Annotated in this window: 58 protein-coding genes and 1 tRNA gene (2 of these 59 only partly in view); 22 read left to right on the top strand and 37 right to left on the bottom strand. The window is 68.1% G+C overall.

Annotation, left to right across the window (positions count from 1 at the left end; all coding sequences use genetic code 11):
• From VNF71_09355 to VNF71_09340, 4 genes are all read left to right on the top strand, one after another.
• Positions 1–25, top strand: partial view of a ferritin-like domain-containing protein gene (locus tag VNF71_09355; GenBank protein ID HVA74757.1) — the end only. It extends 1,079 nt beyond the left edge of the window; 25 of the gene's 1,104 nt are visible here — the last part of the coding sequence; its start codon lies beyond the left edge, outside the window; the stop codon is at positions 23–25.
• An 81-nt stretch (positions 26–106) separates the two neighbouring features.
• Complete coding sequence (locus tag VNF71_09350; protein ID HVA74756.1) at positions 107–1,090, top strand: class I SAM-dependent methyltransferase; 984 nt, start codon at positions 107–109, stop codon at positions 1,088–1,090.
• Between the two features lie 178 nt (positions 1,091–1,268).
• Positions 1,269–1,400, top strand: coding sequence for a hypothetical protein (locus VNF71_09345; GenBank protein ID HVA74755.1), 132 nt, complete (start codon positions 1,269–1,271; stop codon positions 1,398–1,400).
• Between the two features lie 106 nt (positions 1,401–1,506).
• Positions 1,507–1,776 (top strand): hypothetical protein, encoded by a 270-nt coding sequence (locus VNF71_09340; GenBank protein HVA74754.1) that lies wholly within the window; start codon positions 1,507–1,509, stop codon positions 1,774–1,776.
• 61 nt (positions 1,777–1,837) lie between these two features.
• On the opposite strand, the gene VNF71_09335 is transcribed toward VNF71_09340, so the two are convergent.
• The gene (locus tag VNF71_09335) at positions 1,838–2,755 is read right to left on the bottom strand and encodes an alpha/beta fold hydrolase (protein ID HVA74753.1); all 918 of its coding nucleotides are present in this window, start codon (positions 2,753–2,755) and stop codon (positions 1,838–1,840) included.
• A 311-nt stretch (positions 2,756–3,066) separates the two neighbouring features.
• Positions 3,067–3,522: a carboxymuconolactone decarboxylase family protein gene (locus VNF71_09330; protein HVA74752.1), complete on the bottom strand. Its 456-nt coding sequence runs from the start codon at positions 3,520–3,522 to the stop codon at positions 3,067–3,069.
• A gap of 103 nt (positions 3,523–3,625) precedes the next feature.
• Here VNF71_09330 and VNF71_09325 point away from each other — a divergent pair, with 103 nt between their 5' ends.
• Positions 3,626–4,507 (top strand): sigma-70 family RNA polymerase sigma factor, encoded by an 882-nt coding sequence (locus VNF71_09325; GenBank protein ID HVA74751.1) that lies wholly within the window; start codon positions 3,626–3,628, stop codon positions 4,505–4,507.
• A 39-nt stretch (positions 4,508–4,546) separates the two neighbouring features.
• On the opposite strand, the gene VNF71_09320 is transcribed toward VNF71_09325, so the two are convergent.
• Positions 4,547–5,572 (bottom strand): IS630 family transposase, encoded by a 1,026-nt coding sequence (locus VNF71_09320; GenBank protein HVA74750.1) that lies wholly within the window; start codon positions 5,570–5,572, stop codon positions 4,547–4,549.
• A gap of 441 nt (positions 5,573–6,013) precedes the next feature.
• Between VNF71_09320 and VNF71_09315 the strand changes: the two genes are divergently transcribed.
• From VNF71_09315 to VNF71_09305, 3 genes are all read left to right on the top strand, one after another.
• Positions 6,014–12,214, top strand: coding sequence for an EAL domain-containing protein (locus VNF71_09315; GenBank protein ID HVA74749.1), 6,201 nt, complete (start codon positions 6,014–6,016; stop codon positions 12,212–12,214).
• A gap of 57 nt (positions 12,215–12,271) precedes the next feature.
• On the top strand, positions 12,272–12,922 hold the full coding sequence (locus VNF71_09310; GenBank protein HVA74748.1) for a hypothetical protein: 651 nt from the start codon (positions 12,272–12,274) through the stop codon (positions 12,920–12,922).
• Positions 12,913–12,988 (top strand) — tRNA-Asn (locus VNF71_09305). The genes VNF71_09310 and VNF71_09305 overlap by 10 nt, the downstream gene beginning before the upstream one ends.
• A gap of 26 nt (positions 12,989–13,014) precedes the next feature.
• Here VNF71_09305 and rpoD read toward each other — a convergent pair.
• Genes rpoD through VNF71_09270 form a run of 7 tightly spaced genes read right to left on the bottom strand, consistent with a single transcriptional unit; the run spans position 13,015 to position 22,649 of the window.
• On the bottom strand, positions 13,015–14,295 hold the full coding sequence (gene rpoD, locus VNF71_09300) for an RNA polymerase sigma factor RpoD (protein HVA74747.1): 1,281 nt from the start codon (positions 14,293–14,295) through the stop codon (positions 13,015–13,017).
• The gene (dnaG, locus tag VNF71_09295) at positions 14,292–16,136 is read right to left on the bottom strand and encodes a DNA primase (GenBank protein HVA74746.1); all 1,845 of its coding nucleotides are present in this window, start codon (positions 16,134–16,136) and stop codon (positions 14,292–14,294) included. The genes rpoD and dnaG overlap by 4 nt, the downstream gene beginning before the upstream one ends.
• Before the next feature lie 28 nt (positions 16,137–16,164).
• A complete protein-coding gene (gene ppdK / locus VNF71_09290; GenBank protein HVA74745.1) occupies positions 16,165–18,792 on the bottom strand; it encodes a pyruvate, phosphate dikinase in 2,628 nt (875 codons plus the stop codon).
• A gap of 43 nt (positions 18,793–18,835) precedes the next feature.
• A complete protein-coding gene (locus tag VNF71_09285) occupies positions 18,836–20,158 on the bottom strand; it encodes a glycine--tRNA ligase (GenBank protein ID HVA74744.1) in 1,323 nt (440 codons plus the stop codon).
• Positions 20,159–20,188: 30 nt separating this feature from the next.
• Positions 20,189–20,911: a DNA repair protein RecO gene (gene recO / locus VNF71_09280; GenBank protein HVA74743.1), complete on the bottom strand. Its 723-nt coding sequence runs from the start codon at positions 20,909–20,911 to the stop codon at positions 20,189–20,191.
• A complete protein-coding gene (gene uppS / locus VNF71_09275; GenBank protein HVA74742.1) occupies positions 20,912–21,658 on the bottom strand; it encodes a polyprenyl diphosphate synthase in 747 nt (248 codons plus the stop codon).
• 58 nt (positions 21,659–21,716) lie between these two features.
• Positions 21,717–22,649, bottom strand: a complete 933-nt coding sequence (locus tag VNF71_09270; GenBank protein HVA74741.1) for an LLM class F420-dependent oxidoreductase — start codon at positions 22,647–22,649, stop codon at positions 21,717–21,719.
• Positions 22,650–22,701: 52 nt separating this feature from the next.
• On the opposite strand from VNF71_09270, the gene VNF71_09265 reads away from it, so the two are divergent.
• Positions 22,702–24,663 carry an ATP-dependent DNA helicase gene (locus VNF71_09265; protein ID HVA74740.1) on the top strand — a complete coding sequence of 654 codons (1,962 nt, stop codon included), beginning with the start codon at positions 22,702–22,704 and terminating at the stop codon, positions 24,661–24,663.
• An 18-nt stretch (positions 24,664–24,681) separates the two neighbouring features.
• Here the strand turns inward: VNF71_09265 and era are convergent, their stop codons facing one another.
• The 5 genes from era to VNF71_09240 all read right to left on the bottom strand — a co-directional run bounded on the left by era (position 24,682) and on the right by VNF71_09240 (position 28,800).
• Positions 24,682–25,521, bottom strand: a complete 840-nt coding sequence (era, locus tag VNF71_09260; protein ID HVA74739.1) for a GTPase Era — start codon at positions 25,519–25,521, stop codon at positions 24,682–24,684.
• Positions 25,518–26,924 (bottom strand): hemolysin family protein, encoded by a 1,407-nt coding sequence (locus VNF71_09255; protein HVA74738.1) that lies wholly within the window; start codon positions 26,922–26,924, stop codon positions 25,518–25,520. The genes era and VNF71_09255 overlap by 4 nt, the downstream gene beginning before the upstream one ends.
• Positions 26,921–27,463, bottom strand: coding sequence for an rRNA maturation RNase YbeY (gene ybeY / locus VNF71_09250; GenBank protein HVA74737.1), 543 nt, complete (start codon positions 27,461–27,463; stop codon positions 26,921–26,923). The genes VNF71_09255 and ybeY overlap by 4 nt, the downstream gene beginning before the upstream one ends.
• Positions 27,464–27,476: 13 nt before the next feature.
• Positions 27,477–28,388, bottom strand: coding sequence for a PhoH family protein (locus VNF71_09245; protein ID HVA74736.1), 912 nt, complete (start codon positions 28,386–28,388; stop codon positions 27,477–27,479).
• 67 nt (positions 28,389–28,455) lie between these two features.
• Positions 28,456–28,800 (bottom strand): histidine triad nucleotide-binding protein, encoded by a 345-nt coding sequence (locus VNF71_09240; protein ID HVA74735.1) that lies wholly within the window; start codon positions 28,798–28,800, stop codon positions 28,456–28,458.
• Between the two features lie 25 nt (positions 28,801–28,825).
• On the opposite strand from VNF71_09240, the gene VNF71_09235 reads away from it, so the two are divergent.
• Positions 28,826–29,437, top strand: coding sequence for a hypothetical protein (locus VNF71_09235; protein HVA74734.1), 612 nt, complete (start codon positions 28,826–28,828; stop codon positions 29,435–29,437).
• Positions 29,438–29,466: 29 nt separating this feature from the next.
• On the opposite strand, the gene VNF71_09230 is transcribed toward VNF71_09235, so the two are convergent.
• Positions 29,467–29,724, bottom strand: a complete 258-nt coding sequence (locus VNF71_09230; protein ID HVA74733.1) for a helix-turn-helix domain-containing protein — start codon at positions 29,722–29,724, stop codon at positions 29,467–29,469.
• Between the two features lie 57 nt (positions 29,725–29,781).
• On the opposite strand from VNF71_09230, the gene VNF71_09225 reads away from it, so the two are divergent.
• On the top strand, positions 29,782–30,552 hold the full coding sequence (locus tag VNF71_09225) for an SAF domain-containing protein (protein HVA74732.1): 771 nt from the start codon (positions 29,782–29,784) through the stop codon (positions 30,550–30,552).
• 7 nt (positions 30,553–30,559) lie between these two features.
• Complete coding sequence (locus VNF71_09220; GenBank protein ID HVA74731.1) at positions 30,560–31,879, top strand: hypothetical protein; 1,320 nt, start codon at positions 30,560–30,562, stop codon at positions 31,877–31,879.
• A 7-nt stretch (positions 31,880–31,886) separates the two neighbouring features.
• Here the strand turns inward: VNF71_09220 and nucS are convergent, their stop codons facing one another.
• Positions 31,887–32,546, bottom strand: coding sequence for an endonuclease NucS (gene nucS / locus VNF71_09215; protein HVA74730.1), 660 nt, complete (start codon positions 32,544–32,546; stop codon positions 31,887–31,889).
• A gap of 299 nt (positions 32,547–32,845) precedes the next feature.
• On the opposite strand from nucS, the gene VNF71_09210 reads away from it, so the two are divergent.
• Positions 32,846–33,301 (top strand): hypothetical protein, encoded by a 456-nt coding sequence (locus VNF71_09210; protein HVA74729.1) that lies wholly within the window; start codon positions 32,846–32,848, stop codon positions 33,299–33,301.
• A gap of 3 nt (positions 33,302–33,304) precedes the next feature.
• On the opposite strand, the gene VNF71_09205 is transcribed toward VNF71_09210, so the two are convergent.
• The 7 genes from VNF71_09205 to VNF71_09175 all read right to left on the bottom strand — a co-directional run bounded on the left by VNF71_09205 (position 33,305) and on the right by VNF71_09175 (position 38,032).
• Complete coding sequence (locus VNF71_09205; protein ID HVA74728.1) at positions 33,305–33,784, bottom strand: hypothetical protein; 480 nt, start codon at positions 33,782–33,784, stop codon at positions 33,305–33,307.
• A 68-nt stretch (positions 33,785–33,852) separates the two neighbouring features.
• Entirely contained in the window at positions 33,853–34,296 is a 444-nt protein-coding gene (locus tag VNF71_09200) for a hypothetical protein (protein ID HVA74727.1), read from the bottom strand.
• Positions 34,297–34,307: 11 nt separating this feature from the next.
• Positions 34,308–34,664, bottom strand: a complete 357-nt coding sequence (locus VNF71_09195) for a hypothetical protein (GenBank protein HVA74726.1) — start codon at positions 34,662–34,664, stop codon at positions 34,308–34,310.
• A gap of 52 nt (positions 34,665–34,716) precedes the next feature.
• Positions 34,717–34,908, bottom strand: coding sequence for a hypothetical protein (locus tag VNF71_09190; GenBank protein HVA74725.1), 192 nt, complete (start codon positions 34,906–34,908; stop codon positions 34,717–34,719).
• A gap of 30 nt (positions 34,909–34,938) precedes the next feature.
• Positions 34,939–35,844, bottom strand: coding sequence for a type II secretion system F family protein (locus VNF71_09185; protein ID HVA74724.1), 906 nt, complete (start codon positions 35,842–35,844; stop codon positions 34,939–34,941).
• The gene (locus VNF71_09180) at positions 35,841–36,722 is read right to left on the bottom strand and encodes a hypothetical protein (GenBank protein HVA74723.1); all 882 of its coding nucleotides are present in this window, start codon (positions 36,720–36,722) and stop codon (positions 35,841–35,843) included. Before VNF71_09180 ends, VNF71_09185 begins: the two co-directional genes overlap by 4 nt.
• The gene (locus tag VNF71_09175; GenBank protein ID HVA74722.1) at positions 36,719–38,032 is read right to left on the bottom strand and encodes an ATPase, T2SS/T4P/T4SS family; all 1,314 of its coding nucleotides are present in this window, start codon (positions 38,030–38,032) and stop codon (positions 36,719–36,721) included. Before VNF71_09175 ends, VNF71_09180 begins: the two co-directional genes overlap by 4 nt.
• A 201-nt stretch (positions 38,033–38,233) precedes the next feature.
• Between VNF71_09175 and VNF71_09170 the strand changes: the two genes are divergently transcribed.
• Genes VNF71_09170 through VNF71_09160 form a run of 3 tightly spaced genes read left to right on the top strand, consistent with a single transcriptional unit; the run spans position 38,234 to position 40,602 of the window.
• Positions 38,234–39,298 (top strand): hypothetical protein, encoded by a 1,065-nt coding sequence (locus VNF71_09170; protein HVA74721.1) that lies wholly within the window; start codon positions 38,234–38,236, stop codon positions 39,296–39,298.
• A gap of 23 nt (positions 39,299–39,321) precedes the next feature.
• A complete protein-coding gene (locus tag VNF71_09165; GenBank protein HVA74720.1) occupies positions 39,322–40,089 on the top strand; it encodes a hypothetical protein in 768 nt (255 codons plus the stop codon).
• A 24-nt stretch (positions 40,090–40,113) separates the two neighbouring features.
• Complete coding sequence (locus VNF71_09160) at positions 40,114–40,602, top strand: hypothetical protein (protein HVA74719.1); 489 nt, start codon at positions 40,114–40,116, stop codon at positions 40,600–40,602.
• Positions 40,603–40,636: 34 nt separating this feature from the next.
• Here VNF71_09160 and hemW read toward each other — a convergent pair whose 3' ends face one another.
• From hemW to hrcA, 4 genes are read right to left on the bottom strand one after another with little or no spacing between them, the layout of a single operon-like run.
• Positions 40,637–41,773, bottom strand: coding sequence for a radical SAM family heme chaperone HemW (hemW, locus tag VNF71_09155; GenBank protein ID HVA74718.1), 1,137 nt, complete (start codon positions 41,771–41,773; stop codon positions 40,637–40,639).
• Entirely contained in the window at positions 41,770–42,483 is a 714-nt protein-coding gene (locus VNF71_09150) for an RsmE family RNA methyltransferase (protein HVA74717.1), read from the bottom strand. Before VNF71_09150 ends, hemW begins: the two co-directional genes overlap by 4 nt.
• Before the next feature lie 14 nt (positions 42,484–42,497).
• Complete coding sequence (gene dnaJ / locus VNF71_09145; protein HVA74716.1) at positions 42,498–43,649, bottom strand: molecular chaperone DnaJ; 1,152 nt, start codon at positions 43,647–43,649, stop codon at positions 42,498–42,500.
• Between the two features lie 7 nt (positions 43,650–43,656).
• Positions 43,657–44,697, bottom strand: a complete 1,041-nt coding sequence (gene hrcA / locus VNF71_09140; protein ID HVA74715.1) for a heat-inducible transcriptional repressor HrcA — start codon at positions 44,695–44,697, stop codon at positions 43,657–43,659.
• A gap of 84 nt (positions 44,698–44,781) precedes the next feature.
• Here hrcA and VNF71_09135 point away from each other — a divergent pair, with 84 nt between their 5' ends.
• A complete protein-coding gene (locus VNF71_09135; GenBank protein ID HVA74714.1) occupies positions 44,782–45,678 on the top strand; it encodes an aldo/keto reductase in 897 nt (298 codons plus the stop codon).
• 31 nt (positions 45,679–45,709) lie between these two features.
• Here the strand turns inward: VNF71_09135 and lepA are convergent, their stop codons facing one another.
• A complete protein-coding gene (gene lepA / locus VNF71_09130; GenBank protein HVA74713.1) occupies positions 45,710–47,494 on the bottom strand; it encodes a translation elongation factor 4 in 1,785 nt (594 codons plus the stop codon).
• A gap of 120 nt (positions 47,495–47,614) precedes the next feature.
• On the opposite strand from lepA, the gene VNF71_09125 reads away from it, so the two are divergent.
• The 3 genes from VNF71_09125 (at position 47,615) to rpsT (ending at position 49,244) form a co-directional block, all read left to right on the top strand.
• Positions 47,615–48,292, top strand: coding sequence for a cytidylate kinase-like family protein (locus VNF71_09125; protein ID HVA74712.1), 678 nt, complete (start codon positions 47,615–47,617; stop codon positions 48,290–48,292).
• A 22-nt stretch (positions 48,293–48,314) separates the two neighbouring features.
• Positions 48,315–48,893, top strand: a complete 579-nt coding sequence (locus VNF71_09120) for a DapH/DapD/GlmU-related protein (protein HVA74711.1) — start codon at positions 48,315–48,317, stop codon at positions 48,891–48,893.
• A gap of 69 nt (positions 48,894–48,962) precedes the next feature.
• Complete coding sequence (gene rpsT, locus VNF71_09115) at positions 48,963–49,244, top strand: 30S ribosomal protein S20 (protein HVA74710.1); 282 nt, start codon at positions 48,963–48,965, stop codon at positions 49,242–49,244.
• 31 nt (positions 49,245–49,275) lie between these two features.
• Here the strand turns inward: rpsT and VNF71_09110 are convergent, their stop codons facing one another.
• From VNF71_09110 to VNF71_09095, 4 genes are read right to left on the bottom strand one after another with little or no spacing between them, the layout of a single operon-like run.
• The gene (locus VNF71_09110; GenBank protein ID HVA74709.1) at positions 49,276–50,163 is read right to left on the bottom strand and encodes a sulfite exporter TauE/SafE family protein; all 888 of its coding nucleotides are present in this window, start codon (positions 50,161–50,163) and stop codon (positions 49,276–49,278) included.
• A 6-nt stretch (positions 50,164–50,169) separates the two neighbouring features.
• Positions 50,170–51,192: a DNA polymerase III subunit delta gene (gene holA / locus VNF71_09105; protein HVA74708.1), complete on the bottom strand. Its 1,023-nt coding sequence runs from the start codon at positions 51,190–51,192 to the stop codon at positions 50,170–50,172.
• Between the two features lie 10 nt (positions 51,193–51,202).
• The gene (folP, locus tag VNF71_09100) at positions 51,203–52,033 is read right to left on the bottom strand and encodes a dihydropteroate synthase (GenBank protein HVA74707.1); all 831 of its coding nucleotides are present in this window, start codon (positions 52,031–52,033) and stop codon (positions 51,203–51,205) included.
• Between the two features lie 23 nt (positions 52,034–52,056).
• Entirely contained in the window at positions 52,057–52,773 is a 717-nt protein-coding gene (locus tag VNF71_09095) for a tetratricopeptide repeat protein (protein HVA74706.1), read from the bottom strand.
• Positions 52,774–52,833: 60 nt separating this feature from the next.
• Between VNF71_09095 and VNF71_09090 the strand changes: the two genes are divergently transcribed.
• A complete protein-coding gene (locus tag VNF71_09090) occupies positions 52,834–53,907 on the top strand; it encodes a phosphotransferase family protein (GenBank protein HVA74705.1) in 1,074 nt (357 codons plus the stop codon).
• Positions 53,908–53,920: 13 nt separating this feature from the next.
• The gene (locus VNF71_09085; GenBank protein ID HVA74704.1) at positions 53,921–54,787 is read left to right on the top strand and encodes a PAC2 family protein; all 867 of its coding nucleotides are present in this window, start codon (positions 53,921–53,923) and stop codon (positions 54,785–54,787) included.
• Here the strand turns inward: VNF71_09085 and VNF71_09080 are convergent, their stop codons facing one another.
• The 4 genes from VNF71_09080 to leuS all read right to left on the bottom strand — a co-directional run.
• A complete protein-coding gene (locus tag VNF71_09080; GenBank protein ID HVA74703.1) occupies positions 54,788–55,816 on the bottom strand; it encodes an LLM class F420-dependent oxidoreductase in 1,029 nt (342 codons plus the stop codon).
• A gap of 33 nt (positions 55,817–55,849) precedes the next feature.
• Positions 55,850–56,065, bottom strand: a complete 216-nt coding sequence (locus VNF71_09075) for a hypothetical protein (protein HVA74702.1) — start codon at positions 56,063–56,065, stop codon at positions 55,850–55,852.
• Positions 56,062–56,814 (bottom strand): hypothetical protein, encoded by a 753-nt coding sequence (locus VNF71_09070; protein HVA74701.1) that lies wholly within the window; start codon positions 56,812–56,814, stop codon positions 56,062–56,064. The genes VNF71_09075 and VNF71_09070 overlap by 4 nt, the downstream gene beginning before the upstream one ends.
• Before the next feature lie 96 nt (positions 56,815–56,910).
• Positions 56,911–57,511 carry the end of a leucine--tRNA ligase gene (leuS, locus tag VNF71_09065; GenBank protein ID HVA74700.1) on the bottom strand. It continues 1,874 nt past the right edge of the window, so the window shows 601 of its 2,475 coding nt (coding positions 1,875–2,475); its start codon lies off the right edge, out of view; the stop codon is at positions 56,911–56,913.

Here is a 57,511-nt window from a genome sequence, read left to right as displayed (position 1 = left end):
GGCCAAGGCGGCCGCCTCCGGCTGACGTGGTTGGGGGTCGTATTTCACCACGCCGACTACTTGGGGCGTGAAGGCACTTCCAGCGCCCGGTGGATAGCGTTGGTATGTGGGCAGCCCGACGAAGAAAGAAACGGTCGGCATCGAGGGAGGCGAGGCGGCGTACATACCGCTTCCCGAGGGCCTGTCCGACCCTGCTGTGCAGGCCCGTTCGGTCTTCGACCGCATCGCACGGCTCTACGACTGTGCTCGGCCCGGGTACCCAGCTGCGGCTGTCGCCGATCTGCGTGCGCTGTGCCGGATTGCAGAGCCCAGCGAAGTGCTGGAAATCGGATGCGGCACAGGGCAGCTGACGCGCGATCTCGCTGCGATGGGGGCGCAGATTCGCTGCGTGGAAGCCGGCGCAGAACTGGCCGAACTCGCTCGAAGGAACCTGTCGAGGTCCCCGAACGTCGAGGTCACCACTTCAACGTTCGAATCCTTTGCGTGCAGGCCCGCCAGCTTCGACGTCGTGGTGTCGGCAACGGCGTTTCACTGGATCGACCCGAACCTGTCGTACGCCAAGGCGGCCAGCGTGCTCCGACCCGGTGGCCACTTGGCCCTGCTGACCAACGCCCACAGTGCCGGGGGCACCCATACGGCTGAGGTATTCGGTGAAGCAGTACGAGACCTCCACCGCCGCCTCGCTCCAGAGGTAGGCGCCTGGACGTTTCCCAACGCCGACGAGATCGATCTCAGAGCCAAGACTGGCGGCGATATCGCCGAGGTATGGGGACGAGTGGACCGCCGGCTCTGGGATCCTCCACCTGTCGCGGATCTCTTCGAATCACCGACGGTCCATACCTATCGGTGGATTGTCAGCTACGACCCCGACGGCTACCTAGCCATGCTCGCCTCGCAATCCTCCTACGCCTTGATGGATGAGCGCACGCGCGACGAGCTTCTCGACGGCATCAGGAGGCTGATCAGCAGGCACCTTGGAGATGTTGTCACCAAGGAGTACGTGACCATTCTGGCGGTAGCCAGGAGGCGGATCCCTCCCACAACAAGCGCTTCATATTCCGACGACCCAGAATCGTCTGGCAGCAGATAGGGGGAACTGCGACTCTTGACCGATGCCGCAAGACCATTTCGGTGAGAGCGTCGCCGTACTCTATGACGAGAGCTGGCGGGCATGTCCCACGTCTCGGTGTGGAAGAAGACGGCGACCCTTCTGGGTGAACCTTCAAAGCCCTCGCAAGCTCATGCCCCGGGAACGACGATCTGGGTTGGTGGCACCGGCAGCCTCGTCGTTGTATCGAGATCCCGCCGGTGATAGCAAAGGCCTCGTGGATGTGATGGCGATGGCCCGTCAGGAGCGGACCGAGATGGCCGACTTCCTGGCATCGTTGCGATTGGAGTAGTGGGATCACCCGAGTCTGTGTCTGGGGTGGGCTGACGCCCCGTGGTGCCACCGCGCGATTCGGCGGCCGGGTTGGGCTGGTCGATGCTCTGATTCACCATCAGGACATGCGCCGACCGCTCGGCATACGACGGCAGATTCCGGCCGAGCGGCTGCTCTGTGCGCTGCCGTTCGCGGTGACCGCTCCACCGTTGCGGGGGTTCTGGAATGCCCGCGGCGTACGACTAGTCGCCACCGACCTCGACTGGTCGCGTGGCGCAGGGCCCGAAGCGCGAGGTCCCGCGGAAGCGGTCCTCATGGTCCTAGCTGGTCGCCGCGGCGTGGCTGCCGATCTCACCGGTCCGGGGGCGTCGATCCTGCAACGGCGCCTTGGGTAACCGCCTAATGGACTGTCGCGTTCTCATTACGTCGGTGGCCAGCCGGGGGCGACACCTGAACTCAACCTTGTGGGCCGGCGGTCAACAGCTCGTGCCAGACGCGACCATCGAGGTGCGTCGCCTCGGTGGTCTCCACGAACCCGGTCAGCGCTTCTATGAAACGTTGAGGCTCCTCGACGTGGGGGAAATGGCCGGATTCTTCGAAGAGCACGAGTTGGCTGCCGGGCATCGCCTGGTGCGCTTCGTGGGCGTGGGCGACAGGGATGATCCCGTCGCGTTCACCCCACACGATGAGGGTGGGCAGCAGAGACGACAGGTAGAGCCGGTCGTGAGCGCTCACCGCTTGACCACCCATGTCGACGACAGCCCGAAGCGTCCGCAAGAACGCCGCGCGGGTCTCGGAGTCGGTCAGTGAGACGTAGCCCCGCCACTCTTCCTCGAGGCGCGGCGCCCGGAGGCCCAAGCCGCGCAAGCTGCGGCTGATCGCGTTCCCGGCGTCACGCACGAACGACGGGAAGAGGATCGGCATGAGGAACTCGACACCGGGGAACGTGAGAGCGCGGAGGATCCACGAGACCTCCTGGCCTAGTCCGCCGCTCGAGACCAGCACCAGGCGTTCGCAGTGCCTGGGATGTTGGTAAGCAAGCTGCATCGCCACCCCACCGCCAAGTGATTGGCCGACGACCGTGGCGCCGTCAATTCCGATGGCGGCAAGGAGGTCCCGCAGAGCGTTCGCGTGAGCTCCCAGCGAATAGTCCTGGCGTGGCTTGTCGGATTCTCCGTGGCCGGGAAGGTCGGGAGCGACGACCGTGTAGCGCTGCGTCAACGCCGGCATGACCTCACGCCAGGTGACCGAGCTGCCGGCCATCCCGTGTATCAGCAGCAGCACCGGGCGCTTGCTCGCCGGGTCGTCCCCGCCGATGCGGTAGACGACCCGGTGGCCGTGCAGCTGAACGACACGCTTCTCCACTGGCGTCACACCGAGAAGCTAGCGCGGCCACGACGCGGGGCGATCTCCTCGATCAGGCGGCGAACGGCACGCACGCGCATCTCCAGGTGGACCGAAGCTCATCCCTCATCGCGCAGCGATGGCGACGAGGCTTCTGTCGCGAAGAGGCGAACTGCGACCTGATGATCTCGTCAGCGGTGCTTCCATGATGAGCGAACTCACATGGGCCGCCCAGGTCTTTGCATGTCATTGTCTTCATCGGTCTGCTTCCTTTCAGATGGAGACGGTGTCGTTCCGGATCAGGATGTCGTTCCGGATCTGGGAGCTATGGGACCTGACTGTCACCAGACGGCGCCGGCGGGCTGCTTGGTCGCGGCGTTGACTCGGTTGAAGAGGTTGGTCGTGGCGACCCACAGAACCAGTCCGGCAAGTTGCTTTTCGTCGAAGTATTTCGCTGCCTCGTCCCAAACCTCGTCGGGGATGGGGTCAACCCGGTCGGCGAGTCGGGTCATCGATTCGGCTAGGGCCAGCGCCGCTCTCTCCTCGGTGGTGAAGAGGTCTGTCTCGCGCCAGGCGGCCACGGCGAAGAGCCGCTCGTCGCTCTCGCCCGCCCTCTTGGCGCTGATCGCTCCGCTGTAGACGCAGGGGCTGCAGCCGTTGATCTGGCTGGCCCGCAGGTGGGCGAGTTCCAAGGTGGAGCGGGGCACCCCGGCGCTGTGAGCCGCCTTGATGATGGACTGGATACCGGTCATCGAGTCAGGGAGCAGGTTGGCTGGGTTGTTGAGTCTTGCTGTCATGCCCTCTCTGACGCGTCACAGCGCCGATATGTGACAGCCTCGGTAATAGCCGATCTCAGGTTTGTGTCACATTCTGGCCGCTTGGCGCGTCAATCTGATCAGAATGGACGAGAGTCTCGCCGCCGAGTTCGAAGCCAACCGGCCGAAGCTACAGGCGGTCGCCTACCGCATGCTCGGATCCCTGACTGAGGCAGAGGACGCGGTGCAAGACACGTGGATCCGCCTGAGCCGTTCGGACCCTCAGAGCATCGACAACCTCGGCGGGTGGCTCACCACGGTCGTATCTCGCGTCTGCCTCGGGGTACTCCGATCCCGCCGGACCCACTACGAAACGCCCGTTGACGAGAACTACGAGCCCGAGGCCGAAATGGTTGGTCCCGAAGAAGAGGCGGTCCTCGCCGACACGATGGGCCCGGCGCTGCTCCTTGTGCTCGAGACACTAAATCCATCAGAGCGTCTCGCCTTCGTGCTCCACGACCTGTTCTCTGTGCCATTCGAGGACATCGCGCTGATCGTCGGCCGCTCTCCTGCCGCTGCCCGCCAGCTGGCCAGCCGGGCCCGGCGGCGCGTCCAAGGCAGCGATGAAGTACACCCAGCAGACCGGCGCCGCCAGCAGGAGGTAGTCGAGGCCTTCCTGGCCGCGTCCCGCGACGGGGACTTCGAAGCACTCGTCACCCTGCTCGATCCCGACGCAGTTCTGCGCGCCGACCGGAGCGCGGTGGAAGCGGCAACCGCGAACCGCGAGAAGGGAGCGCCCCTCCTGGCGCCCGAGGTGCGTGGCGGCCGGGCCGTGGCTAACGCCCTGGTGGGTCGGGCGCGGGCCGCCGAGCTAGCGCTCATCGACGGCACGCCCGGGGCAGTCTGGGCTCCCGGCGGGCGACCCCGAGCCATATTCGCCTTCCGCGTCGTGGGCAACACCATCGCCGAGATCGAGATCGTCACCAACCCAAGCGTGGTCGCGGCACTTCGCGTGCAGGTGCTCTGAGCTAGTGCCCTGACCACAAAGGTTCGCGCGTTTGGCTGATCATGCGGCTCGGTGCTTGGGCTGTCCCCAGCGCCGTCGGGCTTCGCCTCGGATCTTGGCTCGATGCTTTCGTTCGAGAGCGAGGAGTTCAGGGTCGCGGGTGTTGGCGTTGCGCCAGGAGAGGTAGCGGCGGATGGCCTTGGTCAACCTGGGGTGGTCGGGGTAGTCGCTGTTGGCGATGACGAACTCCCGTAGCGGCCCGAAGTGCGCCTCGATCGGGTTGGCCCATGACGCGTAGGTGGGTGTGAAGCAAAGCTCGACGTTGTTCTCGGCGCACCACCGGCGGATCTCGCGGCCTTTGTGGTGGTTCAAGTTGTCCAAGATCACATAGACCGGCTCGCCGTCGGGACTCAGCCGACGGATCGCCTGCAGCGCCCGCAGGGTCGGCGCGGATCCCTTCCGCCGTTCGATCCGGCCATAGAGGTGGTCGTCACCGACCGAGTACCAGGCGAAGAACTGCCGGGTCCCATGTGGCTTGTGATAGTTGGCCCGCAGCCGCTGCGGACGGCCCCGCCCTGCCCAGGCGTGCCCGCCCTCGGGCTTGATTGCCAAAGGTCCGAACTCGTCGAACGCGAAGGTGCGGTCCCGGTGATTTTCCAGGACCTCCTCGATACGGTCCAGCTTCTCCTCGCGCTGAGGGTCTGGCGATTCCTTCCAGGTCTTGGTGGCCTGAAAAGTGATCTGTTCCTCGGCCAGGATCTGGCGCAGCCGCTCCCGGGAGATGACCACCTTTTTGTGGACGGCCAAGTAGGCCTGCAGCTTGCGGATACTCCAGCGAGTGAAGGGCTGGCCCAGCGTGGCCGGGCGGGCTTTGGCCGACGAGACGATCAGCTCGCGTTCAGTCGTCGTGATCCGGCGGGGTCGGCCACCCGCCCACGCGGGGTCCAGACTTTTCATCACCTCTTCGTTGAAACGGTGGATCATCTCCCGCACCCGATCCGGCGAGGTCTGCACCATCCGGGCGATCACCGCCACGTCGTTGCCGCCAGCGGAGGCCAACACCACCAGCGCTCGACGCCACTTCACCACCGAGTTATCGCTCTTACCGCTGCCACGACGGACGATTCGCTGTAGCTCACGGCCCTCGATGTCTGTGAGTCTTCGGACTCGGACAGGTTTGGACATGACCGAGTCTGCGCGACCCCCACCTCCAAAGTGGTGGACGCGAACGATTCAGGTCAGGGCACTAGCTGATTAGCGGTTTTGCCCTTTTGCCAAGGTTAGTGAGGTCCCGGTAGAGATTTCCGCGGTACGAATGGCCAGCCACTTTCCGAGATTTCCGCGCCACAAAGTCGTATGGTGTGCGCCGACTATGTGCACCGGGGGCAGGGGCACGGTCATTGCACAAACCGCCTGACTAGTCACTACGACCCGACCGGATGATCCGGAGGTCACATTTTTCGGGTCATTCCGGAAATAGCCGTGCCGAACGCTCCATCAGATTCCGAACAAGACTCCGTGGACTCTATGGACACGGCGATGCGCGGCGAGCTTCTCGCCGGGCGTTACCGGCTAACGCGCCTCCTCAAGAGCAGCTCCGGCGTGGAGACGTTCCTCGCCGGCTCGCCCGGGGGTGACGAGCCGGTGGTCGTGAAGCGCGCCCCGGTGTCCTCCCTCAGCGCGGCGCAGGGGATCCGGCTCGCCCACGAAGCCGAGGTGCTGGCAGGCCTATCCGACCCTGATGGCAACCCTTACCTGCTCGACCACGGGACGGACGGCGGCTGGATCTGGCTGGCGCAGCCGTACTACGGCGGCGAGACCCTGGCTCAGCGCTTGGCGAGGGGCCCCCTGAGCGCCGACGAGATGCTGGCCGTCGCGCACGGCGTCCTGTCGGCTCTGGTCAGCGCGCATGAAGCGGGTGTCGTGCACCGCGACGTAAAACCCGGGAACATCGTCGTCCAGGCGGTATCCGACAACGGGGATCCTTCACCGAATACGGCCAAGCTCATCGACTTCGGGTTGTCGCGAAGCGTCACCCTCGACCCGTCGGTTCGCGAAACCCTCGTCGGCACCGCCCTCTACTGCTCGCCGGAACAGGCGGGGCTGCTCGACGTGCCTGTGGACGCGCGCTCGGACCTCTACGCCCTCGGTGCCACCTTGCACGAATGCCTCACCGGTCACCCCGTGTTCGACGGGCGGGACGTCGGCGCGGTGCTGCGCCAGAAGCTGGCCGGTGCAGCCGCCCTGTCGGAGCACAGACCTCGCGACGCGCCGGCGGCGTTGTGCGCGCTCGTCGACCGTCTCTGCCGGACCGACCCTGACGACCGCTACCAGTCTGCAGCCGCCGTGCTAGCCGATGTCGAGACGATCCAGAGGGCGAGGCGTAACGGCGTCGAAGACCCGCGGATCGTCATCGGCCTGCACGACCGGAGGGGCTCCCTGGCCGAACCGGGGTTCGTCGGGCGTTCCGCCGAGATGGCAGCCCTTCGCACGGCGTTGCTGGATGCAGCAGCAGGCAAGGGTTCGCTCGTCATGGTCGAGGGCGAGTCGGGGGCCGGCAAGACCCGGCTCCTCGACGAACTGGTAAGGCACGCGAGCGAGCTCGGTTTCACGGTCTTTCACGGACAGGGTGAGGATCGCGAGGCCCAGAGACCCTTTCAGCTGTTCGACGGGGTCGGAGCCGGCATTGCCGCCCGAGCGGTGTCCGACCCGGAGCGGTTCGCGTCGGTCCGCGAAGCGATAGGTGATTTCGCCGAAGCCCTGCTATCGGCTGTTCCCGCTCTCGAACCGCTTCTAGAGGGCAGCGCGGTGGCGCTGCTCCCGGAAGAGTACGGGCGCGCGCGGTCGATAGAGGCGCTCGCGACGCTCCTGGACGCGGCGGGCCACAAGGAAGAGCCAGCACTGGTGGTACTCGACGATTGCCAGTGGGCGCAGTCCAGCGCGGCGGAAGTGCTCGCGCGATTTGCCCGGCCTCGCAACACCCATCGCTGGGTGCTCGTGATCTCTGCGTTCCGCTCGGACGAGGTTCCCGACTCGAGCCCGCTTCGATCCGCTAACGCGAAGGCCAACGTGCAGTTGTCGGCGCTCCGCGAGCGCGAGGTCCGGGACCTCGTGTCGTCGATGGCCGGGCCGCTACCCGAAGCTGCGGCCGCGGCGGTGCTGCGCCTGAGCGAAGGCAACGCGTTCATGGCCCAAGCGGTTCTGCGGGGCATGGTCGAGAGCTCTGCTCTTGTCCACGACGGAGACCGGTGGGACGTCAACGTCCCGCTCCTCGAGGCGGTCGAGACCTCCCGGCGCGCCGCACTTGTGCTGGCACGGAGGTTGGACCTGCTGCCGGGGCCGGCTCGGCACCTCCTGGCCGCTGGCGCGGTGCTGGGCAAGAGCTTCGATCTCGACCTTGCTGTGACCTTGAGCGCGATCAGCCCCGACGACGTCGTGCGTTCTGTCGACGAGGTGAGGCAACGGCGGATCCTGTGGATCGACGAGGACCGCCGGCGAGCCAGGTTCCTCCACGACAAGCTGAGAGAGGCCGTCCTCGAAAGTCTCGGCGAAGACACCAGCGCCGCCTTGCACCTGGGAGCTGCCCGGCTGCTCGAAGGGTCGGGGACCCCGTACGACCTCGCCTACCACCTCGATGCGGCAGGACGGCCGGAGGAGGCTCTACCCCATGCGCTCGCTGCCGCAGAGCAGTCGCGCGCCCGCCACGCCCTCGACAGCGCTGAGACGTATTACCGCATGGCGGCGAGAGGTGCGCAAGACAGTGGCACTGAAGGGCTAGTCGCGGAAGGGCTCGGTGAGGTCCTGGCGCTAGCCGGTCGATACTCGGAAGCCGAGGAGTGCCTGTCCCAGGCCGCGAAGCGCGCTCGTGACCCCATGAGCCGGGCGGCCATCGAGGGGAAGCTGGGAGAGGTCGCGTTCCGGCGCGGCGACCAGGTTGCTGCGTGCGCGCAGTTGGAACTGGCCTTGCGGGGGCTCGGGCGCTGGGTGCCGAGGAACGCACTGGTATACCTGGTCGCGGCGACTTGGGAACTACTGGTGCAGTTCGTCCACACGGTCGCTCCGTGGGCCGTGCGGCGGCGCCCCCCGCCCACGGACACGGACCGTTTGGCGATGCGCTTCTACAGCCGGCTCGCCTATGCGTACTGGTTCCGCAAAGGTCGCGTTCCCTGCCTGTGGACGCACATACGCGAGATGAACATCGCCGAGCGATTCGGCCCCTCCCTCGAGCTCGCGCAGGCATGGTCCGAGCACGCGCCGGTGATGACCATGATCCCCTGGTACTCACGGGGAATCGCGTACGCGAAGAAGTCACTTGAACTACGACGGGAACTGGGAGACATCTGGGGACAGGGCCAGTCGCTCGGTTTCTACGGCGTGGTCCTCTACGCTGCCTCGCGGTACGAGGAGGCGCTGAACGCCTGCCGGGAAGCCGTGCAACTCCTCGCCCTCACCGGGGACCAGTGGGAGATGAACACCGCAAGGTGGCACATCGCGTTCTGCCACTACCGCCTGGGCCGATACGGCGAAGCTGCTCGTCTCGCATCGGAGGTGCACTACGACGCGGAGAGCATCGGGGACATGTCCTCCGCGGGGATCGCACTCTCCGCCTGGTCACGTGCGACCGACGGCCATATTCCTGTGGAGGCAACCGCCCGCGCGCTGGCCCGTCACAACGAGGACCGCCACACCACCACCGAGATCCTCCTTGCGGAAGCGTTGCGGCTCTTGGGCTCGGGTCAGGCCGCCGCGGCAGTAGCGCTCCTCGAAGAGGCGTGGGCGGGGGTGAAACAGGCGGGTCTCAGGCAGGAGTATGTGGTTCCGGTTATCCCTTGGCTCGCGACGGCGATCCGCGCCGAGGTGGAGGCAGCCGACGCGAACAACCCGCACCTAGGTGAGCTCCGGAAGCGCCAACGCCGTACGGCCAGGCAGGCGGTACGGATCTCGCGCGCCTATCGAAACAACGCCCCGCACGCCCTTCGGGAGCTCGCGTTGAGTTATGCAAGCGCCGGGCGGATGGCGCGAGCTCGACGGTTGCTGCGTCGTTCCGTCGAGATCGCGTCGGAGCAGGGAGCAGGTTGGGAGGAGACGCGCAGCAGCCTCGAGCTCGCGAGGATCGCCACCGCGCTGGGCAGCCCGGGCGCCGCTGCGGAGCTTCACTGGGCCGAACGAGAGCTCGAGCAGATCGAGTCTCCTACGAGTGCCCGCCGAACCGAGGCAGGCCTCACCCTCTCCCTCGCCGCGAGGTTCGACAACCTGCTCGAGACTGGAAGGGTCCTCGCCGCTGCGACAAGCAATAAAGCGGTGTTCAACGCGGTGGAGAACGCAGCAAGAGACCTCCTCGGAGCCGATCGGTGCCAGGTGCTGGAGATCGGCGAGCTCGGTACGCAGGAACTCGTAACGGTTTCCGGCGAGCACGTAGAAGGGATATCGGCGTCAGCGGTAGCGGAGGCGGTCACGACCGGGAGTGTCGTCACCAGGCAGCCGGCGTCGGAAGCTGACGCGACCGACAGCCTCGTACTCGCGGGCGTGAGGTCGCTGCTGTGCGCGCCTATCCAATGTGACGGCAAGGTCGTCGCCTGCTTCTACGCGACCCACAAGGAGGTCGGCGGGCTCTTCGGAGAGACCGAGAGGCAGCTCGCAACCTTCGTCGCGACGCTCGCAGGCGCCACCTTGGAACACGTTTCCGGTAACGCGGAGCGTTTCCGGGCCCTCATCGAGCACTCGTCGGACGTCACCGTCCTGGCTGACGCGACCGGCGTCATGCGCTACGCGAGCCCCTCCATCGAGAACCTTCTCGGCACCGCGCCTGACGAAGTTGTCGGCGGGCGGAGCCGCAGCCTCATACACCCCGACGACCTGGACGGGTTGACCCAACTCTTCCTTCGCATCGCGCAGAAGCCCGGCGGGCGCGGTTCCACCGAATGCCGGATGCTCCACACGGACGGAAGTTGGCGGCACATCGAGATCTCCTACACCAACCGTCTCGACGACAGGGCAGTCGAAGCGATCGTCGTGAACATGCACGACGTCACAGACCGGCGCCAAGCGGAGCAGCGCCTCGCGCAGGCTGCCGAGGAGTTCCGGCTTGCGTTCGACAACGCTCCGATCGGGATGGCGCTCATAGGCCAGCGCCCTGAGAGCCTCGGCCATTACACCCGGGTCAACGAGGCGATGGCTCGAATGCTCGGCTACACCCGTGAGGAGTTGAAGACCAAGACGGTCAAAGACCTGACGCATCCGGACGACTACCGCTCGGATCTGGAGGCGAGGCGTCGCTTTGAGCGCAAGGAGGCGGACGTCTACCAGGTCGAGAAGCGATACGCCCATGCCGACGGCAGATGGATCTGGGTCAATTTGCACCTGGGGCTCATCCGCGACGAGGAAGGCGAGCCCGATTACGCGATCGCCCAGCTGGTCGATATCACCTTGAAGCGCCAAGCCGAGGAAGCGCTCAGGCACCAGGCGTTCACGGACCCCTTGACGCGGCTGGACAACCGTTGGCTCTTCCTCGAGCGCCTCCCCCACTCATTGGCACGGGCGCGAAGGCGCGGCACACATCTCGCCGTCTTCTACCTCGACCTCGACAACTTCAAGGTCATCAATGACTCCCTCGGACACGGCGCCGGCGATCGAGTCCTCGAGGAGATCGCCGCCAGGTTGCGCAGCGTCACACGCGGGGAGGACATCCTCGCCCGCCTCGGGGGAGACGAGTTCGTGCTCGTCGTCGACGATCTGGAAGACCGCGACGAGGTCCGGGGCATAGCCACCCGGGTGGAGGAGATCCTGCACCAGCCGATACAGGTGAGCCCGGACGTCAATGTGAGGGTGACTACCAGCATCGGGATCACCATCGCGGGCCTCGACGACGACGGGCCCTCGCTGCTGCGTGACGCCGACACCGCCCTGTACCGCGCCAAGGACAAAGGCCGTGCGCGGTGGGAGGTGTTCGGCGAACACCTCCGCCGGCGGGCGCAGGGGCGCGAGCGGGCCGAGCGGGACCTTCGTGACGCGATGGACACCGAGCGGATGGTCCTCCACTTCCAGCCGATCTACGAGATGGAGACGGGCAACCCCGTGGGAGCGGAATCGCTGATCCGCTACGACGGGCGCGAGGGCCTGGTGTCGCCGGCGAGCTTCATCACCGTCGCCGAAGAAACAGGTCTCATCGTCCCGCTCGGCGCGTGGGTCCTCCGCGAATCGTGCCGGGCGTTGGGCAAGCTGCGCGAGGCGAGCAGCAATCCCGCGCTGAGCATCGGCGTCAACGTCTCGCCGCGCCAGCTCGTCACTGCCGGGTTCGCCGACAGCGTGGCCGCGACCATCGAGGAGACCGGAGTCGACCCCGGCTCGATCGCTCTGGAGATCACCGAGGTGGCCCTCATCGACATCATGGAACCGATCAGGCCGTGCCTCGAACAGCTCCGGGCGGTGGGCTGCCGGATCGGCATCGACGACTTCGGCACCGGGTACTCGTCTCTCGTCTATCTCAAGCGGCTCCCGCTCGACTTCCTCAAGATCGACCAGACCTTCGTGCGGGGCCTCGGGATCAGCTCGGAGGACGAGGCGATCGTACGGGCAGTGATCAGCCTCGCCGACGCCCTCGGCCTGGCGACGGTCGCGGAAGGCGTCGAAACAAAGGACCAGGAGAGGATGCTGCGAGAGCTCGGCTGCACCCAGGTACAGGGCTTCCTGTACTCGCTCCCGCTGCCAGCCGACCTCGTCTTCAGGTGAGAGATTCTCGGCATCAATCGTACATATGTTCCCAACCTAAGCCTAGACTCAAAGTCGATGGGATACCGTGGCAAGCTATCAGAGCAGGAGGCGGCTCGCAGCCTTCGGGCACAGTCGTGGACGCTCACCGACATCGCCGAAAAGCTCGGTGTTTCCAAGTCCTCGGTATCGCTGTGGGTACGGGACGTGGCGTTCCAGCCGAATCCCCGACGCACCGCGCGCCGGCGTGGTCCGAACGTCCTGCAGCGCCGGAAGGCAGATGAGATCGAGCAACTCCGCCAGGAGGGCGTCCTACGCCTCGGAGAGCTGAACGAACAGGCATTCCTGGCGGCGGGTGCGGCGTTGTACGCCGGCGAGGGCGCCAAGCGGGACGGCGCCGTCGTTTTCGCCAACACTGACTTCCGTCTGGTGCAGTTCTTCTGCTCCTGGCTACGAGCGTTCTTCCAGATCGATGAGACCAGACTGAGGGCCCGCGTCTATCTCCACCAGGGTTTGGACCTCGGAGCGGCTGAGCAATATTGGTCCGAGGTAACCGAAATACCACCCTCCCAGTTCAGCAAGCCATACCGAGCCGTGCCCAACTCCGGATACCGCCAGACGAAGCACGAGCATGGTTGCGTCTACGTCCGATACTGCAGCAGCGACACCCACCGGGCGATCATTGGGCTGATTGATGCTCTGCTATCCTCGCAAGTCGGTCCGGGGTAGCTCAATCGGCAGAGCGACGGCCTGTTAAGCCGCTGGTTGAGAGTTCGAGTCTCTCCCCCGGAGCCACCGAGACAACAAAGTCAGCCGGTGATCTACTCGTCGTGCAGGTAGTCACGAAGATGCCCGCTGTGCATCGGATGGCGCAGCTTGGCGAGCGTCTTCGACTCGATCTGGCGGATCCGTTCCCTGGTGACACCGAACTCCCGCCCGACCTCCTCGAGGGTCCGCATCTGGCCGTCGTCGAGCCCGAAGCGGAGCCTGACCACCCGCCTTTCACGGTCGGACAGCTCTGACAGCGCCTCGGTGACCGCCTGGTTGAGCATGGCACGCGCGGCCGCCTCCGCCGGCGCCACCGCGGCCTCGTCCTCGATGAGGTCGGAAAGGCTGAAGTCGTCCTCGCCCATCGGCTGCTCGAGCGACACCGTCTCCTGGCTCACCCGCAGGATGTCACGGACCTTCTCCGGCGTCATCTCGGCTCTCTCGGCAACCTCCTCGACAGTCGGTTCCCTTCCGAGGTCCTGGAGCAACTGCCGTTGCGCTCGCATCACCTTGTTGATCGTGTCGACCATGTGAACCGGGATGCGGATCGTCCGGGCTTGGTCGGCGATCGCGCGGGTGATCGCCTGCCGGATCCACCACGTGGCGTAGGTGGAGAACTTGAAGCCCTTCGTGTAGTCGAACTTGTCGACCGCGCGCATCAAGCCGAGGTTCCCCTCCTGGATGAGGTCCAGGAAGGCCATGCCGCGGTTGCGGTAGCGCTTGGCGATGGATACGACAAGGCGGAGGTTCGCCTCTACGAGGATCCGCTTCGCGACAAGACCCTCGCGGCGCAGCCGCTCGTCGCGCCCGATTCCCTCGCGGTCGCGTAGAAGAGCAGTCTCCTCCTCGCAGGCGGCCAAGCGCTGCGTGGCGAGGAAACCCTGCTCGACGCAACGAGCGAGGATCACCTCCTCCGCCGCAGTGAGCAGCGATACCTTCCCGATCTCCTTCAGGTACATGCGCACCGGGTCGGAACTGCTCCCGGTTCCGCCAGGCCCGAGGTCCACCTCGGCTCGTGTGGTGCCCCTGGTACGAGCCCGAAGCAACGGCGCGCCGGCAATGCGCGCCAGCGCGAGCGAGGAATCCTCGGCAACCTCGCCGTTGAGCTCAGCAGTTACTTCGAGATAGCTGTCGTCTCGCCACTCGATGCCCGCGGCCTTAACCCTCCCGACGGCGGCGGTGATCACGTCCGGCGTCAATTCCACGGATTCCATGAGCGGCATCAGATCGTCGGGGGTCAGGAAGCCGCGCTCCTTGCCAGCCAGGAGGAGAGCGACGAAATGCCCCGTCAGCTCGCCTTCCGGCGTGAAAGGTGTCGTCCCCCCCTCGATCAACTGCTCGCCTCCGACTGGGTATTGGTACCGGCTTGCGCGATACCTGTCGCAGTACCTGTCTGCTCCCAGGCCGACAGCCAGCGTACCAACCCCTTCTGGGCGTCGGTCGCGTCGGCGAGTTTCCCGTCCTCTGGGCGCAATGACTCCAAGGCCAGCTTCAGCCACGCGATCGTCGGGGCGAAATCGGCCTGGGCCGACGCGTCGACCTGGCGCATCTGCGCCTGCAACTCCTTCAGGGCACGCTGGCCGGCCCGTTCGACGAGCCGAGTCATCACGTCGCCGGCCGCGGCTTCGCTGTCCTCCACCGCGAGCCGTTGAAGGAGATCCGCCGTCTGCGGATCGGCCGCGTCGATCGCCTCGTGCAGCGTGGATGCGCTCGACAGCACGTCGAACGCGGAACGAGCGATCGGATGCTCGAACAGCACTGCTTCCAGCTGTGACGCGACCTCTTCGGGCCGGTGAACAGCCAACCGGAGGGCCTCCAGTTCGGCACCACTCACCGTCACCGGTGCAGGACGCTGCACGTGCTCCCGATCTGCCTCGCGATGGTCCGCGACGGGTCGCTGCGAGGACATGTTCCTCAGCCGGTTCGGGTCGATACGGCATCGATCGGCGACGGTCATCAGGTACTGGTCTCTGACAAGCTCGCTCGGGTGCTCGCGTATGAGCGCCATCGCTTCGCCGGCGGCGCGCACGCGCGACTCCGGGGATGACAGGTCCGAGCGCGCGAGGAGGCGTTCGATCCTGAAGCCGAGGAATGGCCGGGCCTCCTCTACGGCTTTGAGCAGCGCCTCGGGATCCGAACGGGCCAGGTCGGCGGGGTCAGCGCCGGCGGGGATGGCTGCCACCCGGATGTCGACCTGGAACCGGTCCTCCCACTCGTAGAACCGCTCGGCTGCAGCCTGCCCGGCCACGTCGGCGTCGTAGGCGAGGACGATCTTGCGGGCGAAGTTGGTGAGCAGGCGGATGTGGCCGTCGGCCAGAGCTGTCCCGCAGGTCGCCACGGCCTCGCCGACGCCCGCCTCGTGCAGGCCGATCACGTCGGTGTATCCCTCACAGACGACGACCCGTCCCTTGTCCACCACGTCCTTCTTCGCCCAGTTCAACCCGTAGAGGACCCGGCTCTTGTCGTAGACCGCTGTACCGCTCGTGTTCTTGTACTTGGGTGGACGCCCTCCGGGAAGCATCCGCCCGCCGGCCCCGATCGGCTTTCCGGCCGGTTCGAAGATGGGGAAGAGGATCCGTGCGCGGAAGAAGTCGGTGTGCCGGCCGGACGAGTCGACGGTCGCCAGCCCGGCGTCGACGAGGTCCTTCTTCGGCACCCCGAGGTTCTTCACCAGGGTGTCCCATCCGTCGGGCGCCCAGCCGATGCGGAAGCGCCGGACCAGGTCGCCGTCGTATCCTCGCTCGGCCCGCAGATAGTGGCGCGCTCGCGAGCTGTCCGATCCCGACAGCAGCCGCTGGTGGTACCACTCGATCGCCTTCTCGAGCGTCTCGTAGATCCGTGCACGCCGCAGCTGGTCGCCGCTGCGCCCGCCGCCCTGATCGTCGTATCGCAGCGTGATACCGGAGCGGCCTGCGAGCTTCTCCACCGCTTCCACGAAATCGAGGTGTTCGATCTCGCGGACGAAGGTGATCACGTCTCCCTTGGCGCCGCATCCGAAGCAGTAGTAGAGCCCGAGCTCCGAGTTGACCGAAAACGACGGGGAGTTCTCCGCGTGGAACGGGCACAACCCCACCCACCGGGTGCCGACCCGGCGAAGGGCAAGATGCTCGCCGGCGAGCGCAACGAAGTCCGTAGCCGCCCGGACCTTTGCGATGTCCTCGTCGACGATGCCCACGGTGCGACCCTAGAACCCCCGGCGGGGTTTAACCGTTCGCTATTACCGCTTGGGCCGCTGCCAGCCTGGCAATCGGCACACGGAACGGCGAGCAGGACACGTAGTCGAGCCCCGCCCGGTAGAAGAAGTCGATCGACTCCGGATCGCCGCCGTGCTCGCCGCAAACGCCGATCTTGAGCCCGGACTTGGTGCGCCTTCCCCTCTCCACAGCGTCGTGAACGAGCTGACCGACACCGTCCTGGTCGATCGTCTCGAACGGGTTGCGCTTGAGCAGCCCGTCTTCGAGATAGGCGGACATCATGCGGCCCTCGACGTCGTCGCGGGAGAAACCGAATGTCATCTGGGTCAGGTCGTTGGTCCCGAAGCTGAAGAAGTCGGCTTCCTCGGCTATCTCGTCTGCGCGTACCGCAGCTCTTGGTGTCTCGATCATCGTGCCGATCGTGACGTCGAGCTTGCGCTTGAGACCGCGGCTTTCGGCCTTGATGGCCTCGACGGTCCAGCTGCGGGCGAGGCCGAGCTCCTGGCGGGTGACCGTCAGGGGGATCATGATCTCGACCTTCGGCTTGCCGCCGGCGGCGATCCGCTCAGCGGCCGCTTGCATCAGCGCCCGTACCTGCATGCCGTACAACCCCGGCTTGATGACACCGAGGCGGACGCCGCGGATCCCCAGCATGGGGTTGAACTCGTGCCACGACTGCGCAGCTTCGAAGAGCTTCTCCTCCTCCGGCGACAGGCCTTGTGTCGCCTTCTTGATCTCCAGCTCCTCGATGGAGGGCAGGAACTCGTGAAGCGGCGGGTCGAGCAGGCGGACGGTGACCGGGAGCCCGTCCATGGCCTCGAGGATCGAGACGAAGTCCTCCTTCTGGGCCTCCCTCAGCTCCTCGAGCGCGGCGGCCTCCTCCTCTTCCGAGTCCGCGAGGATCATCCGGCGCACGATCGGGAGCCGGTCCTCGGCCAGGAACATGTGCTCCGTCCGGCACAAGCCGATTCCTTCGGCGCCGAACCCGCGCGCGTTGGCGGCGTCGGGGCCGTTGTCGGCGTTGGCGCGCACGGCGAGCTTGCCCTTGCGGATCTTGTCCGCCCACGTGAGGACGGTCTTGAACTCCTCGGGGGGTTCCCCCAGCTTCAGGGGCACCTCGCCGAGGGCGATGTCGCCGGTGTTGCCGTCGATGGAGATGTAGTCCCCCTCGCGCACGGTCGCGCCGGCGATGGTGAACTCGCCCTGCCCTATGCGCACAGCCTCCGCGCCCACTACGGCCGGCTTCCCCCAGCCGCGCGCGACGACCGCCGCGTGGCTGACGAGACCCCCACGCGTGGTGAGGATGCCCTGCGCGGCGATCATGCCGTGCACGTCCTCCGGCGACGTCTCGGACCGCACCAGGATCACCCGCTCGCCGCGATCGCCTGCCTGCGCAGCGGCGTTGGCACTGAACACGACGTGGCCGACCGCGGCCCCGGGTGACGCGGCCAGGCCCTTGCCCAGGAGCTTCGCCGGCTTCTCGGCGAACTGCGGGTGGAGCACCTGGTCGAGGTGGTCGGCGGTGATGCGCAAGACCGCTTCCTCGTGGCTGAGCTTCCACCCGCGCTGTTTGGTCATGTCGACCGCCATCCGGAGCGCGGCGACGCCTGTCCGCTTGCCCACTCGGGTCTGGAGCATCCAGAGCTTGCCCTGCTCGATCGTGAACTCGGTGTCGCACATGTCGCGGTAGTGCGCCTCGAGACGGGCGAAGATGTCCATCAGCTCCTTGAAGATCTTCGGGAACCGGCTCTTGAGCTCAGCGAGGGGCAGGGTGTTGCGAATGCCCGCGACGACGTCCTCACCTTGGGCGTTGACGAGGAAGTCTCCGTACTCGCCTTGCGCACCGGTCGCCGGGTCGCGGGTGAACCCGACACCTGTACCGGAGTCGTCGTCGCGGTTGCCGAACACCATGGTCTGCACGTTGACGGCGGTGCCGAGATCGTGAGGGATCCGTTCACGGACGCGGTACGCAAGAGCGCGGGCGCCGTTCCACGACTTGAACACCGCCTCGATGGCACCGCGCAGCTGCTCCTGCGGCTCCTGGGGGAAGGGCTGCCCGGTCTCCTTCTCGACCACCGACTTGAACACGTCGCAGAGCTCGCTGAGCGTGCCCGCCGACAGTTCGGCGTCGCTTGCCCCGCCCGCCTTCTCCTTCGCCCGATCGAACGGCTGGTCGAACTTCTCGCCTTCGATCCCCAAGACGATGCGGCCGTACATGGAAATGAAGCGCCGGTACGAGTCGTAGGCGAAACGCTCGTCGCTGGTCTGGTCGGCGAGCCCCTTCACTGACGCGTCGTTGAGCCCAAGGTTGAGGACCGTGTCCATCATGCCCGGCATGGAGAACTTGGCACCCGAGCGGACGCTCACGAGGAGCGGGTCGGCCGCGTCGCCGAGTCTTTTCCCCATCGCCTTCTCGAGCCGGCGGACGTGGCGGTCCACCTCGGCGCTGAGACCCTCCGGCCAGCCCCCCTCCATGTACTCCCGGCAGGCGTCGGTCGTGATCGTGAAACCCGGGGGTACCGGCAGCTGCAGCACGGAGGTCATTTCCGCCAGGTTCGCCCCCTTCCCGCCGAGGAGGTCCTTGAGCTGCATCGGGGGCCGCCGGTGCTTGTGGTCGAACGAGTAGACGAGGGGCATGTGCCCGAGTCTAAGACCCGCGCTGCACCGGGAAATCCGGCCGTCAGAGGGCCAGGCGGCCGGTGACCTCCTCCACCAGCTTGTCGATCGGCACCCGGACCTGCTCGGTCGTGTCCCTCTCCCGGATCGTCACCGCCCGGTCCTCGAGTGAGTCGAAGTCGATCGTCACGGCCAGAGGCGTGCCTATCTCGTCCTGCCGGCGGTACCGCTTGCCGATCGACTGGGTCTCGTCGTAGTCGCACATGGCGATCGGCTGCAGCAGGCCCAGAACCTCCTGCGCGGTCGGTATGAGCGTGTCCTTGCGCGACAGCGGCAGGATCGCCACCTGGTACGGGGCGATCCGGGGATGCAGCCGCAACACGGTGCGCTTCTCGCCGCCGATCTCGTCCTCGTCGTACGCGGCGAGGAGGAACGCCATCATCGTCCTGGTGGCGCCGGCGGCCGGCTCGATCACGTAGGGGACGTAGCGCTCGCTGGTCGCCTGGTCGTAGAACTCGAGCCTCTCGCCGCTGTGCGCGGCATGGGCCTTCAGGTCGAAGTCGGTCCTGTTGGCGATGCCCTCCAGTTCGCCCCAACCCCACGGGAACATGTACTCGACGTCGGACGTGCCGGCCGAGTAGTGGGAAAGCTCTTCCTGGTCGTGCGCACGCAGGCGCAGCTGGTCGCGCGGTATACCGAGGTCGACGTACCAGTTGAGGCGCTCCTCGCACCAGTACTCGAACCATTTCGTCGCCTCCTGCGGAGGGACGAAGTACTCGAGCTCCATCTGCTCGAACTCGCGCGTGCGGAAGACGAAGTTGCCGGGGGTGATCTCGTTGCGAAACGACTTGCCGATCTGAGCGATCCCGAACGGCGGCTTCTTGCGCGAGGTCTGCAGGACGTTCAGAAAATTGACGAAGTGGCCCTGCGCCGTCTCCGGCCGCAGGTAGGCGACGCTGCCCTCGTCCTCGACCGGGCCGGCGTGGGTCTTGAACATCAGGTTGAACGCGCGCGCCTCGGTCAGGTCGGTGCTGCCGCAGTTCGGGCAGTGGATGGCACCGTCCTTCGGGTCGGGCTCCAGGTGGTCGGCCCGCCAGCGTTCCTTGCAGTTGCGGCAGTCGACGAGAGGGTCGGTGAAGTTGGTGAGGTGGCCCGACGCCTCCCAGATCCGGGGGCCGGACAGGATGGCCGCGTCGAGGCCGACCACGTCTTGGCGCAGCTGGACCATGGAGCGCCACCAGGCGTTCTTGACATTGCGCAGCATGAGCACGCCGAGGGGGCCGTAGTCGTAGGTGGAGCGGAAGCCCCCGTAGATCTCGGCGGAAGGGAAGATGAAGCCGCGGTGCTTGCACAGCCTCACGATCTCGTCCATTGCGGGCGCTGCCATAGGTTTCGAGGCTAGTGCCCGAGGAAGGAACTAGTTCCCTAGCAGATGAACCGCCCGCAGCCGGCGCTCGAGGTGAGCCTCGAGCGCGGACGTCCCGAGTGCGGAGGCAGCGGCGGTAGCCGGGCCGGCAGGTTCTGCAAGCACGCCGGCGAGGCCGCCGCCGAGGATCCGGCGAACCAGGCCGAGCGCGGCGGGATCGACCGCCGGCCCGCGCCTGTGCTGGCGGCACAACGCTCCACCCTCGACGAAGTCGAACGCGACCAACTCCTCCGGGCCCGCGTCGCAGACAGCGCAACGGTCGAGCAGCGGAGCGACACCGTCGAGCGCGAGCAGCTTCCAGTAGAACGCGCCCACGAGGAGAGCCGGCCGCGCCGGCGCCTCGCCCAACGCCCGCAGCGCTCCGGTGAGCATGCGGAAAAGCGCCGGGTTGGGCTCGCCGTCCTGGGCCACCTGGTCGACGGACTCGAGGATGGCCATGGCATCTGTCAGGCGCTCCAGGTCCTCCCGCAGCGAGCGGTAGTGGTCGACGGTTTCCGCCTGGTTGATGGTGTGCAGGTCCCGGCCCTCGTACATGAGCAGGTTCACGTGGCCCGGCGGCTCCAGCCGCGCACCGAAGCGGCTCTTGGTCTTGCGCACACCCTTCGCCACGGCGCGGATCTTGCCCCGCCCCCGGGTGAGCAGCACCACGACGCGGTCGGCTTCGCCGAGCTTGTGGGTCCTGAGCACCACGCCTTCGTCGCGGTACAAAGCCATCTAGCTGGGGATCCCCTCTTCCCGATGGCCCCCGGTCGTCCCGTACCGGCGATCCCGCGCCTGGAACTCGCGCACCGCTTCGGTGAGGTGGTGGCGGCGGAAGTCGGGCCACAGGACGTCCGTGAAGATCAGCTCGCTGTAGGCGAGCTCCCACAGGAGGAAGTTCGACACCCGGTACTCGCCCGACGTTCGGATCACCAGGTCCGGGTCGGGAAGATCCGGTAGGTAGAGATGCCGGTGCACGGTCCGCTCGTCGACCTTCGACGCGGACACGCCCGACTCGATGATCGCCTTGACCGCGTCGACGATCTCAGCCCGGCCGCCGTAGTTGAACGCGATGGTCAACGTCATCGACCTGTTGCGTGCCGTCAGGGCCGCCGCCTCGTCCATGCGCTTGACCACCCAGCGGGGGACGCGCCAGTCCCTGCGGCCGATGAAGCGGATGCGCACTCCCATGCGGTGCAGCTCGTCGCGGCGGCGGGTGAGCAGCTGGTCGGCGATGACGTTGAGGAGGAAGCGGACTTCCTCGTGCGGCCGGCGCCAGTTCTCCGTCGAGAACGCGTACACCGTGAAGTACTCGATGCCGAGCTCGAGAGCTCCGCAGGCCGCGTCGAAGAGAGCTTCCTCGCCCGCGCGGTGGCCCTCGGTCCGCGGGAGCCCCTGTTTGGTTGCCCAGCGACCATTGCCGTCCATGACGCATGCCACGTGGCGCGGGATGCGGTTCGGGTCGAGGCCGTCAAGGAGCACGATGGAACGGTAGCGGCTGCCTGTCCCCCTCCGGCCCTCGACTGCTGGGCAGACGAGGTCAGGACAAGAGCCCGGGCAATTCCCGCCCGAGGAGGCGGATCTGGTCCAGATCGGTCATGTCGATGAGCTGCATGTAGATCGCCTCGGCTCCGGCGGCGGCGTACTGGCGCAACCTTTCGGCAACCTCCTCAGGCGTGCCGCAGGCACCGAAGGATCTCAGGTGCTCGACGGTCTGGCCGATGTTCTCTGCGCGCCGCTGGATATCAGCGGCGTCAGCCCCGCAGCACACCGCCACCGCGGACGTCAACTTCATCGAGGCAGGATCGCGGCCAAGGGCCTCGCACTCCTTCATGACACGCTCGAACTGGGTCTTGACGTCTCCCGGCTGCAGGAACGGGGTGTTGAACTCGTCCGCGAAACGGGCTGCCAACGACGGCGTGCGGATGGGGCCGACACCGCCGACGATCACCGGAGGCCTCGGTGACTGGACAGGCTTCGGCAGAGCCGGGCTGTCCTCGAGGCGGTAGTACCTGCCGGCGAACTCGAACTTGGCTCCCGGCGGCGTCGCCCACAGTCCGGTGACGATGGCCAGCTGCTCCTCGAGACGGTCGAAGCGCTCCTTGGTGGGCGGGAAGGGGAACCCGTAGGCCTTGTGCTCCGCGTCGAACCATCCGGCTCCGAGCCCGAGCTCCACGCGGCCACCGCTCATCGCGTCCACCTGAGCCACGGAGATCGCGAGCAACCCGGGCAGCCGGAAGGTCGCGGAGGTGACCAGGGTGCCGAGGCGGATCCGGGAGGTGTCGCGCGCCAGCCCGGCAAGAGTGATCCACGAGTCGGTAGGACCGGGCAGACCGTCGCCGGGCGACATCCTCAGGTAGTGGTCAGAGCGGAAGAAAGCGTCGAAACCCTCCTCCTCCGCGCATCGGGCGGCGGCAGCGAGATGGTCGTAGCTCGCGCCCTGTTGGGGTTCGGTGAATATCCGCAACTTCATCGGGCCATCATTGCACCCGCCCACGACCCGGCAGCCTCCTAGCCTGAGCCCGATGCCGGACCCGCAGATCGAAGCCGCCCTCGAGCGGGCGACGAACGCGCTGGCACGGCGGGAGGACCGGCCTTCGCAACGCGAGATGGCGGAGGCGGTCAGCCGGGCCATCCGCGGACACCGCCACCTCGTGGTTCAGGCGGGAACCGGGACCGGCAAGAGCCTTGCCTACCTCGTGCCGGCGCTCGCCCTCGGGACCCGCGCGGTCATCTCTACCGCCACCAAGGCTTTGCAGGACCAGCTGGCAAAGCGCGACCTCCCGCAACTCGCGCACTCCCTTGGTGTCCCGGTGCAGTTCGCCGTCCTCAAGGGGCGCTCGAACTACGTCTGCATGCAGCGGGTCTCGGAGATAGCGGGCGGCGACGAGCAGCTGGCGTTCCACGACGGCGGCCCGGACGCCGCCGGCGCAGACCGGTCCGCTCTTGGCCCGCTCGGCCGCGAGATCCGCCGGCTGGTCGGCTGGGCGTCGCGAGCGGAGACCGGCGACCGCGCCGATCTCGAGTGGGAGCCGTCTCCGGTCGCGTGGGCGCAGGTGAGCGTTGGCGCAAGAGACTGCCCCGGAGCGGCCCGCTGCCCATCGGGCGACCGGTGCTTCGCGGAGGCCGCGCGCGACAGGGCCGCCCAAGCAGACGTGGTCGTGGTGAACACGCACCTCTATGCCACATCGGTTGCGGCAGGAGGTGAGATGCTGCCGATGCACGACCTCGTGGTGTTCGACGAGGCGCACGAGCTCGAGGACATCGCGTCGGCGTCGTTTGGCTTCGAGATCGGCGCTGGCAGGCTCCAGGCCCTCGCGCGGGCCACAAGGCCGGTGCTCGACGACCCTTCGGCGTCGCTGGCCGTCGAAGAAGCAGGCCTACTTCTGATCGATACCCTGGAGCCTCACATCGGTTCCGCTCTCCCCCGGCCGCTCGACGAGACGACCCAGGAACGCCTGAACCTCGTCCGGCAGCGGGTCACCCGCCTCCTCTCAGAGGTGCGCAAGGCCCTGCGGTCGGAGAAGGCTGCCGACGAGTCGATCGAGGCCGGAGTGCGAGCGAGGTACCTGCGCGCACAACAGTCGGCGGGCCACCTCGAACGCGACCTCGTCGAGGTTCTCGAGCTAGCAGACTCCGAGGTGGCATGGGTCGAAGGGCCGGCCCACTCCCCCGTGCTGAAGGTGGCTCCACTGGACGTCGGCGCGGAGATGACCGAGAAGCTCTGGAAGAAAGAGGGCGCCCCGACGGCTGTAATGACCAGCGCCACCATCCCACCCCGGCTCGCAGAACGACTCGGGCTGCCTGCGGGGTCGTACGAGGAACTCGACGTGGGGAGCCCGTTCGCATACGACGAGCAGGCGTTGTTGTACTGCCCGATGCATCTTCCCGATCCCCGCGACGGCGCTTACGAGAAAGCGATGCACGATGAACTCGCGTTCCTCATAGAAGCCGCGGGCGGGAGGACCCTGGCCTTGTTCACCAGCTGGCGGGCGATGAAGGCGGCCGCCGACGCGCTCAGACCGCGCATCCGCTGGCCCTTGATGACCCAATCGGACCTTCCCAAGCCGGCCCTGGTGCGAAAGTTCACCGAGGACGAGCATTCCTGCCTGTTCGCGACGATGGGTTTCTGGCAGGGAGTGGATGTCCCGGGCAGCGCGCTCTCCGTCGTGACCATCGACCGGCTGCCGTTTCCCCGCCCGGACGATCCGCTGCTCCAGGCGCGCCGGGCGAGCCTCGGAAGCGACGCCTTCTCCTTGATAGACATACCGAGGGCCGCAACCTTGCTCGCCCAGGGTGTCGGGCGGCTGATCAGGAGCCGCAGCGACCGGGGCGTGGTCGCCGTCCTCGACACGCGGCTCGGGCGCGCCTCCTACCGGTGGGCCCTGGTCAAGGCGTTGCCACCTATGCGCAGGACGCGCAAGCGCTCGGACGTCGAGCAGTTCCTGGCGTCCCTCGCCGGCGAACTCAGCGGCTGGCCGGATTAAAGAGGTTCGCGAACCTCTTCAGTAGCCCAAGCGCTCCAGTGCCTTGGGGCGGCTCTGCCAGTTCGGGTCGACCTTGACGAATAGCTCGAGGTAGGCGCCGTCGGGCAGCTGCTCACGCACTCGGGTGCCGACTTCTTTGAGGACCGAGCCGCCGCGCCCGATGACTATGCCCTTCTGCGATTCGCGCTCGACCAGTATCTCGCATCGGATACGCGGCCACTCCCACTCGGTCACCCTGCACGCGATCGAGTGGGGCACCTCTTCGCGCGTCACCGCGAGCAGTTGCTCACGAACCAGCTCCGCGACCCAGAACGCTTCGGGCACGTCGGTGACCATGTCGTCGGGATACATCTGCGGCCCTTCCGGCATCCGCTCGACGATCGCTTCCACCAGTTCGGGCACTCCCGCGCCGGTCCGCGCCGAGACGGGGAAGTATTCGGCGGCGTCAAACGCATCCGCGGCCGAGCTGAGCTGTTCCAGGACCTTCGCCCGCGGCGCCGCGTCGATCTTGTTGACGACGCATATCGAATCTCCCGAGATCATCGACGCGACGAACCGGTCTCCCCGCCCGAGGGGTGCTGTCGCGTCGAGCACGAGGAGGGTGAGTTCGACGCCGGTGAGGGCGTCGGCAGCGGCGTCGTTGAGCCGCTGGCCCAACACGCTGCGCGGCTTGTGCACCCCAGGCGTGTCGACGAAGACCACCTGCACTCCGGGACGGGTGAGCACCCCGCGCACCTGGTTGCGGGTCGTCTGGACCACCGGTGACGTTATCGACACCTTCTGCCCGAGGATGGTGTTGAGCAGTGTCGACTTCCCCACATTGGGCCGGCCGACCAGCGTGGCGAAGCCGGACTTCACCGTTCGCCGCGGCCGGTGGTGTGGGCCCTGTCTGGCACACCATCGTCACCGGCCGTGCTGGTGTCGGGTCCTTTCACTCCGGCATCCCCCACACCGTCATGGTCACGGTAGGTGCCCGCTCTCGACTCTCCCCGTGTGACCGCCGAGATGCGGACACGACCGATGCGCCTACCCTGCACCCGCTCCGCCGCGAGACGGAACCCGTCGACCTCGGCTGCCTCGCCCTCCGTCGGGACGTGACCCAGCAGGCTGTAGAGCAGTCCGCCCACCGTGTCCCAATCCTCGCCCTCCGGGAGCTCAGAGGGTTCCAGCAGCTCGTTCACCTCCTGGACGGGCATCCGCGCGTTGACAACGAGCGTTCCGTCTTCGAACCGCTCCGGCGGAACCTCCTCGACGTCGTACTCGTCGGTTATCTCTCCCACAAGCTCCTCGATGAGATCCTCGAGGGTCACGAGGCCCGCCGTGCCGCCGAACTCGTCGACCACGATCGCCATGTGAAACTTCCCCGCCTGCATCTCGCGCATGAGCTCCGACACCCGCTTGCTCTCGGGTGTGAACTGCGCCTCGCGCATGACCGTGGACACCTCGGACTGGCCCTGGCCCTCCCGCTCCGCACGCATCAGATCCTTGACGTAGACGATCCCGACGATGTCGTCTATGCCCTGCGCGTACACCGGTATACGGCTGAATCCAGCGGGGATCACCACGTCGATCACGTCGGTGATGCGCGCATACGACTCGACCGCGACCATGTCCGGCCGCGGGACCATGACGTCGCGTACGACGGTGTCGCCGAAGTCAATGATCGAGTGGATGAGCGTGCGCTCCTCGTGCTCGATCACCTCCTCCTCTGCTGCTTCGTCGGCCATGGCTCGAAGCATCTCGTCCGACATGTAGGGACCGGCCCGTATCCCCTTGCCGGGCAACACGGTGTTGGTTATTCCGATCAGCGCGCGTGTGAGCCATCGCAAGGGCGGAAACGCGACCAGGACTCTTACGAACGGCGCAGTCGAAAGCGCTGCCCGATCGGCATGCTGGACGGCCCATGTCTTGGGCGCAAGCTCGGCGACGATGAAGATCACGACCACCTCGAACGCGGTCGCCACGAGAACTCCCAACCCGCCGAACGCGTGAGCCGCCACTACGCCCACCATCGTTGCGGCCACGAGGGTGCACAGCTCGAGCGTGAAGAGGATCACCGGCAGTACCCGGTCTATTCGCTGGACGAGCCCCAGCAGGGTCCCCGCAGCCCGGCGCTTTTCCTCGGCGAGAGTCATCGCCTTGACCTTGGACGTGCGGGTGAGCGCCGTCTCGGCCATGGCGAGAAAACCCGTGAGGATGATCAGCACGGCGACCACGGCGAGCAGGACCGTGTCCTCCGTGCCGAAGTGGTGCTTCGTCAACTCGGGGGGTCCTCGTGAGCCGCGGACGGGGGCGGCGGCGGCGGCTTGTGGTGTCGGTCGAGCAACTCGCGCTCGCGCGCTTCCATGACCTCCGCCTCTTCGGGGTCCTCGTGGTCCATCCCGATGATGTGCAGCAGGCCGTGCACGACCAGCAACGCCAGCTCGTCGTCGTACGTCCCCGCGTGCTCGGGCGCGTTGCGCTCCGCCACCGCCGGGCAGATCACCACGTCACCGAGCAGCATCGGCGCCTCGTCGGGCTCGGAGGCGAACCCGGGACCGGTGCCGCCGGAGTCAGGTGAACGGCCGCTCTCCACCGGCTCGTCGTCGATCGGGAACGCGAGAACGTCCGTCGGCCCTTCCTTGCCGAGGAACCGCGAGTTCAGATCCGAGATCGCCTCCTCGTCCACGAACAACAACGACACCTCGGCCTCCCCCCTCACCCCCTCGTCAGCGAGGACCTTCTCGGCAAGGCGGATCCACCGCAGAGTGTCCACCGGGTGCGACGACTGCTCGTCAGCAGCGAATACCACTACCGGCATCGAGAGGTCCCCATCAGACGCCCCGTATCGCGTCGGCGGCCTCGTACGCGTGGACGATGTCGGCGACGATCTTGTGCCGGACGACGTCGCGCCGGCCGAGCTTCACCCACGAGAGGCCGTCAATACCCGACAGCACGACCTCCAGACCGATGAGGCCCGAACGACCTCCAGGCAGGTCGATCTGCGTATCGTCGCCGGTGACGACGACCTTCGACCCGAACCCGATGCGCGTGAGGAACATCTTCATCTGCTCCGGCGTCGTGTTCTGCGCCTCGTCGAGGATGATGAAGCTGTTGTTGAGCGTGCGGCCGCGCATGTACGCAAGAGGCGCGACTTCGACGGTTCCGGCTTCGAGAAGCCTCCGCGCGGCTTCCGTGCCCATCATGTCGTAGAGCGCATCGTAGAGCGGCCTCAGGTACGGGTCGACCTTGGCCATCAGGTCGCCCGGCAGGAACCCGAGGCGCTCGCCGGCCTCGACCGCCGGGCGGGTGAGGATGATGCGGTCGGCCTTCTTCTCCTGGAGCGCCTGCACGGCAAGGGCAACGGCCAGGTAGCTCTTGCCGGTACCCGCAGGGCCTATGCCGAAGGTGACGATGCTGTCGCGGATGGCGTCCGTGTAGCGCTTCTGCCCGCTGGTCTTGGGGCGTACCGAGCGGCCCCGCGCCGACCGCAGCACCTCCGCGGTCAGCACCTCCGAGGGTCGTTCGTCCGCACGCACCATGTCGATCGTGCGGTGCACCACCTGCGGATCGACGCTGTGGCCCTGCTCCAGGAGCAGGCGCAGCTCGTCGACGAGGCGCGCGGCGAGCGCGGCGTCTTCGCCGTCGATGGTGAACTCGTTGCCCCTGGCGTGGATCGACGTCCCCTCGAAGGCATCCTCCACCAGCCGCAGGTTCTCGTTGAGCGGGCCAACGAGGCGGGGCATCAAATGGTTGGGGACTGTGACGGTTACGGTCGTGGACACGGGCGTGCTCGAGACCCAGGGTACCGTCTCAACCGGGCGGCCACCCCATTTGATGGCCTCCCAGCACATGCATGTGCAGGTGGGGAACGCTGTTGAGCGCATGGTCGCCGACGTTGAACACCAACCGGTAGCCGGTCGTCGCGATCCCGAGTTGCTCGGCCACGCCACGAGCAGTGGTCATCATCTCGGCGAGGATGTCCCCGTGCTCGGGGCCGATCTCCGCCGCGTTGGGGATGTGCTGGCGCGGGATCACGAGGACGTGCACCGGCGCCGCGGGGTTGATGTCGTAGAAGACGTAGGTCCGCTCGGTGGACAACACCTCCTTGGAGGGCACCTCGCCGACCAGGATCTTGCAGAACAGGCAGTCAGCCATCAACGCGACGCTACCGTCGCGCGCTGTGGAGGGTGACGGATCCGTCGAGAGTGATCGGCCGCCCGACGACGACGGTCTGATCGCGGGCGGTCCTGTCGGGGACGATCTCGTCGCGCAGTTCGCCCGCTGGTCAGCCGGAGAGCGTGCGAGCCGAGCGGCGCGCGGGAGGATCCATGAGCGAACCCTTCGCGAGCAGGCTGCCTCGGGCGCCACGTGGGCGGGCTCCCTGGTCGACCTCGCGGAGGCCGGGTCGCGTATCTCGATGTCGATCGGGGGGAGGCGACTGACCGGCACGCTCGAGGCGGTCGGAGCCGACTTCTGCGTGCTGATACGAGCGGGCCGCCGCCCGCTCCTCGCCCGGCTCGACCGGGTGAGCGCTGTCTGGCCCGACCCGCCGGCGCGCTCACGGGCACCGGCCGGCAGCCGGTTCCCTTCCCTGCGGCTGTCCATGGCGGCCGCGATGGCCCTCCTCGCCGAGGACCGCGCACCGGTGACCTTGGCGGTCGCCGGCGGCCACCACATCAGCGGGGACCTCGTGGGGGTGGGTGAGGACGTCCTGACCGTCAGGGAACGCGACGGTTCTGAGCGGTCGACCCTCGTGGCGCTGGAGAACGTGGAGTACTGCGAGCTGCGCTGAGCCTCCTCCTGCGAGGCCGGCAGAGCGGGTCAGCGCGCCGTGTCGCTCTCCTGGTCACGGGGGCGGTCGCGGGGCTTGGGCTCGGGGTAGAGGTGGTCGAGGGTGCCCGGCTCGATCCGCATGCGGGTGATGAAGTCCTCGACGTCCGCCTCCTGTACCCGGATGACCCTGCCCATCTTGTAGGCGGGGAGCTGGCCCTCGTCGATGAACCTGTAAAGCGTGCGCAGGGTCACCCCCAACTTGTCGCAGGCCTCTCGTGTGCCCATCCAGCGGATCGCCTCGCTCATGGAAAGCATCATATCGGACCTATAGACAAGCAAGTGGGTTCTCGTTAGATTTCATGTGTGAGGCTGGGGGAAGCGCCGGGGAGGGCGCAGCACGCTCGCAACGGCGTCTCCGAGACCGAAATGTCCGTTCAGGGCGGTCGCCGGCTGGCGGGAAGGCGGCGGGCGCTGCCCACCGGGCGAGCCGTGGTAGGAGGCCTGCTGGTGGCCGCGGCAGCGGTGGCCGTTGCGGCCGCCGCCCTGACAGGCACCAACCAGGGCGACACCGGCAGGTTCGTGGTCGCGGTCCACTCCCTGCAGGCGGGCGCGCTGGTCGAGCCGGGCGACCTCACGACGGTCGTCGTCCGGGTACCCCGGGCGGCGAGCGCCGAGATGTACGGATCCGCCGCATCGCTGAGCGGACGCACCCTGGCCGTGCCGGTTGTCCGGGGCGAGCTGCTGCAGGCGTCCATGCTCGTCCCGGCGGGCCAGGCCCCCGCCCTCAGACCCGTCACCGTGGCCGCCGACCCGGCGACGCTGACGGGGCTCTACGCCGGTGAGCCCGTCGACGTGCTCCAGACGACCGGCTCGGATTCGTCCACCGCGGTGACCCTGGTGCTGCGCGGCGCCATCCTGCTCGCTCTGTCCAAGCCGGGCTCCAACCCGCTCTCCGGCCCTGCCTCGGCGACGGTCACGCTCGGAGTCAGTTCTCTCGACGAGGTGGAGTCGGTCGTGGCCGCCGCGCACGCGGGGGCGTTGACGATCGTGGCGGCGTCACCAACGGACGGCGTCGGCCCCGGTTCGGGCAGTGCCAGCTCGGGCAGCGCCGGCTCGGGCGGCACCGGTCAGTGACCGGCCCGTGAGCAGCGACCGCTACGTGGTGCTCGGCCTGGCGCCGGTGCGCTCGCAGTGGTTCGACGCCGTATCGCAATGGTCCAACTCGGCGGCTCTGGCAGCGGAGTTCGTCAAGTGCGTCTCGGCGGAGGAAGTCCGCGCCCGGCTTGGCTCGGGCAGGCTTCATTCCGCCCTGGTGGTGGATGCCACGCTCCCGTCGCTCGACCGTGACCTCGTGCACGCCGCCGGCGCGGCCGGGACACCGGTCATCGTCGTCCGCGACACCAGGCGCGGAGGCCCTTCGGCGGCGGACCTCGGAGCCGCAGCGGAGCTTCCCGCGGACTTCGACCGCGACCAGCTGCTCGACACGCTGGCTGCGCACTGCCGGGCGGTCGGCGCCGGCGACCGGTTGCCGCCGGCGTTGACGGACGCCCCCTCCCCGCTGTGGTTGGCGGAGATGGTGACGGTCTGCGGTCCCGGAGGCACGGGGGCATCCACCGCCGCCATGGCGCTGGCTCAGGGCATGGCTTCCGATGCGAGAAACGCGAGACGGGTCCTGCTGGCGGACCTGGCCCGGCACGCCGACCAGGCGATGCTCCACAACGCGACCGACCTGGGCCCCGGCATCCAGGAACTGGTGGAGGCCTGCCGCCTCAGCGAGATCGAGCCCTCGGAGGTGAGAGGGATGACCTTCGAGGTCCCACGGCGCGGGTACCAGCTGCTGCTCGGACTGCGGCGCCCCGAAGCATGGTCCGCGCTGCGCCCGCGCGCGGTGGACGCGGCAATCCGGGGATTGCGAAGGTCGTTTCAGGCGGTCGTTTGCGACGTCGAGGGCGACTTCGAGGGAGAGACCGAAGGAGGTTCCGCCGACGTCGAGGAGAGAAACCACCTGGCCAGGTCCGCCGCGCTGCACAGCACGGTGGTAGTCGCGGTAGGGGCCCCGGGGATGAAGGGCGTGCATTCGCTCGCGCGCCTGGCGAGAAGTCTCATCGCTGCCGGCGTGCGGACGGAGCGGATACTGCCCGTGATCAACCGGGCTCCGAGAAGCCCGCGGGCCAGGGCCGAGATGTCGCGTGCCTTCGCGTCGCTGACCGATGTCGGGAGCACGGCAGAGAACTTGTCACTCGCGAACCTAATGCCACTGCCCGAGCGCAAGCTCGAAGAGTGCCTGCGTGACAGCACGGCGATGCCATCGGCTCTGGTCGACCCACTCCATCGCGCCGTGTCGGCACTTTGCGAACGGCTAGCCGACACGGCGCCTGCGGAGCCCGTCCCGGCTCGCATCGCGCCGGGGTCTCTCGGGCACTGGCCCGAGGCGTCGGAGTTCGAAACCGGCAACGCATGACTGAGATTCAGAACAAGGTCAGGCGGCCGTTGCCCTCGCCTCTCAACTGCTCGTAGTCGACCTCGACACACTCGATCCCCCGCGCCGAGGCCAGGACACGCGCCTGTGGCTTGATCTGCTGGGCCGCGAAGATCCCGCGCACCGGCCGGAACCTGCCGTCCATGTCCAGCCGCTCCAGGTAACGCGCCAGTTGCTCGACGCCGTCGATGTCACCTCGCCGCTTGATCTCGACGGCGACGATCCGCCCCGCGCTGTCGCGGCACAGCAGGTCGACCGGACCGATGTCGGTTTGATATTCGCGCCGGATGAGCTCGAGACCGCCTGCAAGCGTCCCCGGGTTGGCCGCCAGCAACTCCTGGAGGTGCGCTTCGACGCCGTCTTTTTCCAGACCGGGGTCGACGCCCAGCTCGTGCATCTCGTCGGAGTGGATCTCCTCGATGTCGATGGTCAACGTCTCGCCCTTTGCATTGGTCACCACCCACCGATCCGGTTCGACCGTGAACCGACAGGGAGGCACCATCCAGTTGAGGGGCTTGTAGGCACCACCGTCGGAGTGCACCGACACCGAACCGTCGGCCTTGACCATCAGGAGGCGGCGGGCGGCCGGAAGGTGGGCGGAGAGGCGCCCGACATAGTCGACCGAGCATGTTGCGACGACGAGGCGCATGGAGCGCCATTGTTGCCGACCCTGCATCATCGCCGTGAGACGAAGGCGGCCCGCGTACCCTTGGTCACCTGGCGACCGTTCCCGACGCCGACGTTCCGGAATCCGGCCGGCATGCGCCCCCGAGCACGCCGCTCCCGACCGGCGAGTGGGGCCGCCCGCCGCGCCCCGACCCCGGTCAAGCGGACCGGCAGCCGTCTCGGGTTCGCCCCCTGCGCCGCCGGTTCTTCGCCCCTCCCCCGCCGCCACCGGTCGTCGGTCATCCTGGCGCAGCACCACTGACTCGACGAAGGATCCGCACGGTGGCCGTCGAGCTCGCCGTCGCAGCGGTGGTACTCGGCGCCGTCGCGCTCCTCGCCGGCGGGTCATCCGCGCCGCGCCATCACGACGACGCGCAGTTCCGATGGAGCTCACACGCCCTTCCAGCGCTGACACGCCTCGTCGGTGACCTGACCTCCCTGGGCAGCGACGCCGCGCCTGGATCACCCGCCGCGCCTCGGATGGCCCGCGACGCAGCCGCGCTTCAGGCCGATCTCGCCTCTGCGAAGTCGCTCGGCCCGCCGCCCGCGCAGGCTCTTCGTCCCGGCTGGAACGCCACGCTCACGCGCGTCGGCTCGGTCGTCGCCAGCAGCGAGGCGACGGTTGCCGCCGCAGGTAGCCCTTCATACGACGTGCAACTGACCGGGCTGCGATCGGCGATCGCGGCCGCTGGGGATGCACTCATCCAGCTCGCCGGCGGCTTGAGGACGACCGCGTAGGGTTCAAGGCATGCCGCAGCTCGAGGTCGTGGCGACTGCGCCCGGGACCGACGCTGCGCCGGGCCGCGCCTGCACGGCGCCGGACGTCGCCCCCGTGACGGCGACGGCATCGACTCCGGCGCTGACCGTGCGCGTCGAGAATCCTGGCAGGGCCCGTCCGAACACGCCGTCGACGACGGCGGTCCCGCGCACCGTGATGTCGGGCCCCGCGACGGTCACCCACACATGGACGTCGCGCAGCTGGGAGAAGTGCTGAGCATCGATGCTCTCGCAGACGATCGTTTGAGCTTCGGAGCCGTCGAGCACCACCCGCCCCTCGCGATAGAAGATGCTGCTGTCGATTGCAGCGCCAGCGGCGTCGTTCGCCGCTGCTGTCAGCGCGTCGTGGAGTTGCTGCTGGCCCAGGTAAGTGACGGCGCTGTCGACGGCCAGGGCGCCGAGCAACACGAGGACAAGCAGACCCGCAGGGACCAGCGCCAGCACGCTTCCCGATTCTGGATGCCAGCGACGTGCTTGCGAGAAGGTACGTGCCGGCGATTCTGCGGACCTCTTCAGGCGCATTGGGCGCTCCCGGGCAGACCGGAGCGGTACGGGTCGACCAGCTCCGAGTGCTCCGCTTTCACCGTCGATCCTCCGAACAGCCCCGACAGGGGGAGGACCAAGACGGGCGCCGGGTAGCCGACGGTGACCGTGATCCTCGCGCACCGGCCGAACGCCCCCGAGGAAAGCTGCAGCGAGGCTTGTCCCGGATCCCGCCCCCTCGCGCTCAACGAGGCGTCGGCCGCCGTACGGGCCGAGTCGTACGCATCGGGAGCGTCTGGAGCCTCGACGTAGCTACGCGCCGCCTGGCGAGCTGCGTCGACCACGGCGGCCTTCGTCTGCACCACCGCCCAGCCGTATCCGACGAGGAGAGTCCCCAGCCCGAAGATGAGGAATCCGAAGAGCAGGCCGGCCAGGCCCCCGGCGAATCCGGCCTCGTCAGCCTTCCGTATCACCCGGCCTGCTCTCACCTGAACCGCTCGACTCTCACTGTCACAGTCCTGGTGATGGTGGTCCACCCGCGGTCGAATGGCACCAGCGCCGGCGTGTGCCCCGTGACCTTCAGCACCACGATGTCCCCACCAACCGGCCCCCAGTCGAAAGTGGTCCTCGGACCTCCGAAAGACCCGAGTCGACGTCGCGCGTCCGACTCAGCGATCGGGACCTCGGCCGGCGGATCCGGGGCGTAGGCGACCTCCTCGGCGGCGTGGCTCGCAGCAGACGACAGCGCCGAGCTGGCATACAGCCGCACCAGCAGCTGCGCGCTGAAGAGGAGCAACGTCAAGAAGATGAGAAATCCGACGGTGGTGTCGATGAGACCCACGCCCGCCGAACCTCTCCCCTTGAGGAGCATCCCCCGTCGGTGTCCGATCGGATCAGCAGGAGGTGCTGGTCTGACCGATGCAGTTGACCTGGTTGTCGACGTGCTTGGCCGCGTGCTGGAACGTCGTGCTGAAGGCGATCCACATGCCGACGCCGATGAACGCCATGATGAGCACCGCTATCGCGGCGGAGATCACACCTTCACCTGCTTCGTTGAATCTCGCCAATCGCCGGGTTGAGGACATCGCATTCACTTCCTCGTGTGTCATTGGGTTCTACGCGTTCGAGAAGAGTCGCAAGGCCGCCAGGAAGGGCACCGCGAGCAGGATCACTCCCGGAACCAGCGTCGCTACGGTGACCGGGACCCACACCTGCTGCGCACGCTTCTCGATGGTCTCGAGCACCTTGCGGTGAAGGTCGCGCCGCGCCGCTCTCGACTCGGCGGACACCAACCGACCGAGGTCGGCCGCCTCCGTGTTCAGGACGAGCACGGACACCAGGCGGTGAACCGAATCCACACGCGCCACCTCCGCCCATTCCCGCAGTGCCTGCGCTTCGGAGAGTCCTTGGCGCACCCGGTTCACCACGAGCCTCAGGTCCGCTGCCATGCAGCCTTCGCCGTTTCTCGCGATCCGTGAGAGCGCGGTGCCCAGCGAGTAACCAGCGCTCAACAGCATCGCAAGCTGCTCACTGACCACGGGCAGCTCGGCTGCCAGGGTCCGCTGCCATCGTTCGGACGCACGCGCGAGGCGCTGCTCTATGACCAGGAAAGACATCAGGGGCGCGCCTATGACCCCCAGCAGGGATACGACCGGTGGTGGGCGGAGGAGCGCGGCGGCCATCGCGGGGCATATGAGCATCACTGTTGCGATCGTCATCTGCCTCACGCGGAACCCGGCCACGTCGTCGCTCGAGTGGATCCGGCGCAACCGGACCTCGAGTGGCTCGACGACCCCGAACAACGAGGCCAGACGGTCCCCCAGGCTGTGCGCGAGCGGGGACAGGACCTCCCGGAACGACTCGACCGAGAGAACTCCACCCGACTGAGGCGCCGAGGCGCCGGGCGCGAAGGGCCGCAACCGCTCCGCCAGAGCCGGCCGGGAGAATCGCGGCAGTGACGAGATGATCAGGGTGGCCCCAAGCCACAGGAGCAGCCCGGCTCCGGCCAGTAGCCGCGTCACCGGAAGACCCTCGGCTCTGCGGGCATGCGCATCAACCGCGACGACCAGAGCCAGCACAGAGCCACCGAGGCGACTGCGACCACGATCGCCACCTGACCGCCCGGCGTCCCGTACGCTGCGCGCCCGGTACCGATTGCCATACCTGCAGCGGCCATCCCCACCGGCACGATCAGCACGAAGCGACGAGCGAAACGCAGACCGGCTTGGCGACTGACGGCGTCTTTTCGACCCTGCAGATCTAGAACCCGGTCTTCGATAAGGTCCGCGAGGCGGGCGTCGACATCGGACCCGCCAAACTCATGGGCAACGAGCAGCGTTTCGCAAATCGCGTCTGCCGTCGGATCGGCAAGTCGTTCCTTCAGAATCGAAGCCGTGCGATGGAAGTCCGTCGTCAACAACCATTCGCGCTCTGCCGCGCCGAACGCCGGCCGCCACTCCTCCGGGACCCGGCGACCTGTCTCGAAGAGTGCTTGCGGCACCGAACGACCAAGTGATCCGATCTGCAGGCGAAGCTCCTCGAGGATCCTCGGCCATGCCTCCGCTGCTTCAGCGAGGCGCGCACGCCGGCGCGCCTTGTAGGTCGCCAGCGGGCTTGTAGCCAACGCCGCTCCTGTAGCCACCGCCGGGAGTACTCCGCCGAACAACGCGTACGCAGCCAGGCCACCGGCGACGAAGACGACGATCACCGCAGCTGCAAATTCGGCCGGCCGGACGGCTCCGAGGCCCGCTTCACGAGCCCACGAGCGGAAGCGCTCGTCGAGCGAAATGGCCGCTGCCGTCCGGGGGGTTGCCGACCGTGAGCGGACCGAGCTGTAGATGAGGTAGCCGCCCGACACCGTCAGGATGGCGGCGATGGCGGCCAACGTCGTGTTGGTCACCTGACGAGATCCCCAGCGGTCAGCGACCGGACGTCGTAGCCGCACAACTCCAGCGCGCGGCTCGCCCGCACCGGGAGATTCCCAGTCCAAGCGAGAGGGTCGGCGAACCTCGCGCGCGTGAACACGGGGGTAGTGGTGAAGGACACTGTCCCCGAGGCAACTTGCAGATCTTCGACAGCGAGCACCTCTGTCACCCGGATCTCGGGGCCCTGCCGCGAGCAGTGGACCACGAGATCGACCGCCTCGCTGACCAGCGCGGACAACGCAGACACGCTCAGCTCGGACCCGGTCTCGGCGAGCTGGCAGATGAAACGGAGTCTCGACAACGCCTGCCTTGCCGACGCCGAGTGGATGGTCGTGAACCCTTGGACACCAGACGAAAGCGTGAGCAGCAGCGGCAGAGCCTCCTTGTCACGCACCTCGCCGACTATCGCGACGTCTGGCGCCATCCGCAGGAATCCCGCGACGAGCCGGCGCAGGTCCACCTCGTCGCGATCGGCGCGCGCAGGGCGCGTTTGCATGTGGGCGACGTTCGGCAGCGGAATATCAGTCTCGAAGACCTCTTCGGCCACCACGACCCGCAACGCCGGGTCGAGCTCGGAGGCGAGGCAAGAGAGGAGGGTCGTCTTGCCCGAGCCAGGAGCGCCGGCGATGAGTACCGACAACCTGCTGCGCACGGAGGCCTGCAAGAAGCGTGCGGTCGCGACGTCGAGCATCCCGCGCTCGATCAACTCGCGGAGGTTCTTGTGAACCACGCCTGAGAACTTGCGGATGTTCACGAGCAGATGACCGTCCCGGCCGACGTCGGAGTGGACGATGTGGAGCCGGGCACCGTTCCTCAGCTGCGCGTCCTGCAGGCCTTCGGACGGATCCAGCTTCCTGTGCGACCGGCTCGAGTCGTCGAGGATCTTGGTCAGCACCCGCACGACGTGCTCGTCGTCGTGGAAGACCTCGCTGTGATAGCCGCCGGCTCCCGAATGCCTCTTGGTGAAGACGGACGCCGGTCCGTTGACCATGATCTCCCACACGTCGGGGTCCGCCAGGAGCGATTCGAGGGGCCCGTAACCGGCGAGGTTCCTCAACGCGCGTTCCACTGCGAGCGCCGGATCGGCGATGTCGGCGTGGCGCCTGCCTCTGCGGTACTCGGAACGCCACGCGTCCACTTCCTCGTTCAAGAGTTGGCGCAGGCGATCCATAGCGCCCTCGGATTCCATGTCGAGGGACTCCGATTTGGCGCGTGCCTGGGCGGCGAGCTCCACTTCTCTGAGCGGTGAAGCCCAGCCGTTCGCGGTGGCCGTACGGACCGTCACGGCTACCCGCTCGTCACTCCCCAGCGCACTGACCGGAGTGTTATCGAACTACATGAGTGTCGTCAACAGATCTTCCATGCTCGTTGCGTGCCTTTGCAGCCAATTCGCCCCTTGTTTGGAAGATCTCTACATGCTATTTCATAAGATATGATGGTCGACAAGGAGAGCATATGTGGGATCCTCCGAAAGCAGGCCACGAGCGTGGCCGAAAGGAGTCGGCTCGCCTCCGAGGCGGCGATCCTCAGGGCCGGGGCTCATCCAGGTGTCGTGCAGATACTGGGATCCGAGGGCGCCTCTGAGCCAGAGGTTCTGGAACTGCGGAAGGTGGACGGCAAGACACTCGGCGAGCGGTCACCGCTCGACCCCGCGGACATGGTGTGGATCGGAGCTGCGCTGGCAACGACGGTCGCCGACCTGCACGACATCGGGATCACCCATGGGGCCATCGAACCCGATCACGTCCTGATCGACGAACGGGACCGGCCGATCCTGTGCGGATTCGGTTCAGCGCGCCGTGCGTCTGGTGCTTCCGACTTCGCGAACGCGAGGCGCGCTGATGTGGCCGCGCTGGCCAACCTGCTGATCGGTGCCAGCCGTGACGTACCCGGACCGAGAGTCTCCGCCGCACTTCGAGCAGCAGCAAGCGGCAGGCGCCGCACTGGCTGGCGCGGCAACGCCGTGGATGCTCGTTCGCTCGCGCGCATACTCGGAGCGGCCGCGCCGTCGACCCGGTTTCCAGTCGCCGTCTCGAAGCTTCGAGGCAATCCGGCAAGGCGGAAACGCTCCGCGATCGGGGGCGCTGTTCTTGCCGTCGTGGCAACGGCCGTTCTGTACGCGACCGTGGGATCGGCGGGGGCCGGCGGGGCTCATCGAGGTGTCGCCGGGAATCGGTTCCGCGACAGTGGTGCAACGCCAGCACCTTGCCCGCGCCAAGACGATGGATGTGGTGCGCTGCCCGCTACCGCGGGGATCATCGGGGGGCGTTTCCGGATCTTGGGCGTCGCCGGCGCGACCGTGCTGGGTCGCTGGAACTGCAGTAGCGACTCGACTCCCGCCGTTCTCGACAAGGCATCGGACAACGTATGGATCTTCGACTCCTGGCCTGGATCCCACCAGCAGGTGGTGGCGCGGCTTGTGGCGACAGTCCCGCTGGCCTCGACCCTGAAGGTGTCTCCTTCGCCGGGGGCAGGCACGCCCGGATGCGATCGCATCGAAGTCGAACGCTCGGGTCGCGCGCCGATTCTCATCGACCCGAGGCGCAAGTGATCGGCCGCGGCCAGGATTCAACCTTGCTGCGGCAATGGCTAGGGGCAGCCGCTGTTACGTCCCTGCTCGCAATCGCCGGCCAGGGGCCGCTGGGATGGCCTCCGTTGCTCCATCCCTCCGATCTTCTGCATTGGTGGTCAGTGCACGACCCGGTGCTGTCGGCGATGTCCTTGCTGAGAGCCGCCGGTTTGCTTGCGGGCGGTTACTGGCTGTTGCTTTGCGTCGCAGCGGGCGCGGCCCGATGCACGGGGCGGGTCGCGTGGCTCGTGCGGCTGCGGCTACCGGGGCTGGGACGGCTGGTCAGGAACGTCGCCGGCGTGTCGGTAATCGGGGCGGCCATGGCCGGGGCGGCGGGGTGCGGGGTGGCAACTGGCGGGCACCCGGCTGGCGGGCACGCGCCGAGGCCGCCGCTGCTCGTTCCGGTTCAGGCTGCAGCACCACCCACGACAACGGCGCCGCGCACCACAGCAGCACCACCCACGGCAACGGCGCCGCCCACCACAACAGCGCCACCCACGGCAACACCGCCCGCGGCGGACCTGACCGCGCCTCCGCCACCCTCGGCGTCCACGCCGGCTCCGGGCCTGCCCACGCGGTGGGTCGTCCGACCCGGTGACGACCTCTGGTCGATCTCCGCGTCGGTCCTGGCGGCCCGGCTCGGCCACGAACCCGACGAGCACGCGGTGGCCGCCTTGTGGCTTCGGGTGATCGAGTTGAACAGACCCAACCTCGCGGATCCGGCGAACCCGGACCTGATCTTCGCCGGCGAGGTGGTTGCCATCCCTGAGTGATCCGGTTCGGCAACACTGTTGGCCATGCTGCGCCGGGCCCTCTCAGCACTGACGATCCTGTTCGCCGGCGCGGCGGTGCTGTTGCTCGGCTTCGCGCTGGCCGGGCCGGGGAGCAGAGCCGGCGCCGTACCCAACGACACGACCACCACCAGCTTCTGTGTTGGTGGGTGCCCGCCGCCCACCACCACGGCGCCGCCCACCACAACAGCGCCGCCCACTACGCCGGCCACGACGGCTCCACCACAGACGGCCCCACCGACCACCCCCTCGGTCGTCACGCAGACCCCAGCCAGGACCACCCCCAAGACGACCATCGCAGCGCCGACGACCACGGCGACCACGTTGCCTTCGATCGGCGGGAACCTCCCGGTCACCCCCTCGACGGTGCCGTTCACGACCTCCCAGCAGAGCTCGCACGTGAGCCCCGTCTTCGCAGCACTGTCGGGAGCGGGCTTCTTCGTCGCGCTGCTGATCGTCGCGGTTCGCTTCATAACCACCCGGCCGCCGTCCTGAAGAAGGTTCGCACCGGCGGGCCGGCGGCCATCGGTCAGTTCCCGGCGATCGGCGCGCGGCGCAGGCGAAGGGCGACCTCGTTGGCCAGAAGCCTCCCCCTGGGCGTCAGCGCCAGCATCCCCTCGCCGGCAGGCTCGACCAACCCTTCGAGCGCCGGATCGATCGCCGTGCCGGCCGGCAACGACGCAGCCGGCACGCCTTCCCGGGTCCGCAGCGCCAGCTGCAGCGCCTCGACCGCACTCACCTCGGCGCCGAGTTCCTCGCCTGCCGCCTCGGCGGACCCGTTCTCGGAAACAAGGCGGATGTAACGCTCGGGGGTGCGCACGTTCCACCACCGGCGTGATCCACCGCTTCGCGGGTCGACCCGATGCGAGTGCGCGGCGCAGCCGATGCCCCGGTAGGGGCCCTGCCTCCAGTACAAGAGGTTGTGGCTGCACTCGTGCCCCGGCACCGCCCAGTTCGAGATCTCGTACCACCGGAGGCCGGCGCCGAACAGGACGGAGTCAGCCAGCAGGTACTTGTCCGCCTGGTCGTCGCCGTCCGGGTACCTCGACGTGTCAGCAGCGAGCGGTGTGCCCGCCTCGACGGTCAGGGCGTAGGCACTGACGTGCGCCGGCGGCGGGTCGAGCTCCAGCACGGCCGACAGCGTCGACGACCAGTCAGCCATGGATTCGCCCGCCGCGCCGAAGATGAGGTCCACGTTGTACGCGCCGGCAAAGCCGGCGCCGGCGGCGGCTTCGACGGCCGAGCGAACAGCACCGGCAGAGTGGGAGCGGCCGAGACCCCGCAGCACGTGAGGCACCATCGACTGGACGCCAAACGACAAGCGGTTGACGCCGGCGCCCCGGTACCCCCGCAGCTTCACCTCGTCCACGGTGTCCGGGTTGCACTCGACCGTCACCTCGGCGCCGGCGGCGAGCTCCACTTCCGAAAGGATGGAACCAATGGCGTCGGGGTCCAGCAACGACGGGGTGCCGCCCCCGAAGAAGACCGAGGTCGCCGGCGGCAGGTCCTCCGACGAACGCGCCCGACGCAGCTCCGAGATGCACGCGGTGACGTACGCGCCTGCGAGGGAGAACCGGTCGGTCCACGTCGCGAACGCGCAGTAGTCGCAGCGCCGAGTGCAGAACGGGACGTGCACGTACACGCCGAAGCCTTCGGTAGTGGTCACCGCGACCCGATCACGCCGGCCCGCAGCGCCGTCAGCAGCACGCCCGCGGCGACTGCAGCCGTCTCCGTTCGCAGCACGCCGGCGCCGAGGCTCACCGACCGACCACCGGCGGACGCTTGCTCGGCATCGGACCACCCTCCTTCGGGTCCGACGAGCACCATAGGCGAGTCGAGCGAGACCGGTCCTCCTCCCGGCTCGGCGAGGACCGCTCCGGGCATCGCCGCTGCGACCTCGAATGGGGTGACCCCCTCGACCGAGGGCAGCCAGAGACCCCTGCTCTGCATTACCGCCTGGCGCGCGACCTCCGCTAGGCGTCGAAGGTGCGAACCGGCGCGGTCCCCCTCCCAGCGCACCACGCTGCGCTCGGCTCGCAACAACACGATCCGGTCGACGCCGAACTCGGTGAGTTTCTGGACCGCCCACTCCGGCCTGTCGCCCTTCACAGGCGCGAACGCCACGCACAGCCGCGGAGCCATGCGCTCGCGGCGCTCCACGTCCCCGACGGCGACGATCGCCCCGCCGCCCGCGGTGTCGAACCGGCACATCCTCCAGCCCCCGCACCCGTCCGTGGCGCTCACCGGCTCGCCGTCGCGCAGCCGCAGGACCGACGCCAGATGCCGGCGGTCCACCTCGTCCAAGTCGAGGGTGTCGAGGCTAGCGACCACGACGTGGGCCGCCGCCCGCCGGGCGGCGTCTCGATACCCGGCCATACCGGAGGAGCCCCTTACTTGAACGCGCCGCGCAGCTTGGACATCAAGCCGGGATCGGGCGCCGACACCGGCTCTCCCCTGAGCGAGGCGTACTGGCGCAGCAGGTCCTCCTGCTCCTTGGTCAGGTCGCTCGGGATGTCCACGACGACCGTGATGATCAGGTCGCCGCGACCTCGGCCCTGCAGGTGCGGCACACCGCGGCCGCGGAGCTTGATCTCGCGACCGGTCTGAGTGCCCGCTGGCACCACCACGTCCTCGACCCCGTCGAGGGTTTCGAACTCGACCGACGTGCCCAACGCGGCCTGGGACATGGCCACGTGCACGACGGCAAGCAGGTCGAAGCCGCTGCGCGTCAGCACCGGATGCGGCCTCACCCTCACGTGCGCGTAAAGGTCCCCCGCCGGCCCGCCGCGCAGGCCGCCGGCGCCCCGACCCGTGAGCCGCAGCGTTGAGCCCTCGTCGACGCCCGCCGGCACGTCGACCACAAACGACCTCTCCTCGCGCCGCCTCCCCTCCCCCCGGCAGTCCGGGCACGGCGACGGGATCTCCTCACCCGTGCCGCCGCAGCGGTGGCACGGGCTGGCCGTGACCATCTGACCGAGTATGGACTGCCGGACCCGGCGGATCTCACCGCTGCCCTGGCACGTCGAGCAGGTGATCGGGGTGGTGCCGGGCCGGGCGCCGCTTCCCTGGCAGGTCGAGCACGTATGCGGCAAGCGGACGGTCAGCTCGCGCTGGGCCCCGAACACCGCTTCTGCGAAGTCGAGCAGGATCGTCGCCTCGGCATCCTCGCCCTTGCGCGGCCCGGTCCGCGCGGCCCGGCCTCCGGCCGCGCCGCCCATGCCGCCGCCGAAGAACGCGTCGAAGAGGTCTCCGATCCCGCCGCCCCCGAACCCTGCGAACGGGTCGCCCCCGCCGGTACCGGCCGCCCCCGACCCGCGGACTCCGGCCATGCCGAACATGTCGTACTGCCGGCGCCGTTCGGGGTCGCGCAGGGTCTCGTACGCGAGGTTCACCGCCTTGAACCGCTCCTCGGCGTGCACGTCACCCGGGTTCGCGTCAGGGTGCAGCTCGCGGGCGAGCTTCAGGTAGGCGCGCTTGATCTCGTCCTCCGTCGCGTTGCGGCTGACTCCGAGCAGCTCGTACAGGTCCCCGATCTCCGGCACCGACTACCTACCTTCCCTCGGTGCCTTCGCTGAGCACCTTGCCGAGCCGTTTGCTCACGACGGCGACCGCAGCCAGCGCCTGCTCGTAGTGCATGCGCGTCGGGCCGAGGATCCCCACGGTCCCGGCGCGCTCGCCCTCCACCTCGTAGGGCGCGACGACGATCGAGCAATCGGCCAGCGGTTGCACGCCGTGCTCGGCGCCGATCGACACCGACAGGCCCCGGTCGAGCACGTCGCGCACGACCGTGACCAGCACGTACTGCTGTTCGAGAATGTCGAGCACTTTGCGGATCGTGGAGACCGCGTCGAACGCCTCCGCCATCCGGGCCGCGCCGCCCACGAAGACCTGCGAGTGGGCATCACCGGTCGACTCTTCGTGCTGCAGCGCCGCCCGCGCCGACTCGGCCAGCCGGTCCACGACAGCGTCGCCCGTCGGCGGTATCCGCCCGCCGCCCCCGATCACCTCGCCTTCGAGAAAGGCGGAGAGACTCGCCGACGCGGCGGCGATCTGATCCTCGGTGGGGTCCTCGCGGGAATCGAGCAGCTCCAAGGTCCGCTTGTCCACTGCTCCGGTCGCGAAGACGATCACCACGAGCACGAGCCGGGGAGCAAGGCTCACCAGCTGCACCGACCGCACGCGAGCCGGGTCACCCTCGCGCACGACGACCGCCGCGTAATCGGTCAAACCCGACAGGAAGCGGCTGGTGTCGGAGAGCATCCGCTCCAGCTCCCCGTGCGCGCTCGCGAAGAAGGCCCGCACCTTCTGCGTCTGCCCGGGTCCCAACCTCCCGGCCGGGTCGAGGTGGTCGACGAAGAACCGGTAGCCCTTGTCGGTCGGGATGCGGCCGGCGCTCGTGTGGGGCTGAGCCAGATAACCCTCTCTCTCGAGGACACCCATCTCGTTGCGCACGGTCGCCGAGGAGACGGACAGCTCCGGGATGCGCGACACCGCGGCAGACCCGACCGGCTGAGCGGTCTGGATGTACTCCTCCACCACGGCACGGAGGATGGCGGCCTTGCGGTCATCAAGCATGTTGGCGTCAAGCATCGTTGGCACTCAAAGATACCGAGTGCCAGCGGTTTGGTACCGCTCAGCCCGAATAGACGGGCCGGTCCCCGGTATAAAAGGTCTATGAGCCCCGACACCCGTTCAGCCACGGCCCAGCCTGTCTCCGCCTCTGGCAGCTTCAGTTTCGCCGGCATGACCGTCCACCGGCTCGGCTTCGGCGCCATGCGGCTCACCGGGCGGGGGATCTGGGGCGAGCCACGGGATCGGTCCGAGTGCATCCGGGTCCTTCGCCGGGCTGTCGAACTGGGCGTGGACTTCATCGACACCGCCGACTCGTACGGCCCCTACGTCAGCGAGGACCTCATCCGGGAGGCGCTCCATCCCTATCCCGCTGGCCTGGTGATCGCCACAAAGGCCGGGCTGACCCGGACCGGCCCGAACCAGTGGCACGCCGTCGGCCGTCCCGAGTACCTGCGCCAGCAGGTCGAGATGAGCCTCCGCCGGCTCGGGACCGAGCGGCTCGACCTGTTCCAGCTGCACCGTATCGACGCGAAGGTGCCGGCGGACGAGCAGTTCGGCTTCCTCGCTGATCTGCTCCACGAGGGAAAGGTCGCCGCCGTCGGGCTGTCGCAGGTATCGGTCGCCGAGACGGAGTCCGCCCGCAAGGTCGTCCCCGTGTCGACGGTGCAGAACCTGTACAACCTGACCGACCGTTCGTCCGAGGACGTGCTCGCCCATTGCACCGAGGAAGGCATCGGGTTCATCCCCTGGTACCCAATCGCGTCGGGTGACCTCGCCAACCCCGGCGGTCCCGTCGACGAGATAGCCAAGGGGACCGGAGCCACGCCGGCCCAGGTATCACTGGCCTGGCTTCTCGCCAAGAGCCCGGTCATGATGCCCATCCCCGGCACTTCGTCTGTGAGCCACCTCGAGGAGAACTGCGCAGCGGCGACCGTCGCTCTCAGCCCCGAACAGATGGAGAAGCTCGACGCGGCAGGCCGGGTCAGATTCAGGCCGTGAGGCCGGTCACACACTCAGGCCGTGAGGCCGGCTACTCCTCGAGGCGGAGGGCCTGGATGAACGCCTCCTGGGGCACCTCCACCCTCCCGATGTTCTTCATCCTCTTCTTGCCTTCCTTCTGCTTCTCCAGGAGCTTGCGCTTGCGGGTGATGTCGCCGCCGTAGCACTTGGCGAGCACGTCCTTGCGCTTCGCCTTGACCGTCTCCCTCGCGATGATCCGCCCGCCTATCGCGGCCTGGATGGGCACGTCGAACATCTGGCGGGGAATCAGCTCGCGCAATCTCTCGGTCATCTTCCTCCCGTAGTCCTGCGCGGAGCTCTTGTGGACGATCGCGCTGAACGCGTCGACTGGCACGGCATTGAGGAGGACGTCGATCTTCACCAGGTCTGCGCGGTCCCATCCCGCCGGTTCGTAGTCGAGGCTGGCATAGCCCTTCGTGCGGCTCTTGAGCGCGTCGAAGAAGTCGATCACTACCTCGGCCAGCGGGATGCGGTAGACGAGCTCGAGGCGCTCCGGCGAGAGGTACTCCATCCTTGTCATCTCGCCGCGCCTGGTCTGGCAGAGGTCCATGAGGGTCCCGGTGTAGTCGGTCGGGCTGAGGATCGTCGCGGTCAGGTAAGGCTCCTCGATCCACTCGAGCCGCTGCGCCTCGGGCATCTCGGAAGGATTGTGGACCTCGACGACCGTCCCATCGGTGAGGTGCGCCCTGTACTCGACACTGGGTGCCGTCGCGATGAGGGACAGATCGAACTCGCGCTCGAGGCGCTCGCGGACGATCTCCATGTGCAGCAGGCCGAGGAACCCGCACCTGAAGCCGAAGCCCAGCGCGCCGGACGTTTCTGGTTCGTAGGTGAAGGAGGCGTCGTTGAGCCTCAGCTTCTCGAGCGCCTCTCGAAGGTCCGAGAAGTCGTCGCCCTCGATCGGGTAGAGACCGCAGAAGACCATCGGCTTGGGGTCCTTGTAGCCGGCGAGCGGCTCGGCTGCGGGCCGGTTTGCGAGTGTGATCGTCTCGCCGCTTCGCGCCTCGCCGACGTCCTTGATGCCGGCGATCAGGTAGCCGACCTCACCCGGTCCGAGCACGGCGACCGGGACGTTTAGGGGCGTGCGGACGCCGATCTCCTCGACGTCGTGGGTTCGCCCGGTCTGCATGAAGCGCAGTCGCGCTCCCGATACGAGGCTGCCATTGACCACCCTCACCGCGCTCACGACACCGCGGTACTGGTCGTAGTAGGAGTCGAAGATGAGGCCTTGCAGCGGCGCGTCGGCGTCGCCGTGCGGCGCGGGGATGCGTTCACAGATCGCGTCGAGAAGCTCGGGTACCCCTTCGCCGGTCTTCGCGGACAGACGAAGGATCTCCCCGGCCGGGACCCCGAGCACGCGCTCGATCTCCGCGGCGTAGCGGTCGGGGTCGGCAGCGGGAAGGTCGATCTTGTTGAGCGCGGCGACGATCTCCTTGTCGTGCTCGAGTGCCTGGTACGCGTTGGCGAGCGTCTGAGCCTCGATGCCCTGCGCGGCGTCCACGAGCAGCACCACGCCCTCGCACGCAGCGAGACTGCGGCTGACCTCGTAGCCGAAGTCGACGTGGCCGGGCGTGTCGATCAGGTGGATGGTGTGACCCTTCCAGTGGACCCGGACGTTCTGCGCCTTGATCGTGATGCCGCGCTCACGCTCGATGTCCATCGAGTCGAGGTACTGCTCCCGCATGTCGCGGGCGTCGACGGCACCGGTCAGCTCGAGGATCCGGTCGGAGAGCGTGGACTTGCCGTGGTCGACGTGGGCGACGATGGAGAGGTTTCGTATGCGGTCGAGGTTCACTGTTTCTTCAGGGGGATTCTCGGGGGAAAGACGGGCCCGTGGCGGCTGCGGGCGGCCGCGGGCCAAAGAACAGTGTGGCGCAAAGGCGGGCAACCGGCCGGAGCATCTAGGGTTTGCGGCATGACGGCATCCGGCTTCCGGCTGGCGGTGACCGTATCCGCCACCTACGGGTCCGGCGGAAGCGTCATCGCGCCGCGCTTGGCGGAAGAGTTGGGCGTGCCGTTCATCGACCGGCTGATCAGCGCCGACCTGTCTCAGGACGCCGCACGTCAAGAGGCCAGGGACGCTGCCAAGTCCGGTGAGGGACTCGGGGAAGGAGAGCGTGAGATAACGCCGGCGGGTCGCTTTCTGAGCTACTTCGCACGCGCTGCCAGTGTCGGCGCGATGCTGGCCCCTGAGCCGATCGTCGACGACGACGACACGATCCGGGCCAACGCCGAGGCGGGACTGCACGGGGTGGCCCACGGAGACCCTGCTGTGATCCTGGGGCGCGCGGGTGCGATTGCGCTGCGCCAACGTCCCCGCACGTTCCACGTCCGCCTGGACGGCCCGGTCGAGCGCCGGGTCAACTGGGCGGCGCCGTTCGAGAAGCTGAGCGTTGAGCACGCGAGGAAGCGCCAGTCTGAGACGGACCGCGCCCGGACACTGTTCGTAAAGCGGCTCTACCACGTCGACCCGGCGGATCCTGCGCTGTACCACATGATCCTCGACCCGACCGTCATCGGGGTCGAGCCGGCGGTGGCGGTCATCGCTACCGCGGCCCGGGCATTCTCCGAGGCGTATCCTGAACGGGATTGAGCGCGCAGCAGCGTGGCTGCTGGTGCAGATCGAAGGCGTGCGATCACTCGCGGTGTACCCGCTGCTGTGGACCTATCGCCTCACCGACCAGAAGGCCACGATCGACGCGGACGTGCAGCGTTGGGCGGACCTCCTGTGGGTCGACGACAGGTCGCGGATGCTGGCCCGGCTGCTCTACGCGTTCCCGGAGTTCCGCGCCGTCTACTACCACCGCCTGGCTTCGGGAAACCCGCTGGGCGCGCTCGCGGCGCGCGTGGCGGTGCACCTGTGGCGGACGGTGCCGGGGCTCGACCTGAGCGGGACCGAGATCGGGCCGGGGCTTTTCGTCTCGCACGGCCAGTGCACGATCCTGTCCGCGGAGCGGATCGGCGCCAACTGCCAGGTGCACCAAGGAGTGACGATCGGCTGGGACTACCGCGGCGACCGCCGTCCCATCATCGGCGACGACGTGTTCATCGGGGCCGGCGCGAAGATCCTCGGGGCGGTTACCGTGGGCGACAAGGCACGCATCGGCGCCAACGCCGTGGTGGTCTGTGACGTGCCCGCCGGCGCCACGGCGGTCGGCATACCGGCGAGGGTGATACCTGGAGATCAGCTCTAGAGGGCTGTCTGCTAGCATCTCCGGGTTCCCCAGTCGAGTGGGCCAGAGACCAGTGAGTAGGTATTCCCTGTGGCCAACATAAAGAGCCAGATCAAGCGCAACCTGACCAACGAGAAGGCCCGTGTCCGCAACAAGGCGGCCAAATCGGAGGTCAAGACCCGCATCAAGACGGCCGTCGCCTCGGCTGCAGCCGGCAGCGACACCACGGCCGAGGATCTGCGCGTGGCCGTGAAGCGGCTCGACAAGGCCGCCGCTCGCGGGATCATCCACAAGAACCAGGCCTCCAACCGCAAGGCGAAGCTGGTCCGGCGCATCAACTCGCTGACCGGAACCGGCGCCGGCGAGTCCTGACGCCACCCCCCGCTCGACTTCACCGAGACGGCTAGGCCGCCCAGAGCGCCGCGGCCGCCCCCAGTCCCGCCACGACGACGAGTTTGCGCAACATGTCGCCGCTGATCCGCCCGGCCAGCCGGCCGCCGGCGAAACCGCCGAGGATGCTGGCGGCCGCCATCACAGGGACCAGTTGCCAGCGCACGTGCCCCGAGAAGGCGAAGAACACGGCCGCCACGACGTTGATCACAAACGACAGCGCCTGCTTCAGGGCGTTCACCCGCGCCAGCGGGCCGGCGTGGAACAGCCCCAGGACGGCCAAAAGCACGATTCCGAGCCCCGCGCCGAAGAACCCCCCGTAGACTGCCGCCGCGAACACTGAGATCGCCAGGGCCGGGTGCAGACCAGGGGCCCCAGGACGGGTGGGCGCGGGTTGCGCGGATGCGACTGCCCCCGCGTCCGTGTCCGCGCCCACCCCCGGCGGATCCACGCCCGGCTGATCTGTCCCCGATTGGCCCACCCCCGCCCCGGGCGAACCGGGAGCGGGCGCGGCGACGCCTACGAAGCTGCGGGCGCGCTCCTGGCCCAGCAGCAGCAGGCATGACGCCACGATCAGATACGGGACCGCCAGCCTGAACGCCTGCGGCGGGATCATCACGAGGAGCACGGAACCGGCGAGCCCGCCGACGGCCCCGGTCGCCGCCAGGACCCGGGCGTCTCCGAGCTGCGGGCGCAGGTCGTCGCGCTGCGCCCAGCTCCCGCCGAGGTACCCAGGCAACAGGGCGACGGTGTTGGTCACGTTCGCCGGCACCGCCGGCACCCCGATGCCGACCAGCGTCGGAAACGAGATCAGCGTCCCCCCGCCCGCCAGCGCGTTCACCATGCCCGCGGCGAGCGAAGCGCCGGCGACGGCAAGGTAGTCGAGTCCCGATAGCTGCACGGAGCTTCAGCGCCCCGAGCTGAGCGCCCCGCGGCGCTCGGCCGACCCGCCGCCGCGTGCCCGGGCGCGGAAGCAGAGCCGCGCGACGAGCACCTCGAGGACCGCCTCGGCAGGGAGGCCCGTTGCGCCTTTCAAGTCGATGTCGGCCTGCGCGAGCAACCCGATCGCGTCGGCAATGCCAGCGGAGCCCCATCGCTGGGCCGCCGCGAGCGCCTTCTTCGCCGGATAGGTGCTCCGCCCTTTGGCGATCCCCATCGCCTCGGCGGCTTGGGCTTCGGTTCGTATCGACGGGTCGTCGATCCTCAGCAGCCCTTGGACGTGGCGGTGCAGCACGGCCAGCACCTGCAAGGGGTGCCGGTCGCCGGCGCCCAGGAGGCGGTGCAGGTACGCGAGCGCGTCCTCGGTGCGACCCGTGTCGATCGCGACGGTGAAGTCCCACGGCGCAACCGACCCGGCCTCGCCGAGGTAGGGCTCCAGATCCGCGGCGCCGAGGTGGGCGCCCTCGCCGTACGCGGCCGCCAGCACCTCCAGCAGGGAGCCCAAGCGGCTCACGTCCTCACCGAAATGGTCGCGGACCGCCTTCTCCGCCTCGGCGTCGAGCTTGACCGGTGCCGAGCGCAGCCTCGACCGGACCCAGTCGGCCAACTCGCGCTGCGACACCTTCGTCGAGACCACGTGACCCTTGGCCTTGACCGCGGCCACCAGCTTCGGGGCGATCGCCCCCTCGCCGGCGCCGATCACGAGCACCGTCGTGGGTAGTGGGTCCTCGAGGTAGGCCAGCAGCGGGGCCACCTCCTCGGTCAGGAACCGTCCCGCCTCGCGCAGCACGACAACCCGGCGCTCAGTGAGGAACGGGGGTGTGGCGCAGCTGTCGGCGACCGCCGCCAGGTCGACGCCCTCGTCGCGGTAGTCCTCGACCACCAGACCACGCTCCGCAGGGCCGACAAGATCGTCGAGGACCTTGGCGAGCGCTTCGCTCACCAGGGTCGGGTCGTCGCCGTCGACGAGCACGACGGGGAACTCGTTCACGGCGCCGGACTCACTTGGCTTCCATCACCGCTGCGAGCGCGTCGCAGACGCGTCGCGCGGCGCGCACGTCGTGAGCACGCAGGATGCGGCAACCGAGACTGACTCCGAGCGAGTGCGCGGCGATCGTGGCCTCCCGTCGCTCCCCGATCTCGAGCCCGAAGACTGCTCCCAGGAACGTCTTGTTGGACGCGGACAAAAGCAGGGGCCATCCCAGTGAAGCGAGGCGGTCGGATGCGCGCAGGAGTTCGAGGGACTGCGACGCGGTCTTCCCGAGGTCGAGGCCGGCGTCGAGGACGATACGCGAGTCTGGGATCCCGGCGGCCCGGGCCCGTTGGGCCCGTTCCACGAGAAATGCCGCGACGTCCTTCACCACGTCGTCGTAGTGTGGTTCGGGGTCGGCGACCCTGGGCTGGAGGCGGATGTGGGTGGCGACGACGGCCGCCCCTGCTGCCGACGCGACAGGCAGGTATTGGGGGTCGCCGAAACCGGAGATGTCGTTGCCCAGTACCGCGCCGCTGCGGTACGCCTCCCCGGCGACAGACGCGCGCCACGTGTCGACCGAAAGGGGCACGTCGAAGCGCTCGTGCAGAGCTGCGATGGCCGGTGTCACCCGGTCCATCTCCTCCGCCTCACCGACCTCGGGCCCAGGGCCCGCTTTGACCCCGCCGACATCGAGGATGTCGGCGCCGTCGGCGACCAACCGATCTGCTCGACGGTAGAACGCGTCGAGGTCCCAGTACTCGCCGCGGTCGTAGAAGGAGTCGGGAGTCCGGTTGAGGATGCCCATGACCAACGACCGCGCCGTGAGGTCGTACTTCCGGTCGCCGAGCTCGAGCAGCACGGGACCGGACGCTAGCGAACCTCTTAGAAGAGCCGCGCGGTCAGGGCCTTGCGGTAGGTGGCCGTGCGGGGATCGTCGGGTCCGAGCACCTCGAGCAGGTCCACGAACTCCTGGCGGGCGGCGTCGTCGCCGTTCACGCGCTGGAGGAGCTCGTCCAGCTTCGCCTCGACCCCGTCGTCCGCGATCCCCCGGGCTTCGGATCCGAGCCTCGCCTGCGCAGCGAGGTGGCGGGTCTCGGCGCTCTCGGGCAACCGGGCGAGCAGCGCGAGAGCCTCCTCCCTCTGCGACTCGCCGGCGTTGCCGCCGGCGACCAGCAGCGACGCGAGAGCGAGGACGGCCTTCTGGTTCGCGGGCTCGAGCTCCAGCGCACGCCGAAGCGACGCTTCGTCGCCGGCGGCGACCAGGCGGTCGACCTCGGAGGGCGGTGGGTTGAGGCCGGCGATCCACTGGCGCAGCGCCGGCTCGGGCAGAGCGCCGACGAAGCTGTCCACGACCTTGCGGTCGCGGATGGCGTACACCGCCGGGATCGACTGCACCTGGAACGTCGCCGCAGAACGGGGGTTGGCGTCGACGTCGATCTTCACCAGATCGACGCCCGGCGTCTCGCCGACCACCTTCTCGAGCATCGGGCCCAGCACCCGGCAGGGCCCGCACCACGACGCCCACAGGTCCACCACCACGGTCGCCGACTGCGACCGGTCCAGCACATCGGTCTCGAAGGTGTCGTCTGTCACGTCCATGGCGCTCGGGTCCTTTTCCGGAAACTGTGGGGCTCGCCCTGCCCAGGTAGGTTGCAGGACATGAACGAGGGTACCGACACCCCGCCCGATATCGACACTCCGCCAGGCATCGACACAGGCAAGGTGAGCGCCTGGTTCCAGGACAACATTCCCGGCGCCGAACCCCCCCTCCACTTCACCCTGGTCGCGGGAGGGCGATCCAACCTCACCTTCGAGGTCACCGACGCGCTCGACCACCATTACGTGCTGCGCAGGCCACCGACCGGGCACCTCCTGCCGACGGCGCACGACATGAAGCGGGAATACCGGATCATCTCCGCGCTCGGCCCTGCCGGCATCCCGGCACCCCCCGCTCTCGGGCTGTGCGAGGACGAAGCCGTCAACGGCGCGCCTTTCTACGTGATGGGATTCGTCGACGGGATCATCGCCAGGACCTCCGAGATCGTCGAGCAGCAGCTGACCGTCGAAGCCCGCCGGCGGGTCGGCGAGTCGCTCGTGGACACCCTGGCGCAGATCCACGCCGTCGACCCGGCGGCGGTCGGGCTCGGCGGCCTGGGGCGCACGGAGGGCTACATCGCACGGCAGCTGAAGCGGTGGTACGCGAACTACCAGGCTGCCAACGAGTCACGTGGCGGAACGATCCTCCCCGACGTCGCAGAGGTGCACGACTTCCTCAGCGCCCGCATTCCTGAGCAGGGGCCCGCGGCGATCGTGCACGGCGACTACCGCCTCGACAACTGCATCGTCACCCCCGCCGGCGACGTGGTCGCGGTGCTCGACTGGGAGCTGTGCACCCTCGGCGACCCGCTGGCGGACGTCGGCCAGCTCCTCGTGTACTGGCCCGAACCGGGAGAGCGCTCAGCGCTGGGTGCCTCGCCCACCACCGCGCCCGGGTTCATCACCCGCGACGAGGTCAGGAAGCGCTACTCCGCTGCCAGCGGGCGGGACGTCTCGGAGGTCGACTTCTACATCGCGTTCGCCTACTGGAAGCTCGCCTGCATCCTCGAAGGCGTGTACGCGAGGTACGTGGGGGGCGCCATGGGCAACGACGGCTTCGATTTCAGCGGGTATATCGACAGCATCGTCTGGCTCGGCCAGCAGGCACGAGCGGCGACGGTAAACCTCGGCGCGTGACAAGGATGGTGCTGTGAGCGAGCTCGCGACGATCCACGCCTGGCCCGAACTCGAAAGGCCGGTGCTCGTGGTCGGCATGGAAGGTTGGATCGATGCCGGCGTCGGTTCGGCCACCGCGGTCGCCCACCTGCTGGCGTCGATGCCCCACCAGCTGATCGCCACCTTCGACTCCGACGAGCTGGTCGACTTCCGGGCTCGGCGGCCGACGCTGCGCATCGTCAACGGTGTCGACACCGAGATGCGCTGGCCCGAGATCCGCCTCGAAGCGGCCACCAACCGAACCGGACGGAGCGTCCTGATCCTCACCGGGCCGGAACCTGACATGCGCTGGCACGCCTTCATCGCCGAGACTGTCGCTCTGGCGTCGCGCCTGCATGTCGAGCTGGCCCTCGGCTTGGGGGCATTCCCGGCGCCCGTCCCCCACACCCGGCCGATCCGCCTCGTCGGCACCTCGACCGACGGGGAGCTGGCGGCCCAGGTCGGATTCCTGCCCGCCGGCATCGACGTCCCTTCCGGGGTGCAGGGGGCGCTGGAGATGGCGTTCGGGGAGTCGGGAATTCCCGCCGTCGGCCTGTGGGCGCGGGTGCCCCACTACGCGGCGGCGATGCCCTACCCGGGTGCTTCTGCTGCCCTGCTCGGAGGGCTCGCTCAGCTGGCGGGGATAGAGGTGGACGTGTCGACGTTGCAGTCGGCCGCAGCCGCGACGCACCAGCAGATCGACCAGCTCCTGGCGGGGAGCGAGGAGCACTCCGCGCTTGTCAGGCAGCTGGAGGCGCAGTACGACGAAGAGCAGGGAGCGTCCGCTACCAACTTCGGCGACCTCCCGACAGGGGACGAGCTGGCCGCGGAACTGGAGCGTTTTCTGCGCGGGCAGCAGTGACTACTGGTCTCTCTGCGACGGGTCCTTCAGCGCGGCCATGACCTTGGGGAGCGTGGAGACGGCCGCGCCCTCGTAGGGCGTGTAGAAGTTCAGCCGGTCGACGACATCGCCGAAACGTTTCTGCAGCAGTCCTGGCACCTCGCCCGGCGTGCCCACGACGGCGAACGCGTTGAGGACCTCGTCGTCGATCAGCCTGCCCATCTGCTCCCACTCGCCGCGCTTGGAAAGCGTGTTGAGCTCGGGTTGCAGGTCACCCCAGCCGTGAAGCTCGAGGACGGGGCGGTAGGCGGGTGTGGAGCCGTAGAAGGCGATCTGCCGGCGGGTGCCCGTGGCGGCCGCTTCCATCTGCTCGTCGGTATCGCCGCTGACCACGAACGCGGGGTAGGACAGCTGGAAATCGGACCTCGACCGCCCTGAGACGCGCAGCCCTTCCATCACCGCAGGGACGGTCCTCTCCCTGAGGTACCGCTCCGTGGTGAACCCGTGCACCAGCATGCCGTCGGCCACCTCGCCGGCGACCTTCGTCATCCCCTCGCCCACGGCCGCAAGGAACACCTTCGGGGCTCCGTACTCGCTCGGCCCCGGGTTGAAGAACGGTGTCATCAGCGTGTGCGTGTAGAAGTCGCCCCGGAAGTCGAGCTTGGTGCCATTCTGCCAGCAGTCCCAGATAGCTCGCATCGCGCTGATGAACTCGCGCATCCGCGGCGCGGGATGGGACCACGGCATCGAGAAGCGCTTCTCGATGTGCGCCTTGATCTGCGACCCGAGGCCGAGGTTGAGGCGGCCCTTCGAGAAGCCGTTCAGGTCCCACGCGGTGCTGGCGAGCGTCATCGGGCTGCGGGCGAACGCGACGGTGATCGCCGTTCCCACCCCGATGTGCTCGGTGTGCTCGGCGGCCAGCAGCAGCGGGAGGAACGGATCCCGTGACGTCTCCGCCGCCCACACCGCGTCGTACCCGGCGTCCTCGGCCTTCTTGGCGTCGCTGGCTGCGTGGTCGAGAGCCGAGCGGATCCCCCCGTCGATTTTCATCTGGCGGAGCTTAGGCAAGAATCCGTTGTCGGGTCAGGGTCGGCGGACAGCCCGACGAAGGCTCCAACCCAGGAGCACCACCACCAACACCGGCATGATCCACCAGGCGTTCACCGGGCCCCGGCTGGCGAGATAGGTCACCGCGAGCCCGGCGGCCACACCGAGCGCGACCCGCCAGTCGTCGCCGACGACGAAGTCGTACCAGAACGCCACAAACGCCCTCAACCGGGAGACGACTGCCGCGATCAACTGGTCACCGAACCCGAAAGCTCACGTTCCGAGCTGCTCAAGACCCGTGTGAGGACCAAACCGAAGGCTGCAACGCAGGGCACAAGGGCGAGCAGCGCGGCGTCCGAACCCGGCCAACGGGCGCCGGCCCCTTCCGCCCCCCAGAATGTGCCGAACGCGGTGAGCATGACCCCGACCACGAACTTCATGGTGTTCTCGGGCACCCGCGAAAGCGGTGCCCGAACGGCCACGCCGGCGCCGGCGACCACGACGACGGCCGCCGATGCGGCAAGGGCGGCGAGCGGGATGTCGTGCTGGTTGCTGCCGAATGTGAGCGCGATGAACACGACCTCGAGCCCTTCCAGGAGGACGCCCTTGAACGAGAGGGTGAACGCGTACCAGTCGGGTACCGCGAACCTGCGGTCGGTGGCTGCGGCGCGGGCAGCGGCCAGCTCCCTCTCGAAGATCAGGCTCTCGTCGTGCATGGCTTTATGGCCGCTCGCGCGCAGAATCGCCTTGCGGAGCCATTGCAGACCGAAGACGAGCAGGAGACCACCGACCACCAGGCGCAGGCCTCGTAGCGGTACGTGCGAAAGCGCCGGTCCGAGCACGGCGATCAGACCGCCGAGGACCGCCAACGCGCTCGCCGTTCCGGCGGTCGCCGAACGCCAGTCCCGGGCCGTGCCCGCAGCCAGGACGATGGTCGTCGCCTCCACCGCTTCGACCGCGCACGCGAGGAAGACCGCGACGAAGAGCCCGCCGCCGTTCACGCCCAGCCGCCTCCCGTGTTCGTCACACTCCGATCCTAACTGCGGTTGGCTCGTGGTCCCGTAGCTCGATCGTTCGTCGCGCCGGACGGGCGCCGCTTAGACGACCAGGTTCACCAGCCGTGGGGGCCGTGCGATCACCTTGCGCGGGTTCTTGCCGGCCAGGCGGTCGACGACACGGGAGGAGGCGAGCGCCGTCGCGACCGCGTCCTGTTCGCTGATGGAGGCGTCGACATCGATGCGGTCGGCGAGCTTGCCGTTGATCTGCACGATCATCGTCACGGTGTCGACCGCCACGAGCGCGAGGTCGGCAACGGGCCACGGTTGGCCGTGGACCGATCCGCCTGGGCCCCGCCGGCGTTCCCACAGCTCGGCGGTTATGTGGGGGGCCATCGGCGCCAGCAGCAGGAGCAACGAATCGACAGCGAAGTCCAGCGTCGATCGGGCTACACCTTCGCTGCTCTGCACCGCCCTGTAGACGGCGTTGAGGAACTCCATCGCCGCGGCGACCGCTGTGTTGTAGGACCAGCGCTCGTAGTCGGAGCTGACCCTGTCGATCAACCGGTGCGTCTCTTTTTCCAGACTGACGTCGGCTTCCGCCGGCTCGCGGTCGACGATGTTCGCGGAGTCGAGCGAGCCGAGTGCGATGCGCCACAACCGGCCCAGGAACCGGTGGCAACCCTCGATCATCTGGTCGGTC

The sequence above is a fragment of the Acidimicrobiales bacterium genome (assembly GCA_035533095.1).
Lineage (GTDB): Bacteria > Actinomycetota > Acidimicrobiia > Acidimicrobiales > Palsa-688 > DATLUM01.
Note: the sequence above shows the minus strand (reverse complement) of the source record. Positions and strands in the feature narration are given on the sequence as shown.

Excerpts from the sequence above, each read along its gene's own strand:
- VNF71_09340 (HVA74754.1), top strand. The coding sequence starts at position 1,507 with ATGCGCCGACCGCTCGGCATACGACGGCAGATTCCGGCCGAGCGGCTG.
- VNF71_09330 (HVA74752.1), bottom strand. The coding sequence starts at position 3,522 with ATGACAGCAAGACTCAACAACCCAGCCAACCTGCTCCCTGACTCGATG.
- VNF71_09325 (HVA74751.1), top strand. The coding sequence starts at position 3,626 with ATGGACGAGAGTCTCGCCGCCGAGTTCGAAGCCAACCGGCCGAAGCTA.
- VNF71_09315 (HVA74749.1), top strand. The coding sequence starts at position 6,014 with ATGGACACGGCGATGCGCGGCGAGCTTCTCGCCGGGCGTTACCGGCTA.
- VNF71_09310 (HVA74748.1), top strand. The coding sequence starts at position 12,272 with ATGGGATACCGTGGCAAGCTATCAGAGCAGGAGGCGGCTCGCAGCCTT.
- ppdK (HVA74745.1), bottom strand. The coding sequence starts at position 18,792 with ATGCCCCTCGTCTACTCGTTCGACCACAAGCACCGGCGGCCCCCGATG.
- VNF71_09285 (HVA74744.1), bottom strand. The coding sequence starts at position 20,158 with ATGGCAGCGCCCGCAATGGACGAGATCGTGAGGCTGTGCAAGCACCGC.
- recO (HVA74743.1), bottom strand. The coding sequence starts at position 20,911 with ATGGCTTTGTACCGCGACGAAGGCGTGGTGCTCAGGACCCACAAGCTC.
- VNF71_09270 (HVA74741.1), bottom strand. The coding sequence starts at position 22,649 with ATGAAGTTGCGGATATTCACCGAACCCCAACAGGGCGCGAGCTACGAC.
- VNF71_09265 (HVA74740.1), top strand. The coding sequence starts at position 22,702 with ATGCCGGACCCGCAGATCGAAGCCGCCCTCGAGCGGGCGACGAACGCG.
- ybeY (HVA74737.1), bottom strand. The coding sequence starts at position 27,463 with ATGCCGGTAGTGGTATTCGCTGCTGACGAGCAGTCGTCGCACCCGGTG.
- VNF71_09245 (HVA74736.1), bottom strand. The coding sequence starts at position 28,388 with ATGCCCCGCCTCGTTGGCCCGCTCAACGAGAACCTGCGGCTGGTGGAG.
- VNF71_09240 (HVA74735.1), bottom strand. The coding sequence starts at position 28,800 with ATGGCTGACTGCCTGTTCTGCAAGATCCTGGTCGGCGAGGTGCCCTCC.
- VNF71_09230 (HVA74733.1), bottom strand. The coding sequence starts at position 29,724 with ATGAGCGAGGCGATCCGCTGGATGGGCACACGAGAGGCCTGCGACAAG.
- nucS (HVA74730.1), bottom strand. The coding sequence starts at position 32,546 with ATGCGCCTCGTCGTCGCAACATGCTCGGTCGACTATGTCGGGCGCCTC.
- VNF71_09190 (HVA74725.1), bottom strand. The coding sequence starts at position 34,908 with ATGTCCTCAACCCGGCGATTGGCGAGATTCAACGAAGCAGGTGAAGGT.
- VNF71_09160 (HVA74719.1), top strand. The coding sequence starts at position 40,114 with ATGCTGCGCCGGGCCCTCTCAGCACTGACGATCCTGTTCGCCGGCGCG.
- VNF71_09150 (HVA74717.1), bottom strand. The coding sequence starts at position 42,483 with ATGGCCGGGTATCGAGACGCCGCCCGGCGGGCGGCGGCCCACGTCGTG.
- hrcA (HVA74715.1), bottom strand. The coding sequence starts at position 44,697 with ATGCTTGACGCCAACATGCTTGATGACCGCAAGGCCGCCATCCTCCGT.
- VNF71_09135 (HVA74714.1), top strand. The coding sequence starts at position 44,782 with ATGAGCCCCGACACCCGTTCAGCCACGGCCCAGCCTGTCTCCGCCTCT.
- VNF71_09125 (HVA74712.1), top strand. The coding sequence starts at position 47,615 with ATGACGGCATCCGGCTTCCGGCTGGCGGTGACCGTATCCGCCACCTAC.
- VNF71_09095 (HVA74706.1), bottom strand. The coding sequence starts at position 52,773 with ATGGACGTGACAGACGACACCTTCGAGACCGATGTGCTGGACCGGTCG.
- VNF71_09090 (HVA74705.1), top strand. The coding sequence starts at position 52,834 with ATGAACGAGGGTACCGACACCCCGCCCGATATCGACACTCCGCCAGGC.
- VNF71_09080 (HVA74703.1), bottom strand. The coding sequence starts at position 55,816 with ATGAAAATCGACGGGGGGATCCGCTCGGCTCTCGACCACGCAGCCAGC.